The organism is Rhizobium moroccans (assembly GCF_057559155.1).
On record NZ_JBHFJG010000001.1, the window covers coordinates 180,856 to 236,450 of the forward strand.

Consider the following 55,595-nt stretch of genomic DNA (forward strand, 5'->3'; position numbering starts at 1 on the left):
CCCCGCAGGAGAGCCCGCCGCGGCTTTCGTTCGAAAAGTCGCCTTAAGCCCGGACCTCGGTTCGGGCTTTTTGCATTGCCGCGCCGGATCGTGGTTAAAGGGACATTAACCACCCGCACCTTAGTCTTGGCTGAAATAGCACAATCGGCCATCCAGCGATCGATTCGCATGGATGGCGATTGGCAGGGACAGACGGGCAAACACGATGGGCAGAAGCAGTTCGGCGGCAATGGAAACCAGGTCCACCCGCTTGGTGCTGACCGCCTTCGTCATCCGCCAGCTCATGGCGCTCACCGGCTTCGGCTTATTCATTGCCTTGGCGCTTGCCGTCGCGGCACTTGCCACCTGGAATGTCGCCGATCCGAGCTTCTCCTACGCCACCGATAATCCGCCGACCAATCTGCTCGGCTTCGCGGGCGCTGCCTTCGCCGATCTTATGATGCAATTCCTCGGGCTTGCCAGCCTGCTTGCGCTTCTGCCGGTACTTGCCTTCTCGCTCGCCCTGATCTCCGGTCGCAGATATGACCGTATCCCCGCGCGGCTAGCGGCCTGGGGAGGTGGAACCTTGCTTTCGGCCGCCACGCTCGGCTGTTTTCCGGCGCCGCCCACCTGGCCGATCCCGAACGGTATCGGCGGTGTCATCGGTGACATGATCCTGCGCTTTCCGGCTCTCTTCGTCGGCACGTATCCGACGGGTATCGTTGCCACAGTCCTCGGCGTTATTTTCGCGCTGCCTTCCGCCTGGTTGCTGCTCTTTGCCTCCGGCCTGGTCGGCGAGGCCTTCGAAGACAGCGAAGATGACGAGGCTCCCGTCGCGGCCGCCAAGACCCGTTCAAAACGGGAGGAGGCCGAGGAGGACGAGGATGATGAAGGCGGCTTTGCCGGTTTCCTGGCCTTCGGAGCGCTCGCCCATTATTGGTACATTGCTCAGGCCCGGTTGCGCCGTCTGGCGGGGATCAAGCCGCGTGCGCGGGTAAGTTTCGACCAGCCCTATGATTTCAATGAGGACGAATTCGGCACGCTGAACGAGCCGATGCGGGCTAAGGCTGCATCGGGTTCCGCCAGCCGCCGGCTTGAACCGTCGCTTGACGGTTCCTCGTCTGCGGTAGGTGCTTCCCGTCGCGTGGTCGCGGCCCCTGCGATGTCCATCGACGATGACGAGGATGACGATCCGCCCTTCGACATGGACATGTCCCGCCGTCCCGCAGGTATCCTGCCCGACGACGACGATGCGCCCTTCGTCGCCTCGCGAGCGCCGCAGCCGGTCGGAGCGGGTTCACGGATGGCGTCGCGTGTCACTCCTGCGGCGGCACCGCCGAAGCCGAGCGCGCGCGTGGTGCGCGAGGCGCAGGCGTCCTTCATCGATTCCGACGGTTTCCAGCTCCCCTCCATCCATCTGCTCGCCGAGCCGAGGGCGGTTGCCCGCGACGCTTCTCTTTCGGCCGATGCGCTGGAACAGAACGCCCGCATGCTGGAAGGCGTGCTGGAGGATTTCGGCGTCAAGGGCGAGATCATCCATGTCCGTCCCGGTCCGGTGGTCACGCTCTATGAGTTGGAGCCGGCGCCCGGCATCAAGTCTTCCCGCGTCATCGGCCTGGCCGACGATATCGCCCGCTCGATGAGCGCGATCGCCGCGCGCGTGGCGGTAGTGCCCGGGCGAAACGCGATCGGCATCGAGTTGCCGAACCGCACGCGCGAGACGGTCTATCTGCGCGAAATGATCGGCAGCAAGGATTTCGAGGCGAGCAAGGCCAAGCTCGCTATGGCACTCGGCAAGACGATCGGTGGAGAGCCGGTGGTCGCTGATCTTGCCAAGATGCCTCACCTGCTCGTCGCAGGTACGACGGGCTCCGGTAAATCGGTCGCCATCAACACCATGATCCTCTCGCTGCTTTACCGCTACACGCCGGAAAAATGCCGATTGATCATGATCGATCCGAAGATGCTCGAACTTTCCGTCTACGACGGCATCCCGCATCTTCTCTCTCCCGTCGTCACCGATCCGAAAAAGGCAGTGGTTGCGCTCAAGTGGACCGTCCGCGAGATGGAAGAGCGCTACAAGAAGATGTCGAAGATCGGCGTGCGAAACATCGACGGCTTCAACACACGGGTGGAGCAGGCGCTCGCAAAGGGCGAGGTGCTGACCCGCACGGTGCAGACCGGCTTCGACCGACAGACCGGCGAGGCAATCTACGAGACGGAGGAATTCGATCTCCAGCCGATGCCCTATATCGTCGTCATCATCGACGAGATGGCAGACCTGATGATGGTCGCCGGCAAGGATATCGAAGGCGCGGTTCAGCGTCTGGCGCAGATGGCCCGTGCGGCCGGCATCCACGTCATCATGGCCACCCAGCGCCCGTCTGTGGACGTGATCACAGGCACGATCAAGGCAAACTTCCCGACGCGCATCTCCTTCCAGGTGACCTCAAAGATCGACAGCCGGACTATCCTCGGCGAGCAGGGAGCGGAACAGCTCCTCGGCATGGGCGACATGCTCTATATGGCCGGCGGTGGCCGCATCCAACGCGTTCATGGGCCGTTCGTCTCGGACATCGAGGTCGAGGAGATCGTCGCCTACTTGAAAACTCAAGGCGCACCCCAATATCTCGAGGCGATCACGGCCGATGACGACGAGGATGGCGACGGCGGCGGACCTGCCGGTACTTCCAACCTTTCGGATTCGGACGACCCCTATGACCAGGCGGTGGCAATCGTGCTGCGCGACGGCAAGGCTTCCACCTCCTACGTCCAGCGCAGGCTGGGCATCGGCTACAACCGTGCCGCCTCGCTCATCGAGCGAATGGAGAAAGAGGGGCTGATCGGACCGGCGAACCACGCCGGCAAGCGTGAGATTCTGGTTCCGACCGAGGCGGATATTCTGGATCGGTAACAGGTTGTTGAAGAGGGTGCCGGGCCATCAAGCCGCCGCCTTTCACGCGCAGGAAGCAGCGGAAGGAGATACAAATGAAGAACCAAAAAACCATCCTTTCGGGCGCGCTCGGCCGCAGGCAGTTTTCCCTCGGTCTTGCAGGTCTGGCAGCCGCGGCACTGATGCCGGCATCCGGTTTTGCCCAGGGCGCCGGTGGCTCGGCAGCGGCGCAGCGCATTGCGGACCATTTTTCCTCGGTCAAGACGATGATGGGCGAATTCGTGCAATTCGGCCCCCGCGGCGAACAGACGGGCGGTAAATTCTTCATAGAACGTCCCGGCCGGCTGCGCTTCAATTTCGACGATCCATCGCCGATCCGGGTGATCGCCGATGGCAAGAACGTCGTCATCGGCAATATGAAGCTGAAGACGTGGGACCTTTATCCGCTCTCCAAGACGCCGCTGAGCCTGCTGCTGGCAAGTAAGATCGACCTGTCGAACCAGATGGTGCGCGGCGCGCGGGTGGAGGATGATCTGACGACGATCGTTCTCGGCAACAAGACAATATTCGGAGACTCGACCATCACGATGATGTTCGATTCCAAGACTTACGACCTGCGCCAGTGGACGATCACCGATGCTCAGAACAAGGACACGTCGGTGATGATATACAACGTCAAGACCGGTGTGGGTCTTGACGACAAGATATTCAACATTCCCTATGCGGAAGTGCATCGCCCCCGCAGCCGCAACTGACGGAGCATGCCCCGAAGGCGGCCGCAGCGGCCGCCTTTTTGCTTCTCAGCGCCCGTGGAATCTCCTAAACCTCGCTGGCCAAGCGAGGGACAGTGCATGACGTTTTCTATCACGACCTGGAACATCAACTCGGTGCGGCTGCGCATGCCGATCGTCGAGCAGTTCCTCGTCCGCCACAAGCCGGACATTCTCTGCCTGCAGGAGATCAAGTGCATGGAGCCGGAGTTTCCGCTCCAGCCGCTGAAGGACCTGGGATACGGGCACATCATCATTCATGGCCAAAAGGGCTATCACGGCGTAGCCATCGCCTCGAAAGTGCCGCTTCACGAAGACCATCGGCAGAATTATTGCGGGGTCGGCGATGCGCGTCACATTTCGGCGATCTTCGAACGTGGTTCGCGGCGCATAAGGCTTCATAATTTCTACGTCCCCGCCGGCGGCGACGAGCCGGATCGCACGATCAACCCAAAGTTCGGCCACAAGCTGGATTTCATCGAGGAGATGAAGTCGCTGAAGGCCGACGCCATGCCGGGCATCTCCTCCATCCTCGTCGGGGATCTCAACATCGCACCCCTGGAACACGATGTCTGGTCGCACAAGCAGCTCCTGAAGATCGTCAGCCACACGCCTGTCGAGACCGATGGCATGAAGGAGATCATCGCCAAGGGCGGCTGGCTGGATCTGATGCGCCAATACACGCCGGAGCCGGAGAAGATCTATACGTGGTGGAGCTACCGCGCCAAGGACTGGGAAGCGGCGAACAAAGGTCGCCGGCTCGACCATATCTGGTCGTCCGCCGATCTCGGTCCTTTCCTGGAGCGGATCGACGTGCTGAAGGAAGCGCGCGGCTGGAACCAGCCGTCCGACCATGTGCCGGTCACGGCGGTCTTCAAGATCTGAAGCGGAATGTCAGCGAAAGCGGTGCTGCATGGCGGCAGCCGCTTTGGCGAGGCCGGTGATATTTTCGCGTATGCGCATTTCGACTGCGTGGCCCACTTGGGGATATTCCTCCAGCAGACGGTGGAAAAGCGAGCGGGTGATGCGCAGCGCTTCGGAATCTTCCAGGGCGATCGCGGTGAACTTGCGCTCCACCATGGTGACGAGCGCCAGCTCCGAAAGCAGCGTGCCTGGCCCGGCGACTTTCTCGGCAACGAGATTGCCGTCGCGCCCGGCGGCCAATAGCTCGAATCGGCCGCTTGCCACGACAAAGGCGCTTTCCGCCGGCGATCTTTCGCGGAAAAGCTCCTGGCCCGCAGCCACGCCCCGCCGTTCAGCGCCGAAAGCGATCAGCCGCAATTGATCGCTATCCAACCCCCGGAAGAGCGGAACCTGGGAAATCAGGCGTATATCGTCGGCAAGCGCCATTGATGTTCTTCTTAAGGGACGATCTTGTAGCCGCCGTTTTCGGTAACCAAGATCTCGGCATTGGAAGGATCACGCTCGATCTTCTGGCGCAGACGGTAGACATGCGTTTCGAGCGTATGGGTGGTCACGCCGGAATTATAGCCCCAGACTTCTTCGAGGAGCACATCGCGGGTCACCACCTTTTGGCCGGCGCGATAGAGATAGCGGATGATGGCCGCCTCCTTTTCCGTCAGCCGGATCTTTTTTCCGTCATCGGTGGTGAGCAGTTTCTGGCTCGGCTTGAAGAGATAGGGGCCAACCGTAAAGGTTGCATCCTCACTCTGTTCGTACTGCCGGAGTTGGGCCCGGATGCGTGCGAGAAGCACGGCGAACCGGAAGGGCTTGGTGATGTAGTCGTTGGCGCCCGCCTCAAGACCGAGAATGGTGTCGGAATCGGTGTCGTGCCCGGTCAGCATGATGATCGGTGCCTTGAAGCCGTTCTTGCGCAGCAGCTTCACCGCTTCGCGGCCGTCCATGTCCGGCAGGCCGACATCCATGATGAGGAGATCGACCTGGCTGGCTTTTGCGGCGCCCATGGCCTTTGTGGCTGTGGCTTCCTGCAAGAGGTTGAATTCGTCATAGAGCGATAGCTGCTCCACGAGTGTCTCGCGCAGATCGTTGTCGTCGTCCACCAGCAGAATCGTCCGCGCTGCCATACGTCCTTGCCTCTCGTCTCGCGTGTTCGCTCAGCGCCAGCCGATAGTTTTCAGCGGCACAATTGGTTCGGGCGCTTGATCTAAGTCCCATCGTGCTATGAATTCAAACGAAATCATTTTCAAAGCAAAAACTTGTGAGAAAAATGGCGCATTTTCGAAAGAGGGCAACGGGTTCGCCCGGTGTCGTGACGGTGCGGGCCGCTCCCCGCTGCTCCACGCGCGCGATCGTCAGCTTTGGGGGAATTACGGTTCCAGCAGTGATCGGCCGTTCCGGACGCAGCATTCTCAAGCGGGAAGGGGATGGTGCAACGCCGATTGCAGCCATGCCGCTGCTTTACGGGTTCACACGCGGCGACCGGGTGCGATCGCTTGCCACGCCCTTGCCGGTAAGGCGAATCCGCAAGGACATGCTGTGGTGTGACCAGCCCGAGCACGCTTCCTACAATCGCCTGGTCAAGGCACCCTTCCAACGAAGCCATGAGGAGATGATGCGCCAGGACGGCCTCTATGACATCTGCCTCGTGCTCGATTGGAACATCACCTCGCGCCGGCGCCATCGCGGGTCGGCCATCTTTTTCCACCTGATCAAGCCTGGATACCAACCGACGGCGGGCTGCGTTGCCGTAAGCCTCGCCGATATGAGACGGTTGATCCGCTTCATGCGCAAGGGAACCGTGGTGCGGGTTCTATGAAAAAGGCCGGGAAGTACCCGGCCTTTTCGATTTCTTGGGGTGAACCGCCTATTTCCAGTCGCGGATATCGACGAAATGGCCGGCGATCGCGGCCGCGGCGGCCATGGCCGGCGAGACGAGATGGGTCCGGCCCTTGTAGCCCTGGCGGCCCTCGAAATTGCGGTTCGAGGTGGAGGCGCAGCGCTCACCCGGCTTCAGGCGGTCGTCGTTCATCGCCAGGCACATGGAGCAGCCCGGCTCGCGCCATTCGAAGCCGGCTTCCTTGAAGATCTTGTCGAGACCTTCGGCTTCCGCCTGCTCCTTCACGATGCCTGAGCCCGGCACGATCATCGCGTTGACCGTGGAAGCAACCTTCCTGCCTTCGACGACCTTGGCCGCGGCACGCAGATCCTCGATACGGCCATTGGTGCAGGAGCCGATGAAGACGCGATCGATGGCGATGTCGGTTATCTTAGTGCCGGGCTGGAGACCCATATATTCGAGGGCGCGCCACTTGGAGGTTCGCTTCGTCTCCTCCTGGATGTCGTCCGGGTTCGGCACGGTGCCTTGAACTGAAATAACGTCTTCCGGCGAAGAGCCCCAGGAGACGATTGGCGGCAGGTTGGCGGCATCGAGCACGACGACCTTGTCGAAATGCGCGCCTTCTTCCGTGTGCAGCGTCTTCCAGTAGTCGAGCGCCATGTCCCAAGCCTTGCCTTTGGGAGCGCGCGGCTTGTCCTTGATGTACTCGAAGGTGGTTTCGTCCGGTGCGATGAGGCCGGCGCGGGCGCCACCTTCGATCGTCATGTTGCAGACGGTCATGCGGCCTTCCATGGAGAGCGAACGAATCGCCTCGCCGGCGAATTCGATCACGTGGCCGGTACCACCGGCGGTGCCGATCGCGCCGATGATAGCGAGGATGATGTCCTTGGCGGTGACGCCTTCCGGCAGCTTGCCGTCGACGCGCACCAGCATGTTCTTCGCTTTTTTCTGCACCAGAGTCTGGGTCGCGAGAACGTGCTCGACCTCCGACGTGCCGATGCCGTGGGCGAGGGCGCCGAACGCGCCGTGGGTGGAGGTGTGGCTGTCACCGCAGACGATCGTCATGCCGGGCAAGGTGAAGCCTTGTTCAGGCCCGACGATATGGACGATGCCCTGACGGATGTCCTTTTCGGAATAATATTCGACGCCGAAATCCCTGGCGTTCTGAGCGAGCGCCTCGACTTGGATGCGGCTTTCCTCGTTCTTGATTCCGAGGTGCCGGTCGGGCGAGGTGGGAACGTTGTGGTCGACGACGGCGAGCGTCTTCTCAGGCGCGCGGACCTTGCGGCCAGCCATGCGCAAGCCTTCGAAAGCCTGCGGCGACGTCACTTCGTGAACGAGGTGACGGTCGATGTAGAGAAGACAGGTTCCGTTCTCGTCCTGGCTGACGACATGGTCGTCCCAGATCTTGTCATAGAGGGTGCGGGGTGCGCTCATGGCTGCTATCCGTAATGCTGACTGAAAGGGATTGAGGTTGGCAGCGGCTGGCTGCCTCATGCTGAATGAAGTCAGCTAAGTCGGTCGCAAAGCGCCCCGGATACGCGCGCGTAAAATCGTGCCGGCAGGCGCTTATGATCCTGTAGCACGATGAACTGTTTCGCGAGGCATCCGAATTTCGATCCCATGGCGTGAGCTTCTAGCAGTTTTTCCGGAGCGCGGCAATCTTGAAGCTGCTGCATCATCTCTCGAGCTTGGCGCGTGCGATGGGTGTGCCGTTGGTACGCAAGCGCCTCTCGATACCTCGTAGGGCAAGCGAAAGCCCGATCGTCAACAGAAGGTAGATATAGGTGACGATCGAATAGGTCTCGAAGAAGCGGAACGAGCCGGCTGCATAGACCTTGGCCATCTGCGTGATGTCGGCGACGCCGAGCACGGAGACGAGCGAACTATCCTTCACCATCGATACGAAATCATTGGAGAGCGGAGGAAAGATCACCCGCATGGCCTGAGGGAAAACGATCAGCCGGAAGCGCTGGAAACGGGTGAGGCCAAGCGCCTTCGCCGCTTCGATTTGTCCCTCGTCGACCGACTGGAATCCTGCGCGGAATATCTCGGCGATGAAGGCGGCATAACCGATCGTCAGCGCGATCACAGCTCGCCAAAGCAGAGAAACATCCCGAACGAGCAGGCTTTCCGCCAGGCCGCCGTCGATCAGTGGCGCTAATGCCCAATTGTAGAGCGTGACGAAGACCGGTGCACCGACGAACGCAATGTAGAAAAGCAGAACGAGGATCGGTATGCCGCGGATCATCTCGACATAGAAGCGCGCCGCCTGCCGGAGCACGATATTGTCGGAAAGACCGGCGAGCGCGATGCCGAGTCCAAGCACGGTCGCCAGCGAAAAGGCGGCAAGCGTCACGCCGATGGTGACCCCGATTCCCTTGGCTACGACACCGAAGACCTGCGTATAAAGCTCGTTGAAGGCGATCACGCCGGCGAGCACGAGACAAAGCATCCCGAAGACGGCGAGCCACCAGGGGAAATCCTGCGGTTCGGCGACTTTCCGACCGGAAGCCGTCATGAGGCTCACTGGCCCATCTTGTAGTCGAGGAACCACTTCCTGTTCAGGTTATCCAGCGTGCCGTTGGCCTTCAGCGCGGCGATTGCGGCGTTGATCGGTGCAACGAGGTCGGACCCTTTCCTGAAGATGAAACCGAAGTCCTCCGTACCTAGCGGCTCGCCGACGATCTTCAATGTGCCGCCAGAGGCCTTCACATAGCCTTCACCGGCGGTGCTGTCCGTCAGCACCAGATCGACATCGCCCGCTTTCAACGCCTGCACCGTCGCTCCGAAGGTCTCGAAGAGCTTGATGCGCGGGTTCTGCTCATTACCGTCAAGGATTTCGTAGACCGCCGTGTAGAACGGGCTTGTCCCCGGCTGAGCGCCGATGAGAGCGTCTTCTAACCCGGCAAAGCTCTTGGCGTCGGAAAAACGGGTCTCGTCGCTGCGCACCAGCATGAGCTGCTGCGAGCGCATGTAAGGTTCAGAGAAATCCACCTTCTCCTTGCGGTCGTCCTTGATCGTTATGCCGGTCATGCCGATGTCATACTGCCCATCCGCCACGGCCTGGATCATCGCATCCCAACTGGTGTTCTGGTACTCCAGTTTGAAATTGAGGCGTTTGGCGATCTCGTTCATCGCATCATATTCCCAGCCGATCGCAGCACCGCTTTTGGGATCGACGAATTGCAGCGGAGGATAGGCGTTTTCCTTCACCACGACCACGGTGCGTCCCCCGAGATCGGGCAGCTCCGCCGCCTGGCCGCTGAGCGGCGCAAAAAGGAGTGCAGCAAGACCGGCGAGGAATGGGCGTCGGGAGAGCATTGGAAATCCCTCATGAAGTGGACGGCGGAAAGGTCTCACACTTCAAAAGCGAATGGCAAGGCCGGTATTTGCGCGGTGCAGAGAGGAAACAAAAAAGGCGGCCCGAGAGCCGCCTTTTCCGAAAATGATTGTTCGACGCTTATTCGGCGGAAGCTTCCGCAGCCTTCGCTGCTTCGGCAGCTTCTGCCGCTGCCTTTGCTTCTGCTGCTTCCGCTGCAGCCTTCTCGGCGGCGAGAGCCTGGGCGGCTGCCACCTTCTCGGCCTCGATGCGTGCCTTCTCTTCGGCAAGAGCCTGGCGCTCGGCTTCGTTCAGCTTGCGGGCGCGGGTGCCGGTGTTCTCGACGATACGAGCCGACTTGCCGCGACGATCGCGCAGGTAGTAAAGCTTGGCGCGGCGGACCTTACCGCGGCGGACGACATCGACGCTTTCGACGAGCGGCGAGTAGACCGGGAAAACGCGCTCGACGCCTTCGCCGTAGGAGATCTTGCGGACGGTGAAGCTTTCGTTGACACCGCCGCCGGAGCGGGCGATGCAGACGCCTTCATAGGCCTGTACGCGGGTACGGTTACCTTCGCGAACGCGAACGTTGACGCGGACGGTATCGCCCGGAGAGAATTCCGGAAGGGTGCGCTGAGCGGCGATTTTGGCGGCCTGTTCGGCTTCCAATTCCTGGATTATGTTCATCGGTCAAACCTCTAAGTTCTTCTGAAACAGCCAGAGCGCTCGATGATGTCCCTTGGATCAAGCCTCGGGATTTGCCGTCAGGCAGAGCGGATTCGCCATTCTTTGCTTGCTGGTCGACGGGATTATTTCCCATTTCCGGGTGCGCCAATACACGAAAGAGTCCCGATTGTCATCCCTTAATGGAAAAATTCCCGAGGGCTTCGATCCTGACGGGCAAGATAGCAAAGACGAAGGCTGTGCATGGCGTGATTAACAATTTGTCAAATGCCGAGATAAGCAGCAGACTTGCTGCGGAGCCTGTGGCTCCAGGGAAGGCATGGGAGGGGATATATCATGTCGGTCAGCAATCCGTCGCCCTCGTTGTACAACGAGGATCTTGCGCCCGCCGAGGAGCGGAGGTGGGGCGCTTTCAGCATTTTCAACGTCTGGACGTCCGACGTCCATAGCCTTTGGGGCTATTATCTCGCGGCGAGCCTGTTCCTGCTCTGCGGCAGCTTTGTGAATTTCGTCATCGCGATCGGCATCGGTTCGCTGGTGATCTTCGTCCTCATGAGCCTGGTGGGTAATGCCGGCGTGCGCACCGGCGTGCCGTTCCCGGTGCTCGCGCGCGCTTCCTTCGGCACGTTCGGGGCCAACGCACCGGCACTCGTTCGCGCAGTCGTCGCCTGCTTCTGGTACGGTGCGCAAACCGCGGCCGCCTCGGGCGCCATCGTCGCGCTGCTCATCCGGAACGAAAGCCTGCTCGCATTCCACCAGAGCAGTCACATGCTCGGCCATTCGACGCTCGAAGTGATCTGCTATGTGATCGTATGGGCGCTGCAGTTGCTGATTATCCAGCGCGGCATGGAAACCGTCCGCAAATTCCAGGATTGGGCGGGCCCGGCTGTCTGGATCATGATGCTGATCCTCGCAGTCTACCTGCTCGTGAAATCCGGCACCTTCTCATTCGGCTCCGAAATTCCGCGGGATGTTCTTATCGAAAAGACCAAGGACGCGGGCGTACCCGGAGAGCCGGGGTCATTCGCTGCGCTTGCAGCCGTCGCGGCGACCTGGATTACCTATTTTGCGGCGCTCTATCTGAATTTCTGCGATTTTTCGCGTTATGCAAAGGATGAGAAGACTTTGCGGAAGGGCAACCTCTGGGGGCTGCCGATCAATCTTCTGGCCTTCTGCCTGGTTGCCGGTGTCACCACCACGGCCGCCTATGCCGTCTACGGCGAAGTCCTGCTGCATCCGGATCAGATTTCGGCGAAATTCGATAGCTGGTTCCTGGCCCTGCTCGCCGCGCTCACTTTCGCGGTGGCGACGCTCGGCATCAATGTCGTGGCGAACTTCGTTTCGCCGGCATTCGACTTCGCGAATGTCTTCCCGCGCCAGATCTCCTTCAAGCGGGGCGGATACATCGCCGCGCTGATCGCGCTCGCGCTCTATCCGTTCGCGCCATGGGAAACGGGTGCGGCGCATTTCGTCAACTTCATCGGTTCCACGATGGGGCCGATCTTCGGGATCATGATGGTCGACTACTATCTCATCCGAAAGAGCCAGCTCAACGTAGAGGCGCTTTACCACGAAGATGGCGAGTTCCGCTTCCAGAAAGGCTGGCACGGCAATGCCTTCATCGCCTTTGCAGTCGGCGCGCTTTTTTCCTCCATCCTGCCGACCTTCACCACCATATTGCCGGCCTGGTGGGGGACCTATGGATGGTTCTTCGGCGTGGCTATCGGTGGCGCCGTGTATTTCATGTTGAGGGCGGGCGCGCGCCACAAACCCGCCTTCGCCTGATTCTCGATCAGGAGGATGCCCGTCGACTCAAGCGAGCATCCTCCTTTCCCGCCCGTTCTCGTTTTTCCCGTAAAAGCTCCCAGTTTCGAATCCGCTGATGACCCTTGCCTCTATAGTATTCCTGTTCGTCGCCGGCTTCCTTTCCGGCGCAGTCAATGCCATTGCCGGCGGCGGCACATTCCTGACGTTCGGAGCCATGACGCTTGGCGGCATACCGCCGATTTCGGCCAATGCCACATCCTCCATCGTGCAGTTTCCGGGTTACGTCACGTCGACGCTCGCCTATTGGGACGAGATATCCAGCCGCTGGCGCAGCGCGCTTGCCCTGGCGGTCGTTTCGGTGATCGGAGCCATCGGCGGATCGCTGCTGCTCCTGTCGCTCGACAATCCGTCTTTCCGCGCCATCGTGCCGTGGCTCCTGGCTGCCGCCACGGCGGTGTTCGCTGCCGGTCCGTGGCTGAAACCGAAAGCATCCGCCGAGCGCCCCGCCAATTCGCTGCCGAGCGTGGCAGCGCAGCTTCCGACCGCTATCTATGGCGGCTTTTTCGGCGCCGGCATGGGCATCATGATGCTGGCGGTGCTCGGCCTCACCACGGGTGGCAGCTATCACCATCTCAACGCGCTCAAGAATCTCCTCTCGATGCTGATCGCGGCGGTGGCGATCGTCATCTTCGTCGGCGGCGGGGTGATCGCCTGGCCTGAGGCGATCGTGATGATTCCCGCTGGCGCTCTTGGAGGCTATGCGGGCGTCTGGATGGCGAGGCGGGTTCCGCAGGCTGTGTTGCGCTGGTGTGTGGTTGCCGTCGGCACGGCGCTCACCGTCTACTATTTCGTGACGGGCTGATCGGCAAGAAGGTCGGGACGGCGCTCCTCCGTCAGCCGCTGCGCCTGCTCATGCCGCCATCTTTCGATCGCCGCATGGTTTCCGGAGGTCAGCACGGCGGGTATTTCCCGGCCTTCGAAGACTTGCGGACGGGTATAGTGCGGGTGCTCGAGAAGCCCGTTCTCGAAGCTCTCATGAGTGCCGGAAAGCGCGTTGCCCATGACGCCGGGCAGAATGCGCACAACGGCGTCGAGCAGGGTCAGCGCGGCGGGCTCTCCGCCCGAAAGGACGTAGTCACCGATCGAAACTTCTTCGAGACCGCGAGCGTCGATCACCCGCTGGTCGACCCCCTCGAACCGACCGCAGACGATAACTGCGCCGCCGGCCGCCGCCAATTCTCGCACCCTTGCCTGCGTCAGCGGCTTTCCGCGTGGGCTCATCAGCAGACGCGGGCGGTTGTCGTCCTTCGAAGCATGATCGATGGCTCTAGCAAGGACATCCGGTTTCAGCACCATCCCGGCACCACCGCCGGCCGGTGTATCATCCACCGTTCGATGCTTGTCCTCGGCGAAGTCCCTGATCTGCACCGTTTCGAGGGACCACTGGCCGCGCTCCAGCGCTTTTCCGGCCAGAGAATGGCCAAGATGACCGGGAAACATTTCGGGATAAAGCGTCAGTATCGTCGCGCGGAAAACCATGGGCCTTAACTGCCCTTGCGGCGGAAGCTCTTTCCCGGACCGCCCTCATCAGGCTCTTCGGTCAAGCCGGCGGCCTGCGGATCGATCAGGATTTTTCCTCCCTCAAGGTCGATTTCCAACACCGCGGCTTCCGAAAAGGGGATGAGGGCCGGGCGACGGCCGGCGCCTTTCAGCTCCAGGAGGTCGCCGGCACCGAAGTCGAAGATGGCGCTGACGGTTCCATAACTCTTGCCGTCGCGATCGACCACTTCCAGTCCTTCGAGATCGGCGTAGTAGAACTCGTCCTCGTCCAACTCCTCGTCGGGCAGGTTGTCGCGTTCTATGAAGAGTTCCAGCCCATTCAAGGCTTCGGCCGCATTCCTGTCATTGATGCCGCGGAAGCGGATGATCACGACGTTCTTGCCTTCGCGGATCTCAAGGATTTCGAAAACCCGGCCGTCTTCGCTGTGGAGATTGCCGTAGTCGCCAAGCGCCATGGGATCGGCTGCATAGGACCGCACGCGCACTTCTCCCCTCAGGCCCTGGGGTGCTCCGATCGTCGCCATCAGAATGGGGTTCTCAAGCTTCGTCATGCGGGTCTTCATCTCGTTGTGTCGCTTCATTTAAGCTCCGCGCGATCAAAAGCAAACAGCAAAACGGGCGGCATGTTGCCATGCCACCCGTCGAAAATGCCGGAACGCTGAAATTATTCCGCTGCGGCTTCGGCTGCTGCGGCCTTGGCGTCTTCCTCGCGCTGAGCACGCTCGGCGGCGCGTTCCTGGGCCTTCTTGCCCGGCTTTGCCTTTTCCGGGTTGCTGCGGACGTCGCGCTGAGCGATGCCGGCTTCCGCGAGGAAGCGCAGAACGCGGTCGGTCGGCTGCGCGCCGTTGTCGAGCCAATGCTTGATGCGATCGGCGTCCAGTTCAACGCGCTTTGCATCTTCCTTGGCCAGCATCGGGTTCCAGGAACCGAGCTTTTCGAGGAAGCGGCCGTCGCGCGGGCTGCGGGCGTCGGCAACGACGACGTGGTAGTACGGACGCTTCTTGGAGCCGCCGCGGGCGAGACGAATTTTAAGGGCCATTTCAATTTACTCCTTGGGTTTTCTCTGGGCCGCCATCAGGCGGTCGTGTTGCCGCCATGCTCGGCGGCGATCGCTTCATGATGCCGGATCACTTCCCTGATGATGAAGTTCAGGAACTTCTCAGCAAAGTCCGGGTCCAGATGAGCTTCCTTCGCCAATTGGCGAAGGCGTTCGATCTGGTATTCCTCGCGCGCCGGGTCGGCCGGCGGCAAATCGTGCTTGGCCTTCAAGAGACCAACTTCCTTGGTGCAGCGAAAACGCTCTGCCAGCATGTGCACGAGCGCCGCATCGATGTTGTCGATCGACTGGCGATAGCTCGAAAGCCGGGCCTTCACCTCGGGGTCAACCATCCAAATCCCTCCTCACTTCTTCTTCGGCAGGCCTGGAAGACCTGGAAAGCCACCGCCGAGACCAGGCAGCGTGCCGCCGCCGAGGCCCGGAAGGCCGCCGCCCGGCAGGCCGGGCATGGAGCCGGGCTTGATGCCCGCCGCTTCCGCCTGCTTCTGCAAAGCTTCGATCTGCTTGGGGTCCAGCTTGGAAAGGTCCGGCATGCCGCCCATCCCGCCCATGCCACCAAGACCCATCTTCGAGGCAAGGCCGCCCATCATCTGCTTCATCATGCCACCCTTGCCCTTGCCGCCCATCATTTTCATCATGTCGGCCATCTGGCGGTGCATTTTCAGAAGCTTGTTGATCTCCGCCGCATCCGTGCCGGAACCGGCGGCGATGCGCTTCTTGCGGGAATGTTTCAGCATGTCCGGATTGGCGCGCTCGGCCTTTGTCATCGAGGAAATGATGGCGATCTGGCGATCGAACATCTTGTCGTTCATGCCGGAGGCAGCAAGCTTGTCCTTCATGCCGGCCATGCCCGGCATCATGCCCATGATTCCGCCCATGCCGCCCAGCGACTTCATCTGGCGCAACTGATCGGCGAGGTCGTTCAGGTCGAACTTGCCCGACTGCATCTTCTTGGCCATCGCCGCGGCCTTTTCCGCGTCGATGTTCTCGGCGGCCCTCTCGACCAACGAAACAATGTCGCCCATGCCGAGAATGCGGTCGGCGATGCGGCGGGGATGGAATTCCTCCATCTCCGTCATCTTTTCGCCGGTACCGATCAGCTTGATCGGCTTGCCGGTGACGGCGCGCATCGAAAGAGCTGCGCCGCCGCGGCCATCGCCGTCCATGCGGGTCAGCACGAGGCCGGTAATGCCGACGCGCTCGTCGAAATTGCGGGCCAGATTGACGGCGTCCTGACCGGTCAGGCTATCGGCAACGAGCAGGATTTCATGCGGATTGGACTTCCGCTTGATCTCCGCCATCTCCGCCATCAACGGCTCGTCGATATGCGTGCGGCCGGCGGTATCGAGGATCACGACGTCGTGGCCGCCGAGCTTTGCAGCCTGTACGGCGCGCGCGGCGATATCGGTCGGCGACTGGCCGGCAATGATCGGCAGCGTGTCGACGCCGGTCTGAACGCCAAGCTGGCGGAGTTGTTCCTGGGCTGCCGGGCGACGCGTATCGAGCGACGCCATCAGCACCTTCTTCTTCTCGCGCTCGGTCAGCCGTTTGGCGATCTTGCCGGTCGTGGTCGTCTTACCCGAGCCTTGCAGACCGACCATCATGATGACGACGGGGGCTGCCGCATGCAGGTCGATGCCGACGCCTTCGGAACCCAGCATCTCGATCAGTTCGTCATGGACGATCTTGACGACCATCTGGCCGGGTTTGATCGACTTCAGGACTTCAGCGCCAACGGCTTTTTCGCGCACCTTGTCGGTGAAGGAGCGGACGACTTCCAGCGCCACGTCGGCCTCGAGCAGGGCACGGCGAACCTCGCGCAGGGCTGCGGAAACATCGGCTTCCGAGAGCGCGCCACGGCCGGTCAGTCCACTGAGGATGGAACCAAGACGGTCCTGGAGGTTTTCGAACATCGTTTCTTCCTTCTTCGCTTCCGGGTTATCGGAAACGTCGGGTGCTTCCGCGACAAAAACAAGACGCAAAGCCAAAAAGCACCCGAGGGCGCGACGCGCTGTCGGGTGTTGACCTCCGGGATCTCTTTATACCTTTGCGGGTCCCGGTCGGCGGCTTCAAGTTCTCGACTTGTCAGCAGATCGCCGGGCTTAAACAGGAAAAAGCAGCCAAAGTCAAGGCTTGCCGAACCGGAGTTCAAGCGTCCCGTCCGAAATAGACCTCGACCGAGCTTATCCTGTCGTCCTCGAAACGGAAGAGCTCCAGATTGCGAAATGCGCCGCCATCGATTTTCTCGGCCCGGTAGCCGACGACCACTTCATCTCCGCTCTCGAATATCCGCTCGATGACGATTTCCCGAAATACAGGAGACTGCGGCCAGCAGCGGTCGAAATAGCTGAGTTTGTCTATACGGTCATCGCGCGGGCTCGAGAAGGTGAAGGTTTCGGTCAGCAACCGATCCGCGAGATCCTTCCGGTTGGCGATGTAATGCTCATAAAGTTTCCTGGCGGTTATTGCGTTGTTCATGTCATCCCTCCTTTATCTGATTGCATTATGCAATCGGTATTGGGCGAGGATGTGGCGACACATCTATGTGATGGATGCGCTATTGAACGGTTTCACCGCAACTCATAAACATTCGGTATGAAGCGTCGCTCATTCTTAAAATGGACAGGCATCGGTGCGCTCGTGGCGATCGCGGGTGGCTTTACCGCGAGAGGCGCCATGGCAGCCAACAAGTATTATTCCGGTCCCATCTCCGATCATTTCGACGGAAAACTCTTCTTCAATCCCAATGGGGAGGAGCCGAGCGGCTTTTTCAACCTGCTGCGCTGGAAGCTCGGCGGCGGCAACATTGCCTGGCCGGAGAGCTTTCCGAGCCCGTTTCCGCAAGCTGTCCCGGAAACGCGAGTGGAGGGCAGCCGTATCGTGGTCACCATGATTGGTCATGCTTCGATGCTGATCCAGGTGGCGGGTCTCAACATCTTGACTGATCCGGTCTGGGACGAGCGGGCAAGCCCCTTCCGCTTCGCCGGCCCGAAGCGCATCAATCCACCCGGCGTCCGCATGGGCGACCTGCCGCCGATCGACGTGGTGATCGTCACACATAATCATTACGACCATCTGGATCTGGAAACTCTCTGGGTATTGCAGGGCCGCGACAAGCCGCACTTCGTCACCCCGTTCGGAAACGACGCGATCATTCGCAGCCGAGTGGCCGATGCGAAGATTACGGTTGTGGATTGGGGTGATGCCATCGAGATGGCGCCCGGAGTGAAACTCCATTGCGAGCCCTGCCATCACTGGTCGGCGCGGGGTCTGGGCGACCGGCGCATGGCGCTCTGGGCCGCTTTCGTCGTCGAAACGCCCGCGGGCAAGATCTATCATATCGGCGATACGGGCTTTCACCAGGGCATCAACTATCGGGCGGCGCGGGAAAAGCATGGGCCTTTCCGGCTCGCCAATCTTCCCTTCGGCGCTTATGAGCCGCGCTGGTTCATGCGCGCGCAGCACCAGAACCCGGAAGAGGCTGTGGAAGGTATGCTCGCCTGCGAGGCAACTTTCGTCGCGGGCCATCACTGGGGCACGTTCAAGCTCACCGACGAGGGTATCGAGGAGCCCGTGGCCGCACTTCAAGCGGCGCTCGATGCGCGTAATATCTCTCGCGAACGGTTCCGCCCCATGCGGCCGGGCGAGGTCTTCGAAGTGCCAGCGGCATTTCCCGCAGCCCCTTCTTCAAGCTGAACGCAGCCCGGAGCCGTGGGCATTGATGATGGCGTCCGCCTCCTTGCCGTAGAGCTCCTCGAAATGGTCGAAGGCCTTTGAATAGTAGCCAATGCCTTGTGTGGCGGAACGCAACGATCGCGCCAGTTCCTCAAGTGCTCCGCCGGGAACAAGCGCCCGGAAGATATCCCATCCTTTTGCGTTTTCGTCTCGATCGAAGCCGAGTACCTGTCCTTTGAGCGATGAGACGAGGGTCACCATGCCGCCCGAGAAGATCGAAGGGATATGGATCTCGACCCGGATCACTGGCTGCATCAGCACAGCCGAGGCCTCGGACAAGGCCTGGCGCACGCCCATCTTCGCGGCAGCGCGGAAGGCGAAGTCGGAACTGTCGACGGAGTGATATTGTCCATCGGTCAAGGTCACGTCGATATCGATGACCTGAAAGCCCAGAGGCCCCTTTTCCATCGCCTCGCGGGCGCCGGCCTCCACGGCCGGTATGTAGTTTCGCGGCACCGTGCCGCCCTTGACGGTCTCCTTGAACGCGAAGCCCTGGCCGCGGTCGTTCGGCCTGACGCTTAGATGAACATCGGCGAACTGGCCCGCGCCGCCGGTCTGCTTGCGATGGCGGTAGTGCACGTTGGACGGCTTTGAAATGGTTTCCCGATAGACGGGGTTGGGCGCGCGCTCGCTCACCTCGACCCGGAAAACCTCCGAAAGCATCTTACGAAGCTCGCGCAGATGCACCGGACCCTGCGCGCAGATCAGCATCGCGCCGGTGCCTTCTTCCTGCATGACCTTGAGGCCGCGATCGGTTTCCGTGAGTTTCGCCAACGTCGCAGACAATTTAGCCTCATCACGCTCGCTGCTTGGAACCAGTATTCGTTCCAACATCGGGGTCGGCGGGGTCGCCCAATCGGGTGGTGCGATTGCTTGGCCGGGCGTCAGGAGCGAGGGAACGGGAATATGGTCGGATTTGACCGCTGCGAAGACGGAGCCGGTTTGGCCGACCAATTTGCCATTGCCGTTTTCCTGGATCGGTCCCAGCCCGGCGCCGCCGAGTGGGCCCCCCTGTTTCAGCCCCTCGACAAGCGAACGGATAAGAACCGTTTTCCCGACATTCGCCCGATGAAACGCGTGGAAGCTCACGGCGGAAAGCTTTTCACCTTCCAGTCCGGAGGCAAGGCGGGCCTGCAAGGCGGCGACCGGCGGCGCTTCGTGGCGGAGCGCTTTCATCAGGCGCATGGCGCCATTGGCATGAGAGGCCGCGCCGAACATGACTGGGATGACCCGATTTTCCTTCAATATACGGGAGGCAAGGGCAAACAGGGTATCGCTTGCGGGCTCGCGGTCCTCGACCAGTTCTTCCAGCAGCCAATCGTCGAATTCGGAGAGCTGCTCCAACATCTCCGCGCGCGCTTCATGTTCGCGCTCGACGGTGTGTTGGGGCAGTTCGATCAGCGCGGAAGGCTGACCTTCCCGGTAACGCCAGGCTCGTTCCGAGATCAGGTCGCAACTTCCGACAACCTTGTCGCCTTCGCGGATCGGCACCTGCCGGAGAACGAGCGGATGGTTCGAATAGGCCTGCAGCGCGGCGATCACGTCACGCAGGCGCCCGCGGGGTTCATCCATCCGGTTGACGAAGAGGATGCACGGAGTGCCCGAAGCTTCGATAGCGCGAAGATAGGGTGCTGCCAGCACGGCATCGTCGGGAGAAGGCGAGACGCAGAGAACGCACGCATCGCTCGCCAGCAGTGCATCCTGCGCGACCGCAAGCGCTTCGTTGGCGCCGGGCGTATCAAGCGCGCACCACGTCTCGCCGATGAATTGGAATTCGAGGAGGTTCAGATTGTAGGGAGAGCTTGATTTTTTAGGAGGGCCTTCCAGCGAGGCCAGTTTCTCAACGAGTGTCGATTTGCCCGTCTGTGACGGTCCCAGTACCGTGAAGCAGCGCATCGGCGATCCTCCCCTAGCCAAAAGCACGCGTCCGAAAGACAAGAATGCTCCTAACCGGCGTAAAGTGCCAGATAGTTGCAATCATTCTTAAATATGAGGCAGGCGATCGCGAGGTCCAGTCTTTGCGGAGGTCGCGGTCGCTTTCCTCCACTCCCACTGGTATTTCCAACGCATTTCCGCCATATAGGGCCGAAACTGCAGACGGAACTGACCCCATGAGCACAACGGTCGAATTCGCGAAGATGAACGGGCTTGGCAACAAGATCCTGGTCGTCGACATGCGCGGCCGCACCGATATGGTGACGCCGGAGGCGGCGATCGCGCTCAATGCCGTCGCGGCCACCCAGTTCGACCAGATCATGGCGATCCATGATCCGAAGGTTGCCGGCACGGATGCCTGGATCGACATCCTGAATTCCGATGGTACGAAGGCTCAGGCCTGCGGCAACGGAACGCGCTGCGTGGTTCAGGCTCTCGCCGCCGAAACTGGCCGCAAGGTCTTCACCTTTCAGACGGTCGCCGGGATCCTCAATGCGGTCGAGCACGAGGATGGAATGATCTCGGTCGACATGGGCAGGCCCGTCTTCGAGTGGAACCGTATTCCGCTCGCCGAAGAGTTCTTCGATACCAGCCGCATCGAGCTGCAGATCGGTCCGATTGACGATCCGGTCCTCCATTCGCCCTCCGCCATGTCGATGGGCAATCCGCATGCGATCTTCTGGGTAACGAGCGATCCCATGGGCTTCGATCTCGAGCGCTTCGGCCCGCTTCTCGAAAACCATCCGATGTTTCCGGAAAAGGCGAATATCACACTCGCCCAGGTCACGTCGGAAGACACGCTGCGCACCCGCACCTGGGAACGCGGTGCGGGGTTGACGCTTGCCTGCGGTTCGGCCGCATGTGCCGCCGCGGTTTCCGCCGCGCGCACGGGCCGCACCGGCCGACGGGTCACGATCGACGTCGCGTCGAGCCCGGTTCGCCAACCGCTTATCATCCAATGGCGGGACGACGATCACGTTGTCATGACCGGCCCGGCCGAGTGGGAATGGTCCGGCAAGCTCGATCCCGAGACGGGTACTTTCACGCGCGATGAAGAGCCGGAGGCTCGGGTCAATTGAGCGGCGTCGAGGTCATCACCTTCGGCTGTCGCCTCAATACCTATGAATCCGAAGTGATGCGGGCCGAGGCGGAAAAGGCCGGCCTCAACAATGCCATTCTGGTCAATACCTGCGCCGTGACCGGCGAGGCGGTGCGTCAGGCGCGCCAGGCAATCCGCCGCGCCCGCCGGGAGAACCCGCACGCGCGCATCATCGTCTCCGGCTGCGCGGCGCAGACGGAAAAGCAAAGCTTTGCCGATATGGCGGAAGTGGATGCCGTGCTCGGAAACGAGGAAAAGCTGAGGAGCGCCTCCTATCGTGGTCTTCCGGATTTCGGCGTCTCGGCGGAAGAGAAGCTTCGTGTCAACGACATCATGAGCGTCAGGGCCACTGCACCGCAGATGGTGAAGCATATCGATGGGCATGTGCGGGCCTTCATCCAGGTGCAGAACGGCTGCGACCATCGTTGCACCTTCTGCATCATTCCCTATGGACGCGGAAATTCCCGCTCGGTTCCGATGGGCGCGGTGGTGAAACAGGCGCGCAGGCTTGTTGAAGGCGGTTATCGCGAGATCGTGCTGACGGGCATCGATGCCACCAGCTATGGCGCTGATCTGCCGGGACAGCCATCATTGGGATATCTTGCCAAGACGCTGCTGAAGCAGTTACCCGATATTCTCAGATTGAGGCTGTCGTCGATCGACAGTATCGAGGCGGACAGGCATTTGTGGGATCTCATCGCCGACGAGCCGCGCTTCATGCCGCATCTTCATCTGTCGCTACAGCATGGAGACGACCTGATCCTGAAGCGAATGAAGCGCCGCCATTCCCGCGCGGAGGCGCTTGCCTTCACCGAACAGGCGCGGCGGTTGCGCCCGGATATCGTCTTCGGCGCGGACATGATCGCCGGTTTTCCAACCGAGACGGAAGAGATGTTCGAGAATGCCGCCACGCTTGCGGAAGAGGCCGGCATCTCCTTCCTGCACGTCTTCCCCTATAGCCCGCGGCCCGGAACGCCGGCGGCGCGGATGCCGCAGGTCGACCGGGTGCTGGTGAAGCAGCGCGCGGCGCGGCTCAGGGCGCGGGGCGAGGCTCTGCATCGGGCCCATCTCGACAGCATGGTCGGAACGCACCAGATGATCCTGGTGGAAAATAATGGTCTTGCGCATACCGAAAACTTCTCGCTGGTGGCAGCACCCGGCCTTCCACCACGCGACTTCAGGCGCGTGGTGATTACCGGCCATAACGGCAAGCATCTGGAAATGCAGGTCGCGCCTGCGCTCGCAGCGTAACCGGAACAGGTTTTTCATGGCATTGAGCTTCATCAAGAAGGTCTTCACGTTCGGCAGGGAAAAGCCGATCGAGGAACAGGCGCAGGAAGGCATAAAGCCGGAGAGCCCGGATACGGTCGAGGCGGAACTCGAGCCGCAGCTGCGCCAGGAAGAATTGCCGGTATCACCGGTCGACCTCGTTTCTCCGACTGAGATGGAAACCGCGGGTGGATCCGCGGACGACGTGGCTCCTGAGGATGCCGGCCTCGCCGATGATGCTGGAGACGAGCCGTCTGCGATCCTTCCGGGGATCGAGAATGCACCTGAGATCGGCATGGTGCCGCTTTCTCTGCTGGAGGCGGAAGCCGAATCTGAGGAGGACATTGGGTCCACCGAAGTACCCCCCTCTGTCCCTCCGGGACATCTCCCCCTCAAGAGGGAAGATCGCCTGGAGGATGAGGAGCCGTATTCGGAAGAGCCTCATTCTCGTGACTTAAACAGCCCAGCTTTTGATACAAAGCGGGACGACCCTGTTCAGCCAGTCTCCCCCCTTGAGGGGGCCGGCAGGACAGAGGGGGGTGTTTCTTCAGAAGGTGAGGCTAGGGAGACACCCGTCCTTCCCAAAGGCTTCTCTACGTCTCGCTCGGAGCCCGCGCAGGCTCCCGCCACACCCGCGCCGAAACTTTCTTGGTTCCAGCGGTTGCGCGCCGGACTTGCGCGTACGTCCTCGCAGCTCACAGGCCAGATCACCGCGCTCTTCACCAAGCGCAAGCTGGACGAGGACACGCTGGAAGAGCTGGAAGATCTGCTTATTCAGGCGGATCTCGGGGTCGAGACGGCAATGCGCGTTACCGGTGCGCTCTCCTCGGAGCGTTATGGCAAGGACGTGACGGGCGAGGACGTCTCGCGCATCATGGCGGCGGAAATCTCGAAGGTGCTTTCGCCGGTCGCCAAGCCGCTGCAACTTGATCTTTCGCACAAGCCTCATGTCATCCTGGTGGTCGGGGTGAACGGAACCGGCAAGACGACGACGATCGGCAAGCTCGCCGCGAAACTGTCGGGCGCCGGCCTCAAGATCACGCTCGCCGCCGGCGATACGTTCCGCGCTGCGGCAATCGAGCAGCTCAAGATCTGGGCGGAACGCACCGGCTCCGATTTCATCGGCACAAAGCTCGGGGCCGATGCCGCGGGGCTTGCCTATGATGCTTACGAGCAGGCCAAGGCGAAGAAATCGGATGTGCTGATCATCGATACCGCCGGTCGTCTCCAGAACCGCACAGAGTTGATGGCGGAACTCGAGAAGATCGTCCGCGTGCTCGGCAAACTCGATCCCGAGGCGCCGCATACGGTGCTGCAGACCCTCGATGCCACGACCGGTCAGAACGCGCTGAGCCAGGTCGAGATATTCCGCAACGTCGCCGGCGTCAGCGGTCTCATCATGACCAAGCTCGATGGCACCGCTCGCGGTGGCATCCTCGTGGCGATTGCGGCGAAGCACAAGCTGCCGGTCTATTTCATCGGGGTCGGCGAAGGCGTCGACGATCTGGAGCCGTTCGAGGCCGACGATTTTGCCAAGGCGATTGCGGGTTTGACGCATTGATGCCACAGAATGGCTGTTGGGCTTTGCTCACATGAAGCCGGAGAATTTGGGAACCATGCAGACGATGGAAAGCGACGTCACGCCGACCAGGGAAGAAAAGCAGCATCCGGGCCTGAAGATGGCCCTGGAACTCGGGCCTCTGCTCGTCTTCTTCTTCGCAAACCTGCGCGGCGAATGGTTGTTGGAGAAAGTTCCGGCACTTTCGGCGATCGGCGGACCGCTGCTCATCGCAACGGCGCTCTTCATGGTGGCGACGATCATTTCTCTCGTCATCTCGAAGGTCGTCTTCCGGCACCTGCCGGTGATGCCCTTCGTTTCCGGCGTCGTCGTGTTGGTTTTCGGTTCGCTGTCGATCTGGCTGCAGGACGAAACCTTCATCAAGATGAAGCCCACCATCGTCAATTCGCTGTTCGGCGTGGTGCTGCTTGGCGGCCTCTTCTTCGGAAAGTCGCTGCTCGGCTATGTGTTCAACGCCGCTTTTCAGCTCGATGAGGAGGGCTGGAAAAAGCTCACCTTCCGCTGGGGCCTCTTCTTCCTGTTCCTTGCAGTGCTCAACGAAGTGATCTGGCGGAATTTCTCCGATGACTTCTGGGTCAGCTTCAAGGTTTGGGGAACCATGCCGATCACCGTCGCTTTCACGCTGGCGCAGATGCCGCTCATCATGCGCCACACAGTGAGCGATCCGGCCGCGGAGGCCGAAAAGTGACGATCGACGGCTTGGCCGAGAGCGGTTCTTCATCTCGGCGTTGGCTCATCGCGGCGCTCGTTCTGCTTGTCCTTCAGGTCGTCGTTCTCTACGCGATGGGGCGTCTTCCGATCTGCGAGTGCGGCTATGTGAAGCTCTGGGAAGGCGAGGTGAATTCCAGCGGCAATTCCCAGCATCTCTCCGACTGGTATACGCCCTCGCACATCATTCATGGCTTTCTGTTCTACGGCCTCGGCTTTCTCTTGCTTCGGAGCGCGCCGCTCACGGCCCGGTTATCGCTGGCAGTATTGATCGAGGCGGCCTGGGAGATCGCTGAGAACACGCCCATGGTGATCGACCGCTACCGTACCGCCACCATGGCGCTGGGCTATGCCGGCGACAGCATCCTGAACTCCGCCATGGATACAATCTTCATGGTTCTCGGCTTTCTTGCGGCTGCGCGTCTGCCGGTGTGGGTGACGGTTCTGATCGCGGTCGGTTTCGAGCTCATGACCGGATGGATCATCCGGGACAATCTCACCCTCAACGTTCTGATGCTGATCTGGCCGGTCGATGCCATCCGGGCGTGGCAGGGCGCTCTGTAATCAGCTTCCGGCCGCGGCCTTCTGGATCGCCGGCAGCAGCTCCTGGGTGAGACTGCGTTCGTCGAAGGGACCTACTTTCTTGTAGAGAATGGTTCCGTCCGGACCGACGAGATAGCTCTCCGGAATACCGTAGACGCCCCAATCGATGGCCGCCTTGCCGTTCGGGTCGACGCCGATCGCGGCATACGGATTTCCCAGTTCGCCGAGAAAGCGCAAGGCGTTGTCGTTGCGGTCCTTGTAGTTGATGCCGACGACCGTCAACCGATCGTCCTTTGCGAGTTCCTTGAGGATCGGGTGCTCCTGCCTGCAGGGCACGCACCATGAGGCGAAGACGTTGACGAGGGTCAGTTTGCCCTTGATCGCAGCATCGGTAAGCGCCGCGGTTCCCGAGCCTTCCAGAGGAGGCAGGGCAAGCGGCGGCGCGATCTTGCCGATCAGCGCCGAAGGGATGGCAGAGACATCGCGACCGTTGACATCCTGATCGTATAGCATCTTTCCGGCGACGGCGACGAAGCCCGCAAACACCGCGAGCGGAATGATCGCCAGCGCAAAGCGGGCGTAGCTCTTGCGGGCAGGCGCGCCGGTCTCGATACTCATCTTGCCTCTCCCGCGGGATGGGTAGCGGAGCGCCTGCGGATGCCGGATGTCTCCAGTTCCGCGAGTTCCCGTCTGCGTGCGCGGCCGTCGAGCATCACCCAGCCGATCAGAGAGAGGATGACGAGCGCGGTGAGACCATAGGACATCGCGATATAAAAAGTATGGCTCATCGGGTCACTCCTCCTTTCCCGCCATGCGCGCGGCCATGCGGCGCTGCGCGGTCACACGGCGGCGCCAGATTTCATTGCGCATCGCCGCTACATGCAAGGTGAAGAAGAGCAAGGTGAATGCCACCGCCATGACCAGGAGGGGCCACAGAAACTCCGCATCGATCGTCGGGCCGTCCAATCGGACAACGCTCGCCGGCTGGTGCAGCGTGTTCCACCAGTCGACCGAGAACTTGATGATCGGAATGTTGACGAAACCGACCAAGATGAGCACGGCGCTGACACGGGCGGCGCGCGAGGGATCATCCAGCGCGCGATTGAGCGCGATCAGTCCGAGATACATCAGGAAGAGAACGAAGACGGACGTGAGGCGGGCATCCCAGACCCACCAGGTGCCCCACATCGGCTTGCCCCAGAGAGAACCCGTGACCAGCGCGATCAGCGTGAAGGCTGCCCCGAGCGGCGCTGCCGCCTTGTGGCTCACATCCGCCAGGGGATGGCGCCATACCAGCGTTCCGATCGCCGAGATCGCCATGACCGTGTAGCACATCATCGACAGCCAGGCGGCAGGCACGTGCACATACATGATCCGGACGGTGTCGCCCTGCTGATAGTCGCCTTCTGTCGTGAAGCTCAGGTAAAGACCGATTACGAAGAGCAATGCAGTGATGCCTGCCATCCAGGGCAGGATGCGCGCCGTCAGCGCGAGGAACCGCGTCGGGTTGGCGAGATCGCTGAATTTCGTGATCGCAAAGCTTTCGGTCATAGGGTCTTTCTGAAACACGATGAGCGCCGGGCGCATTGATCCTAGTCAATCACCGGCATTCTTCAACGCCAGTGCTGCGCCAACCGGCCCCAGTACCGCAAAAAACATCGTGAGCGCCACCAATATCAGGAAAGGCGGCATAAACGGGGCGGGCTCCTCCACCGCCGCATAGGACGCACTGACGCCGAAGATCAGCACGGGGATGGCGAGCGGCAGGACGAGGATCGAGACGAGCAGCCCGCCGCGCGGCAGCGCCACCGCAACGGCGGCGCCGACTGCGCCGATGAAGGTGATCGCAGGCGTACCGGCGAGCAGGGTCAGCATCACCGCGCCGATCGCCACTTCGTTCATGTTCATGAAAAGGCCGAGCAGAGGCGAGGCTATGACGAGAGGCAGGCCGGTCGCGATCCAGTGCGCCAGGCATTTGACGAGTACCGTCAGCGCCAGCGGATGCTCCTGCATGAGCATCAGGTCGAGCGAGCCATCCTCGCGGTCGGTCTGGAACAGCCGGTCCAGCCCGAGAAGGGCCGAAAGCAGTGCACCGATCCAGAGGATCGCCGGACCGATGCGGGAAAGCAGGTTGAGATCCGGGCCGACGCCGAATGGAATGACGGCCACGACGGTCAGAAAGAACAATACGCCGATCAGCGCGCCGCCGCCGGCACGTACCGAAAGTTTAAGGTCGCGGAGGAGGAGGTCGATCATCACCACACACCCTCGCCGACACCGGCAAATCCCGTCATCCGGAGTTCCCGCGCATTCGTCAGCCCGAGAGGTTGATGAGTCGCGGCGATGACGATGCCTCCGTGCGCGAGGTGATTTCCGATCAGTCCGGTGATGATCACCTCCGCGCCCGAATCAAGCGCTGCGGTGGGTTCATCGAGCAGCCAGACGGGGCGATAAGCCACCAACAGCTTTGCGAAGGCCATACGCCGTTGCTGTCCGGCGGAAAGGTATCCGAAAGGCAGATGGATGATTTCCTGAAGGCCCACCGCCTCGGCCGCGTCCGAAACCGAAATGCCGGCTCCACCTGGGAAATCGCCGAAAAAGCTCTTCCAGAAAGAGAGGTTCTCGGCGACCGTGAGCTCGACCTTCATGGCGTTGCGATGGCCGAGATAGTGGCAGGCCTCGCAGGCGCGTGCTCCTGCCTCGGCGTCTTGCGAAAACCAGGAGATGTTTCCTTTCTCCGGCCGAAGCAAACCCGCGAGAACCCGCAGCAGCGTGGATTTTCCCGTGCCGTTGCGGCCGGTCAGGACGAGTGCTTCACCGGACGCCAGGACGAAGGAGATGTCGGCGAAAAGCAGGTCTTCGCCGCGTTTTGCCGCGATATTTTCGGCTGTCAGCCGCATGCTTCTCGCCTTCGTTCGAAATTTGATTGCCGGATGTGAAAAATCTTCAAAATGGTGTCTGGAACCCTTCTTAGAAATTATCTATAAGCACTGCAACCACGCCAGCGGCCGGCGTGATTTCCATCTTGCGCCGAACCTGAAGACATCAAAAATCTTCTCGTGCGGACAGCGGAAATGGTCGCACCCGCATCCTGATGTGCATGAAGTGCATAGGCGTCCGCACGCGCGTGTTGGCTCTTAGTATCAGCGGGGTTATTTTCCGTGTCCAAATCTCTCGACAGCTTCAATTGTCGCTCCGTACTTACCGTCGGTGGTAAGGACTATGTCTATTACAGCCTCCCCAAGGCCGAGGCGAACGGGCTCAAGGGCGTTTCCAAGCTTCCCTTCTCCATGAAGGTACTGCTCGAAAACCTTCTTCGCTTCGAAGATGGTCGTTCCGTCACCAAGGACCAGATTCTTGCCGTGGCGGAATGGCTGAACAACAAGGGCAAGGTCGAAAGCGAAATCGCCTATCGCCCGGCCCGCGTGCTGATGCAGGACTTCACCGGCGTTCCGGCCGTGGTGGACCTTGCGGCGATGCGCGACGGCATCAAGGCGCTCGGCGGCGATCCGGAAAAGATCAATCCGCTGGTTCCGGTCGATCTCGTTATCGACCACTCGGTCATCGTCGACGAATTCGGTACGCCGCAGGCCTTTGCCCGCAATGTCGAGCTGGAATACCAGCGCAACGGCGAGCGCTACCGCTTCCTGAAATGGGGTCAGCAGGCCTTCAAGAACTTCCGCGTCGTTCCTCCCGGCACGGGCATCTGTCACCAGGTCAATCTCGAATATCTCGGCCAGACGGTCTGGACGAATGAGGAAGACGGCGAAACCGTCGCCTATCCCGACACCTGCGTCGGCACCGATTCGCACACCACGATGATCAACGGCCTCGGCGTGCTGGGCTGGGGTGTCGGCGGCATCGAAGCGGAAGCCTCCATGCTCGGCCAGCCCGTTTCCATGCTCCTGCCGGAAGTCGTCGGCTTCAAGCTCACCGGCAAGCTGAAGGAAGGCGTCACCGCGACCGACCTCGTGCTGACCGTCGTGCAGATGCTGCGCAAGAAGGGCGTCGTATCCAAGTTCGTCGAATTCTTCGGCCCGGGCATGGATAACATGCCGCTCGCCGACCGCGCGACGATCGGCAACATGGGTCCTGAATACGGCGCGACCTGCGGCTTCTTCCCGGTTGACGGCGAAACTATCAACTACCTCAACATGTCCGGCCGCACCAAGGAGCGCATCGCGCTTGTTGAAGCCTATTCCAAGGCACAGGGCATGTGGCGCGAAGGCGACGGTTCCGATCTCGTCTTCACCGACACGCTGGAACTCGACCTCGGAGACGTCGTGCCGTCGATGGCGGGCCCGAAGCGCCCGGAAGGACGCATCGCGCTGGAAAACATCGCGTCCGGTTTCGCCGGCTCGATGGAGAGCGATTACAAGAAGCCCGGCCAGCTCGATAACCGTTATGCCGTCGAAGGCGAAGGCTTCGATCTCGGCCATGGCGACGTTGCGATCGCCGCCATCACCTCCTGCACCAATACGTCCAACCCATCGGTTCTGATTGCCGCCGGGCTGCTTGCACGCAACGCCGTTGCCAAGGGCTTGAAGACCAAGCCGTGGGTGAAGACCTCTCTGGCGCCGGGATCTCAGGTCGTCGGCGAATATCTTGCCAAGTCGGGTCTTCAGGCCGATTTGGACAAGCTCGGCTTCAACCTCGTCGGCTTCGGCTGCACGACCTGCATCGGCAATTCCGGCCCGCTGCCGGCGCCGATCTCGAAGACGATCAACGACAAGGGCCTGATCGTTGCCGGCGTGCTCTCGGGCAACCGCAACTTCGAAGGTCGCATCTCGCCGGACGTCCAGGCCAACTATCTCGCCTCGCCGCCGCTCGTCGTCGCCTATGCGCTCGCCGGCTCGGTCCAGAAGGACCTGACCAAGGAGCCGATCGGTGAGGACCAGAACGGCAATCCGGTCTACCTCAAGGATATCTGGCCGACCTCGCACGAAGTGCAGGAATTCATCCAGAAATACGTCACCCGCGAGCTCTACGAGAGCAAGTATGCGGACGTCTTCAAGGGTGACCAGCACTGGCAGGCGGTCAATGCTCCGACAGGACAGACCTATGCCTGGGACGACACGTCGACCTACGTGCAGAATCCGCCCTACTTCGTCGGCATGGGCAAGAAGGGCTCGGGCCTGAAGGATATCAAGGGCGCACGCGTTCTCGGCCTCTTCGGCGATAAGATCACTACCGACCACATTTCTCCGGCCGGTTCGATCAAGGCGGCTTCTCCGGCCGGCGCTTATCTCACGGAAAACGGCGTCGGAGTTGCCGACTTCAACCAGTACGGTACGCGGCGCGGCAACCATGAAGTGATGATGCGCGGCACCTTCGCCAATATCCGCATCCGCAACTTCATGCTTGGCCCGAACGGCAAGGAAGGTGGCTACACCATCCACTATCCGTCGAAGGAAGAGATGTCGATTTACGATGCCGCGATGAAATACAAGGAAGAGGGCGTTCCGCTCGTCATCTTCGCCGGTGTCGAATACGGCAACGGTTCGTCGCGCGACTGGGCTGCCAAGGGCACCAATCTGCTCGGCGTCAAGGCCGTCATCGCCCAGTCCTTTGAGCGCATCCATCGTTCGAACCTGGTCGGCATGGGTGTCGTGCCTTTCGTCTTCGAAGAGGGCACGACCTGGGCTTCGCTTGATCTCAAGGGCGATGAAGTGGTCACCATCGAAGGCCTGGAAGGCGACATCAAGCCGCGTGAGTGGAAGACGGCCAAGATCACCTATGGCGACGGCAAGGTGAAGGAAATCAACATCCTTTGCCGCATCGATACGCTCGATGAAGTCATCTACATGAACAATGGCGGCATTCTGCAGACCGTTCTTCGCGATCTGGCTGCGTAAGCTTCATGATCCGCATCCGCCGGAGCGTACCTCCGGCGGATGCTTTTCCCTCCGTTTTCCGGCGTCCGCTCATAGCGGCGTCCCGCCTCGATGAGGCCTGAGCTTGTCCCTCGTCATTTTTATCGGAATGGCCGTCACGGTTTTCCTGACGTCGTTTCTGTCAGGCATTTTCGGCATGGCAGGCGGGCTCATCCTGCTCTGGGTCCTGCTCTTCCTTTATCCGGTCGGCACGTCCATCGCGATCCATGGCGTCATCCAGATGACCTCCAACGGATCGCGGGCGTGGTTTTCCCGCGCCTATATCGACTGGAAGATCCTCGGTATATTGTGCGTCGGCGTGTTCGTGTCCGGTTCGGTTCTGTTTCTGATCGATTATACGCCAGACCTGACGGTCGTTCTGATCGGGGTCGGGCTGATGCCGATCCTGGTATGGTTGCCGTTCAAGCGGCTGCAGCTCGATGCTTCCCGTCCTTCCCATGCCTTTGTCGCCGGTCTCATGTCCGGCGCCCTGACCATCAGTGTCGGCGTGGCCGGGCCAACCGTCGATATTTTCTTCATTCGTACCGAGATGGATCGCCGCAAGGTCATCGCCACCAAGGCCTCGATCCAGACACTCTCCCATATGGCGAAGATCGCGTTCTACTGGGACGCGGCATCTAGACTGCCGGCTGTCGACCTGATGTCGGTGCTGGTCGCTGCGCCGATCGCCATTATCGGGGCGCTGGCGGGTAACGGAATCCTGCAGAGGATCACCGATGCGAACTTCCGCTCCTGGACACGCTGGGTCGTGACCGGAATCGGCGCCGTTTATTTCGCCCAGGGCATCGTGAAACTGCTCTGACTATCCCTTGTGTGTATTCATCAATGCGCGTGAAAGCTGAATGTCCGTTGGTGCCAGGGAATATCTTTGCCTCACCCCATCGTGACTTCCTCTTTATGTATCGGGACGGTTACCTTGCATCATCCAGCTTGTTAGGTTCTTGGTTACGATATCACATCGTCGCCAATACAAAGTCCTTCGAAGAGGTCTGCACTTCATGACGTCCCAGTTCCGCAAAGCGATCTTCCTCGCGGCCCTGCTGTTTTCGGGTACCGCGGTCGCGGAGGATACGAAACCGCCGAAGGGAGTCGTCGAATTGTTTACCTCTCAGGGCTGTTCGTCCTGCCCGCCGGCAGATACGGCCCTGCGCGACCTGGCCTTCCAGGGCGATGTCGTGGCGCTTTCCTACCATGTCGATTATTGGAACTATCTGGGTTGGACCGATACGCTGAGTTCGCGTGAAAATACTGAGCGGCAATACGGCTATGCCAGGACGCTTGGGCGAAGCGGCGTATACACGCCCCAGGCGGTGATCAATGGTCGGGACCATGTGAAGGGAACGGACCTGGCCGCCATCAACGGCAAGATCGATCTCCTGAAAGCCAGCGGCAAAGGCCTGAGCGTACCGGTCGAGGCATCATTGCGCGGCAAGGAGATCGAGATCGAAATCGGTGAGGGCAAAGGCGAGGCGGAGGTGGTCGTCGCCTATTTCACCAGGCACGAGCAGGTGGAAGTCCTCAAGGGCGAAAACAGCGGCAAGCGCATGGATTACTGGCATAGCGTCTACGACGTCCAGTCGGTCGGCATGTGGAACGGCAAAAGCATGAAGATCACCCTGCCGGGCAAGCTGATGGGCAAATCCAAGAAGGACGGCTGCGCCGTATTGCTGCAAGCCTCAGGCCCCGGCGGAGAACCGGCGGCTATCCTCGGCGCCACCATTCTGATGGTCGGGCGCAAGAAGTATTGAGTTTTTTGTCGGCGGCCCGGTCCGGGACACTGGGGGGCTGGGGGTAAGGGTCAATGTACCGGACCGGACCAAATTGGCGCAGAATCCACGCCAATCGACGCAGTCAATCTCGCTTTTGAATCGGGCGCTGTTTTGTCCGAAATGGGGCAAGAATAAAAACACCATCTCTGAACCAAAGCGGCACATGCAAAGGTTCCGGGGAGCAGGGTTGCATTTTCAATCCTCTCGGGCACACTGTCATCTCTCTGACATCTGATGACTTGGGAGCCTTGATGACAGATCAGCCGGATTTGCCGGGGAGCCAGAGTCCCCGTGACACAGCCGTCGTCGTCGATCTCAGCGAATATCGGCAGAGCCGCGACCCCGCCCCGGTCACCTTCCACCGGCGGGAGCTGGACGCAATCCTGAAAATCTACGGACGCATGGTCGGCGAGGGCGAATGGAAAGACTACGCCATCGACCATCTGAAGGACCGCGCGGTCTTCTCGATCTTCAAGCGATCGGGTGAAGTGCCGCTCTATCGGATAGAGAAGAATCCGAAATTCGCCAACAGGCAGGGCGCTTTTAGCGTCCTCAACACCCATGGAATGGTCCTCAAGCGAGGCCATGAGCTGCCGCAAGTTCTGAAGGTCTTCGACAAGGCTCTGAAACTCATCGATTGAACAACAAAAAAGGCGGCTCGAAAGCCGCCTTCTTCGTATTCATGTCCTATGCCGTTATTCTTCGCGATTGCCGAGGAACTGCAGCAGGAACGTGAACAGGTTGATGAAGTCGAGGTAGAGCGTCAGCGCGCCCATGATGGCCTTGCGGCCCATTACCGCGACGTCGTCGGCGTCGTAGTACATTTCCTTGATCTTCTGCGTGTCATAGGCTGTGAGACCGGCAAAGATCAGCACGCCGATTGCGGAGATGGCAAAGCCCATCGCCGAGGACTGCAGGAAGATATTCACCAGCGAAGCGATGATCAGGCCGAACAGGCCCATGATCAGGAACGAGCCCATGCCGGACAAGTCCTTCTTCGTCGTGTAACCGTAGAGCGACAGGGCGCCGAACGAGGCGGCCGTGACGAAGAAGGTCTGCACGATGCTTTGGCCGGTGAAGACCAGGAAGATCGACGACAGCGAGAGGCCCATCAGCGCGGCATAGACCCAGAAGGTCGTTTGCGCGGCCGCGACGCTCATCGAGTTGATGCGGAAGCTGAGGAAGAAGACCATCGCCAGCGGAGCCAGCATGACAACCCATTTCAGCGGGCTGGTATAGAGGAGCTGGCCGAAAGCCGTAAGCTGGCCATCGGCAACCGCCATCTGCCATGTCAGGAAGGCCGCCACGCCGGTGATCGCCAGCCCCGCTGCCATCAGGTTATAAACCTTCAGCATATAGGCGCGGAGGCCCTCGTCGATCATCGCACCCGTCTGGACGCCGGTTCGCGCCATTCGGTTTTGATAGTTATTGAAGTCAGCCATTGTTTCCTCTTCAAGCTCCGGAATTGTTCACGGTGTCGGGCCCCCTTCGTTGACCCAGGCGCCGCTGCGGAGCTCCAGCAAGCCTGTCGTCAAATATGATGCGAGACCGCGTTTCATACAAGGGGTGAAGGCCGCGAAACCGCAGGCCATAGCGTGAATTAAGCAACCTATGAGGCATTCTGACAGGATTTTGATCCGAGAGTTAATGCAATTTGCAACTCTTGGGAGAGCTAAAGCTCCCGCAGGACCGGAGCGGCCTTCTGCCCGAGGATTCGCCAGGTTCCGATGAGGCCGATGCCGACGGTCAGCACCAGCGAAACGGCGAGCGTCAGCACCGCCACATCCGGCAGGAAGGCCGATGGCAGGTTCATGATGCGGTTCACCACGAACCAGGCCGAAACGCTGCCGGCGAACAGTCCGAAGACCGCCGTCGCAGTCCCAAGTAGCATGTATTCGTAGCTGAAGGCGCGCATCAGCATGCTCCGGGTTCCGCCGAGCGTCTTCAGCACCACTGCATCGTGGGTGCGGGCGCGGTTGCCGGCGGCGAGCGCGCCCGCAAGAACCAGCACCGAAGCGATGAGCGCCACCGCCGCCGCGGCGCGAATGGCGGTAGCGAGCTGGCTGACAAGCTGATCGACGATATCGATGGCATCCTTGACGCGGACGCTGGTGATGGTCGGATAGGCATTGGTAACGGCGCGCAAGATCGCAGCTTCCTGCTGGGCGGTAGCCGACGGGTCGCTCAATGTCGCGAGCCAGGCATGCGGCGCGCCGCGGAACGTGTTGGGAGAGAAGACCATCACGAAATTGATCGACAGCGATTCCCACTCGACTTGCCGGAAGTTGGCGATCCGCGCGGTGATGTTGCGGCCGAGCACGTTGACGGTGACCGTATCGCCGAGCTTGAGGCCGAGTTCGGCGGCTTCCTCCGCCGAGAAGGAAACGAGCGGCTCGCCGGAATAGTCCGCCGGCCACCATTCACCCTGCGTAAGGCTCGAGTTGGCGGGCAGCTTTTCCTCATATGTGATGCCGCGGTCGCCGCGCAGCACCCAGCGACCGGCCGCCGGCACATTCATGGTCGTCACGTCGTCACCGTTGAAGGCGAGGATGCGTCCGCGCAGCATCGGCACCTGGGTCACTTCGCCCTCGGGAGATTGCTGTTCCAGGATGTTCAGGAAACCCTCTCGCTCCGCGTTCTGGATGTCGACGAAGAAGAAATTCGGCGCGCGTTCCGTCATATTGCCGGTGAGTTCGCGGCGCAGATTGCCGTCGATCAGCGCCAGCGTCACCAGGAGAGCAAGGCCGAGGCCAAGCGACAGCACCACCGAAGGCGTCAGGGCGCCGGGACGGTGAATATTGCCGATCGCGAGCCTGAGTGCCGGTGAGTTGACCCTTGGACTGCGGCGGGCGAGCGCTGCTACCCCCGCCGCTACCAGGCGCAGCAGAACGAAGGCTCCGGCGACCGCGGCGAGGAAGACCGCGGCGACGAAGCGTTCCTCCGCCGCGGCTATCGCAAGCCCAGCGAGCAGCGCCAGCGCCGCACCGGCCGCCAGCACGTAGGGCCATGAGGGCCATCGGGCGGCATCGAAGCTCTGCTCCCTGAAAAGCGCCGTCGCCGGCACTTCGCGCGCGTGGCCGAGCGGCAGGATAGTGAAGGCGAACGTGATGAGCAGACCGAAGAGAGCCGCAAGCCCGAGCGCGGAGGGATAGAATACCACCTCCCGCGGCACCGGCAGCACGCCTTCCAGGAAGCGCAGTGCAATGAAGGGGGAGGCCGCGCCGATCGCCAGCCCGATGACGATCCCTATCAATGCCAGCAGCAGGATCTGGGTGAGATAGATCAGCGTCACGACGAAGGCTGGAGCACCAAGACATTTGAAGGTGGCGATCGTGGTGCGTTTGGCATCGAGGAAGGCGCGTACGGCATTCGCCACGCCGACCCCGCCGACGATCAGCGCGGTGAGGCCAACCAGCGTCAGGAATTGCGAAAACCGGTCGACGTTCTCCGCAAGCGACGGCGCGGCGCGATCACTGAGCCGGATCGACCAGCCGGCGCTCGGAAATTCCCGGTTGGCGCGGTCCTGGATGGTGCCGCGGATCGCGGGATCGTCGAGCCGCACCTTGTAGGCGTGTTCGACAAGACTTCCGGTCTGGATGAGGCCAGAGGCGACCAGAGCGGCGCGGCTGACGAGCAGGCGTGGCGCGAATCCGAAGCCGTCGGAAAGCGCGTCCGGCTCGGCCACGATTGTCCCGGCTATCCGCAGGCGGGCGTTGCCGAGCAGCAATTCGTCGCCCACCGAAAGCCCTAGCCGCTCGAGGAGCAGCGGTGCGGCAAGCGCGCTGAAGTCTCCGCCATTCTCAGCCAGCAAGGTTGATAGCGGGGCTCCCGGGCTTGCGGTGAAGGTGCCGTAGAGCGGATAGGCGTCGTCCACCGCCTTCACTTCGACCAGTGCCTGTTCCGAACCGTCCGGCTTGCGGGCCATGGAACGGAGGTTAGTGGAGAGCGAAACGGTGCCGAGGCCGTCGAGGAAAGCGCGTTCTTCCGTTGTCGCCTCGCGATTGTTGAGTTCGAAGCGGATGTCGCCGGCTAGGATTTCCTGCCCCTGGGAGGCGATCGCGCCGGTGATGGCGCGCGAAACGGAATTCACCGCGGCGATCGCGCCGGTGCCGAGCGCGATGCAGGCGAGGAAGATATAGAAGCCGGCGAGGCCGCCACGCATCTCGCGCCATGCAAGCCGGAAGGCGATCGCGAGACGGGGAAAGGCCGATCTCATGCCGAAACTGCCTGTACGGGCGCGACCTCGGCCGTATCTCCGACGATCTGGCCGGAACGGACGCGGATCTGCCGCGAGCAGCGGGCGGCAAGCGAATTGTCGTGGGTGACGAGCAGCATGGTCATGCCGCGTTCGGCCTGCTTGGCAAACAGTAGATCGGCGATCTGCCGGCCCGTTTCCGTATCGAGATTACCGGTCGGTTCATCGGCGATCAGGACGGCGGGCGAGGGTGCGAGCGCACGGGCGATTGCGACACGCTGTTGCTCGCCGCCGGAAAGCTGGCCGGGATAATGGCCGAGCCTTTCTCCGAGGCCCACCGCGGTCAACTCGCGGCGAGCTATATCGAAGGGGTCTTTCACATTGGCGAGTTCGAGCGGTACGGCGACATTCTCGAGCGCCGTCATGTTGGCGATCAGGTGGAAGGATTGGAAGACGATGCCGATGTTGCGGCCGCGGAAATCGGCGAGCGCGTCCTCCGACAGGCTGTGGAGCGCCGTGTCCTTGATGAAGATCTCTCCGCTATCGAGCCGTTCCAATCCGGCAAGCACCATCAATAGGGTGGATTTTCCAGAGCCGGACGGCCCGACGATACCGACGGCCTCTCCGGAGCGGATGGAAAGATCGATCCCCTTCAGGACATGCACGGATGCAGCCGCGCTGCCGAGCGTCAGATCGGCTTTCTTCAGCTCGATGATGGTTTTTGTCAAAGTCGGCTTCCTATATTGAGCTCAAACCAGGATCGTGAAATCGAATGCCGCAGCGCGGTAGCGCCCAATTTAAGGAACGGACCATGAGTTTTAAAGCAAGTCTCCTTCACTTCATCGTCATGTCCGTTCTTGTGCTTACCCCGCTGTCGGCCGCGGCGCAGGACCGTCCGACCCAGCTCGTCGGCCTGGGGGATAGCCTGATGGCGGGCTATCAGCTCGCCCCCGGCGAATCCTATACAGCGCAGCTCGAAGCGGCGCTGAAGGCGAAAGGCCATGACCTGGTAGTCACTAATGCAGGTGTTTCCGGCGATACGACTGCGGGTGGGCTCTCCCGCGTCGATTGGTCGGTGCCGGATGGAACGGACGGGGTCATCCTCGAACTCGGCGCCAATGATGCCCTGCGCGGCATCTCGCCGGAGGAGACAGAAAAGAACTTGGATGCGATCCTGACGAGGCTCAAGGAGCGCGGCATTGCGGTGCTGCTTGCCGGCATGCTGGCGCCGCCGAACATGGGCGGCGATTATGCTGAAAGGTTCAATCCCATCTACCAGCGGCTCGCGGAAAAACATGGCGTTCCGCTCTATCCGTTCTTCCTTGATGGCGTGACCACGGTCGAGGGCATGCAGCTAGAGGACGGCATGCATCCGAACGCAAAGGGTGTGACGGCAATGGTGGAGAAGTCGCTGCCCGCCGTGGAAAGCTTCCTGGGGGACATCAGCGGTGGGGGAAATTAGCGCTTGCGTGGAACCCCGTTGCGTGATTCGCTGTTGATATCTGCAAGAGATTCGAGGAGGTCCCCATGCCGAGACTTTTCACCGCCCTCGAAATTCCGCGCAATCTGGCCCTCAGCCTCTCCCTATTGCGCGGTGGTCTACCTGGAGCCCGGTGGATCGACGTGGAGAACTATCACATAACACTTCGCTTCATCGGAGACGTCGACGGGCGCACCGCCGACGAGATCGTCGACCGGCTGGACCGGATCGATCGACCCGAATTCCCGTTGACGCTTACCGGTATAGGTTCGTTCGGCTCCAAGAAGCCGCATTCCGTCTGGGCGGGTGTCGCTCCATCGGTGGAAATCCATGCCTTACAAGCGGAAATCGAACGAATGTGCCAAAGGATCGGCCTACCGCCCGATCCGCGCAAGTTCACCCCGCATGTGACGCTGGCGCGCTTGAAAAACTGCCGCCTCGACGATGTGGTTCACTATCTTTCAGGGCGCGGCAATTTCCAGACCGCGCCCTTTACCGTTCCGCGTTTCGTACTGATGTCCTCGAAGGAGTCGGTGGGAGGCGGACCATACCTCACGGAAGAGGTATTCCCGCTGCGGGAAGTCGGCTTCGGTTCCTCCAGCTCGATCGCGGAGCTGGTTCCCGCCAAGGGGTTTTATTAAGTAGACGTCGATCTGGAGGCCATGCGAATGGCACGTGAAAAGCTCGATATCGAAGCAATCGCAGGCGAACTCGAAACCCTCGATGGATGGGAATTGCGTTCCGAGGGCGATGCGATCTCCAGGAGCTTCAAGTTCCGCAATTTTTCCGAGGCATTCGGCTTCATGGCCGAATGCGCGCTTGCGGCAGAAAAGCTCAATCACCATCCGGAATGGTTCAATGTCTATTCCCGGGTGGATGTCACGCTCAGCACTCATGATGCCAAGGGGCTGACGGAACTGGATTTCAAGCTTGCCCGGCTCATGGACAAGCTCGCTGCCCGTCGCGATTGAACTCGCTCTCCTGTCACCCATATAGGGGCTGGCGCGGCTTGCTGCCGTGTTTTCCGGAGATCGACATGGATGACGTGAAGATTGGCGAAATCCTCCTGCCCGGCGACGAGGATACGCGGGGACGCCGTGAGAAGCAGGTGAAGGCCAAGTTCTGGCCCACGCTGAAGCGCGCCGTCCGTTATGTTCCATTCAGTCGCGATCTCGTGGCGGCCTATTATTGTGCGATCGACCCCAGGACGCCGGCTCGTGTGCGCGGCGTGCTGCTCGCCGCTCTTGCCTATTTCGTCCTGCCTTTGGATTTCATTCCCGACTTCTTCGTGCTTGCGGGCTTCACCGATGACGTTGCGGTGCTCGCAGCCGCCTTCAGGATGATCCAGGGCCACATCGCCGACCGGCACTACGATGCCGCGGATCAGGCGCTTGCAGACGACCCGGAGCTTCAGGCCGATTCCTCGAAATAGTTGCTTCCGCCGCTGGCCGATACGGCCTATTCCAATCAATAGTTGAACAATCTAATGTCATCTGAAGGGCGGGGATAAAGACAAATTCTTGCCCCAATCCTTATGTCAGTGGTTCGCCGATGGGATGGAACTTCTGGGCGGGCCTGCTTTTTCGATGCCTCATGACTGGTAACGATCGCGTGCAGACTGGCTGGGAATAAGACAAAAATCCAATTTTCAAGGCAGCGTTGACGGTTTGGTAACCAGAATTAAGTCAAATTAAACCGTATTACGACCATGCCTGACAAGCTTGCCCGGTCGGGCCCTTGGAAACGATAAGAAAACCGGCAGGAGATCATGTCTGTAAGAATTATTGCAACCGTATTGGCCCTCACGCTGGCGAGCGCCGGCATTGCATCGGCTCAATCGCCGACACGCATCCAGCAGTTCAAGGCTTGGGGCGCATATTCCTACAAATCCGGCAACAACACGGTCTGCTATGTTCTTTCGGTTCCGACCGCCAAGGAGCCAGCCGCCGTGGACCACGGTGATATCTTCTTCATCGTTTCGCAGCGTCCGGGACAGAATATCTCCTACGAGCCGCAGGCGATGATGGGCTATACGCTGCAAGCCAATTCCAAGGTCAACGTGACGGTCGACGGCAAGAGCTTCGTGATGTTCACCAAGGATAAGGCAGCCTGGGTGGAGAATGCAGCCGAAGAGCCTGCGCTGGTCGCCGCGATGCGGTCCGGCAGTTCGATGACGGTGAACGCCACGTCGGCCCGCGGTACCAAGACCTCCTATTCCTATTCGTTGTCGGGTATCTCTGCTGCCCTGAAGCAGATCGAGAGCTGCAGATAAATTCCGTTCGCTAGTGGCGGATTGCAAAGGGCCGGTCCTTCGACTGGCCCTTACGCGTTTTGGAAGGCCGTTACGTCCGATGAGACGCAAGTAGTGACGCGCGGGCGAATTGATGGTAAAGCGCCTCGCAACGACAGTCCGGCGCCCATGCGCGATCGACTGAAGCAGGTTTCACGCACAGACATGCCCTTGTTCCCCCGTTCGCTGGTGCGGGAAAGGTCATGTGCATTCGAACAGGAACAGAGACAGATGTCCGCAACCGAGGCTGCTATCGCCAGTCCCCTCAAGAAGCCGCTCGTACCGCGGCCTGATCTGATGTCCGGCAAACCGTCGCTGATAGGCCTGACGCGCGAGGACATGGCGCAAGTATTGAAGGAAAAGGGCGTACCGGAAAAGCAGGTGCGCATGCGCGTCAGCCAGCTCTGGCATTGGCTCTATATCCGCGGTGTGTCCGACTTCGACGCGATGACCAATGTCGCCAAGGACATGCGTGAAATGCTGAAGGCGCATTTCACCATTGCGCGTCCCGAGATCGTCGAGGAACAGGTTTCCAATGACGGCACCCGCAAATGGCTCTTGCGTTTTCCGCCGCGCGGCGCCGGTCGTCCGGTCGAGGTTGAGACCGTCTATATTCCAGAAGAAGGACGCGGCACGCTCTGTATCTCAAGTCAGGTCGGCTGTTCGCTCACCTGTTCGTTCTGTCACACGGGAACGCAGCGGCTGGTGCGCAATCTGACCGCCGAGGAAATCCTTGCCCAGCTCTTGCTCGCTCGCGATCGGCTCGGTGATTTCCCCGGCACCGACACGCCGCCGGGCGCCTTCGTGCCGACCGGTGAGCGCAAGATCACTAATATCGTCATGATGGGCATGGGCGAGCCGCTCTACAATTTCGAAAGCGTCAAGACGGCGTTGCTGATTGCGACGGACGGCGACGGGCTTTCGCTCTCGAAGCGCCGCGTTACCTTGTCGACGTCCGGCGTGGTGCCGGAAATCTACCGCACCGGCGAGGAGATCGGCGTCATGCTGGCGATATCGCTGCATGCGGTGCGTGACGAGCTTCGCGACATGCTGGTGCCGATCAACAAAAAATATCCGCTGAAGGAGCTGATCGAGGCCTGCCGCAACTATCCGGGGCTTTCGAATGCGCGGCGCATCACCTTCGAATACGTGATGCTGAAGGATATCAACGACAGTCTTGAAGACGCCAAGGCGCTGGTGCAGCTCCTCAAGGGGATTCCTGCCAAGATCAACCTCATTCCGTTCAATCCCTGGCCTGGCACGAACTATCAGTGTTCGGAATGGGCGCAGATCGCGAAGTTTGCGGACTTCATCAACCAGGCCGGCTATGCCTCGCCAATCCGCACTCCGCGCGGCCGCGATATTCTCGCCGCCTGCGGCCAGCTCAAGTCGGAATCGGAACGCATGCGCAAGACCGAGCGACTGGCTTTCGAAGCCATGATGATCGCCGGTCATGGCGAGGATGAAGAATAGGGCAAGAATAAGCAGGATTAATCTTTGTCCCCGGTTTCCACCAATTGATTTTGGCTTGTCCTTTCCCTACAAACGCCGAGATCATAAACGGAGGAAAACATGCGCTCGGTTCTGCTCGCCTTTGCCGCCACTCTGGCGCTCTCTCTGCCCGCTGCGGCGGAAAATGTTACGGTCGCCGTGACGGCGATCGTGGAGCATCCTGCTCTCGATGCGGCGCGCGACGGCGTTCGCGATGCGCTTGCTGCGGCCGGTTACAAGGACGGAGAGAACCTCAAGTTCATCTATGAATCGGCGCAAGGGAACCCGGCGACTGCTGCTCAGATCGCCCGCCAGTTCGTCGGCGAAGGCCCGAACGTGATCGTCCCGATCTCCACGCCTTCCGCGCAGGCGGTCGTTTCCTCCACGCGCGATATTCCGGTGGTCTTCACCGCCGTTTCCGATCCCCTGGCCGCGCAGCTCGTCAAGGACATGGAAAAGCCCGGTGGCAATGTCACCGGTCTCTCGGACATGTCCCCCGTCGGCGAGCATCTGGCGCTGATCAAGGAGATCCTGCCGGAGGTGAAAACCGTGGGCTATCTCTACAATTCGGGTGAGGCCAATTCGGTCGCGCTTCTTGCCGTGCTGAAGACGGAAGCCGAGAAGGCAGGTCTGACGGTCATCGAATCCGCCGCCACCAAGTCGGCTGAGGTGCAGGGCGCCGCTCGCGCCCTCGTCGGCCGTGCAGATGCGATCTACGTTCCTACCGACAACACGATCATCTCCGCTCTGGAAGGCGCCGTTGCGGTTGCCGAGGAAGGCAAGCTTCCGCTCTTCACCGCCGATACGGATTCAGTATCGCGCGGTTCGTTGGCGGCGCTCGGTTTCAACTACTACGATGTCGGCAAGCAGACCGGCGAAGTGGTCGTGCGCATTCTCAAGGGCGAAAATCCCGGCGATATCGCGGTGAAGATCGCTGCTGGCAGCGATTTGGTCGTCAACAAGGCCGCCGCCGCGAAAATGGGCGTCACGCTGTCAGAAGGCGTTCTCAGCCGCGCAAGCCGCGTGATCGAGTAAAGAACGTCCGAAATAGTCAGGCACGGCCGCTCCCATCTTGGATGGGAGCGGTTTCGTGTTATTTGAAACCATTCGCCGTCGCCAAAGAAGTGGCGGGGGCGCAAAGAAAAGAGACAAGGGGCTGACAAGGTGAGTCAGATCGCTTTCTGGGGAGCTGTCGAGCTGGGGCTGGTTTATGCCTTTGTCGCCATCGGCGTTTTCCTCGCTTTCCGGGTATTGGATTTTCCCGACCTTACCGTCGACGGGTCTTTTCCCCTCGGCGCGGCTGTAACCGCGGTTCTCATCATCGCAGGCGTCAATCCCTGGCTGGCCGCTGCGGTAGCCATGGTCGCGGGTGCTCTCGCGGGAATGGTGACGGCGCTTCTCAACGTCCGCTTCCGCATCCTCAACCTGCTCGCGTCGATCCTCACGATGATCGCCCTGTTCTCGGTGAACCTGCGCGTGATGGGGAAACCGAATGTCGCGCTGATCAACGCCGACACGATGTTGAGCTCCTTCTTCGGCCTGGGCCTGAGGGAGTTCTACGTCCGGCCGCTTTTCGTCGGCATACTTGTCATCGTGGCCATCGTGTTCGTCTGGCGCTTCCTTGTAAGCGACGTGGGGCTTTCGATGCGCGCGACGGGCGCGAACCCCCGGATGGCCCGCGCTCAGGGCATCGACACGAGCCGGCAGATCTATCTCGGCATGGCGATCTCGAATGCGCTCGTCGCCTTGGGAGGCGCGCTTTTCGCCCAGACCAATGGCTTTGCGGACGTGACTTCCGGCGTGGGCACGATCGTCGTCGGTCTCGCGGCCGTCATCATCGGAGAAACGCTGCTTGGCACCAGGGGCATACTGATCGCGCTCATCGGCTGCGTACTGGGCTCTATCCTCTATCGCATTGCCATCCAGCTCGCGCTCTCGACCGACGTGCTCGGCCTCCAGGCTTCCGATCTCAATTTCGTGACGGCCCTGCTCGTCACCGTGGCGCTCGTTCTGCCTCGCCTTCGTCGCGGAGGGGCCTCATCGTGATTTCGCTCAAGGACATCAAGGTTATCTTCGGGCGCGGTACGCCGCTGCAGAAACAGGCGCTGAACGGCGTCAGCCTGACGATCGAGGAAGGCTCCTTCGTCACCGTGATCGGCTCCAATGGGGCCGGGAAGTCGACGCTGCTCGGCGTGCTCGCCGGCGATGTCATCGCGACAGAGGGGCAGGTGACGATCGGCAACAGCGATGTCACGCGCAAGGGAACCGCGGCGCGTGCGGGTCTCGTTGCGCGCGTCTTCCAGGACCCGCTGGCGGGAAGCTGCGGGTCGCTTTCGATCGAGGAAAATCTCGCCCTTGCCGCACGGCGTGGCGAAAAGCGCGGTCTTGTCGCGGCACTTGGTCCGAAGCGCCGCGAACTTTTCCGCGAACGGGTCGCGGACCTCAATCTCGGCCTCGAGAACCGCATGAGCGACCGGATGGATCTGCTTTCCGGTGGCCAGCGCCAGGCGGTCTCGCTCGTGATGGCGACGCTTGCGGGTTCCGAAGTGCTGCTTCTAGACGAGCATACCGCCGCGCTCGATCCAGGGATGGCGGAATTCATCATGAACCTCACCCGGAAGATCGTCTCCGAGCGCAAGCTGACGACGCTGATGGTCACCCATTCCATGCGCCAGGCGCTGGACTACGGCCATCGCACGGTCATGCTTCACGGCGGTGAGATCGTGCTCGACGTCGCCGGAGACAATCGCAAGAACCTTCAGGTCGAAGATCTGATCGAGATGTTCCGCAAGATGCGTGGCCAGACCCTCGACGACGACGAGCTGCTGATCGGCTGAGTAGTTGTGTTTTACGCAATTCCAGACGCAAAACCGCTGCACACTTTTGCTGGAATTGCTTATCTTGCCTGAGTGAGGAAGATCTTCGCGGCGAAGACGGAAAAGACGCCGGCAAAGGTGTAGTCGATGCCACGCAGCACCTTCGGATTTGCCTGCAGCCAGTTCGACAGCCGGTCGGCGGCGAGCGCTGCGAGCACGTTCACGGGCATGCCGAGCACGATGAAAAAGATGCCGAAGAAGATGAGCTTCTGTGTGACGGCCGGATCGTGTGCCGTCACGAATTGCGGCAGGAAGGTCATGAAGAAGATAATGACCTTCGGGTTCAGGATGTTGACCCAGAAGCCGGTGGAGATATTGGCGAGCGCGCTGCTTTTGGATTGTTCCACCTTCTTGACCGAAAAGCTGGAACCGAAGCGGATCGCCTGGATAGCGAGCCAGAGCAGGTAAGCGGCCCCGCCCGTCTTGAGAATGAAGAAGGCCGTCGGCGAGGCGGTGATCAGCGCGGAAATGCCAAAGGCCACCAGAAGCGTGTGGCAGACCACGCCAAGGCTGGTGCCGAGCACCACGAAAAGTGCTGCCCGCCGCCCTTGCCCCAGCGCCCGGCTGATCGAAAGCGTCATGTCGGGGCCGGGCGTCAGCGCCAGCAACAGGCTTGCCGCGGTAAAGGCGAGGAGGGTAGAAAAACTGGGCAGGAAATCCATGGCACTCTCACGAAAGCCGATAAACCTGCATCTTCAATATCCGGCTTTTCATCGAATGCCAATCATCCGCGTCTTGCGATGAACGCTCTCGCCGCTTCGGCAAAATCGGGATGCCAGCGGGACAAGGGCGGCCTGTTCTCCGTTATGTCGCCGACGGCCCATAGAATGCGGCGTTCGTCGGTTGCGCGGTCGACCTCGTTATCCGGGCAAAGAATATAGAAATCGCCCCGTTCCAGGCTTGCCGTCATGAATTCGACGGTTTGCTCGGGCGTCCAGGCGCCGTCCGGCTTTTCGGTGCGGCCATGTGCCGTCAAACCGGTGTAGACGAAGCCGGGGATGAGGAGATGCGCCGTCACCTTGCAATCGGGCGTGTTGCGCAATTCGTGCTGAAGCGCTTCCGTGAAAGCCTTCACGCCGGCCTTGGCGACATTATAGGCCGGGTCGCCCGGCGGTGTGGTAATGCCCTGCTTCGAGCCGGTATTGATGATGAGCGATGGCTCGCCATGGGCGATCATGCCCGGCCCGAAGATGCGCGCACCCTGTATGACGCCGAGCAGGTTGACCGCGAATACATTGTCCCAGTTGGCCTGCGGTCCGAAAAGGCTGCTGCCCGGCTGGATGCCGGCATTATTCATCAGTATGTGCACGCGTCCGAAACGCTGCAGCACCGCCCTTTCCAGTGCTTCGATCTCGCCCAGCTTCGAAACGTCCGTGCCGATGGCGGCCACATCCGTCTCGCCGTCCTCGGCAAGCGCGGCGACCTCACGGCAGGCTTCGGCAAGACGATCACCCTCCAGATCGGCAAGCACCACCGAGAGACCGAGGCGAGCGAATTCCTTGGCGGCGGCAAGCCCGATACCGGATGCAGCACCGGTAACGACCGCGACATTGTCTTTCTTCAGAGCAGGATGAGTGACTGCCATCTGCGATCTCCCGTTTGATATTGCGGTGCGGTAACCAGCGATATGGTTTCCCGAATAGAGCCCGTCAACATGGCAGGGGTGTTACAGGAGCCGCTTTCCCTTGCACCTACCGATAAACTCGCTAAAAGTGCCGCGATCCCCTGGAAACCGCGGCTTGACCGGGCCGCCTCACCGTAGACGGACTTGAAATCAAATGGCACTCCCGAAAGACGTTAAGAAGGTCGTTCTCGCCTATTCCGGCGGCCTCGACACCTCGATCATCCTGAAATGGCTGCAAACCGAACTCGGCGCCGAAGTGGTGACTTTCACGGCCGATCTCGGCCAGGGCGAGGAACTGGAACCCGCCCGCAAGAAAGCCGAGATGCTGGGCATCAAGGAAATTTTCATCGAGGACGTGCGCGAGGAGTTCGTGCGCGATTTCGTCTTCCCGATGTTCCGCGCCAACGCCGTCTATGAAGGCGTCTACCTGCTGGGTACGTCGATCGCCCGGCCACTCATCTCCAAGCACCTGATCGAGATCGCCAAAAAGACCGGCGCCGACGCGATCGCCCACGGCGCGACCGGCAAGGGCAACGATCAGGTTCGCTTCGAGCTTTCGGCTTACGCGCTGAACCCGGACATCAAGATCATCGCCCCCTGGCGCGACTGGTCCTTCAAGAGCCGCACGGATCTCCTGAACTTTGCCGAACAGCACCAAATTCCGGTCGCCAAGGACAAGAAGGGCGAAGCGCCGTTCTCGGTCGACGCGAACCTGCTGCACTCCTCGTCCGAGGGCAAGGTTCTGGAAGACCCGGCTCAGGAAGCTCCGGAATATGTGCATATGCGCACGATTTCCCCGGAAGCCGCTCCCGACAAGGCGACCGTCATCAAGATCGGTTTCCAGAAAGGCGACGCGGTTTCCATCAATGGCGTAGCCATGTCTCCGGCAACGCTGCTGGCGACGCTCAACAACTATGGCCGCGACAACGGCATCGGCCGCCTCGACCTTGTCGAGAACCGCTTCGTCGGCATGAAGTCCCGCGGCGTCTATGAAACGCCCGGCGGCACCATCCTGCTCGCCGCACATCGCGCGATCGAATCCATCACGCTTGATCGGGGTGCCGCGCACCTGAAGGACGAGCTGATGCCGCGCTATGCAGAGCTCATCTATTACGGCTTCTGGTTCTCGCCGGAACGCGAAATGCTGCAGGCCCTGATCGACAAGAGCCAGGAGCATGTGGAAGGCGAAGTGACGCTGAAGCTCTACAAGGGCAATGTCATGGTCACCGGCCGGGAAAGCGAGAAATCGCTCTACTCCGACAAGCTGGTCACTTTCGAGGACGACCAGGGCGCCTATGACCAGAAGGATGCGGCGGGCTTCATCAAGCTCAACGCACTCAGACTGCGAACGCTCGCCAAGCGCAATCTCGGCCAGTAAGCGAACCGAAAAAACGATCCTGCGCCCGTCTCCTTGAGTGAGGAGGCGGGCTTTTTATTGGCGGCCGGTCAGCCGGTAGAAAACGTAGCTGCCGACGGCGAGATATTGCATGCAGGGGATGATGATGCCGAGCGAGGTCAGCGGTTCGCCGAGCGCGGAGGCGGCCACTCCGCCGGCGAAGCCCCCACCCATCTGGATGAATCCCATCAAAGCGGCTGCAGACCCCGCCATGTGCGGGAAAGGCGCAAGGCCGATGGTGATGATATGAGGTGTCAGGAACGCCATGCCGAAGGTAGCGACGGCGACCGGCCCCATGATCGAGAGAAACGAGAGCGGCAGGAAAAAGACCGAGAGAAGCATCAGCGTGCCGCCCGCGCCGCTGAAGCAAAGCCCGATCACCACCGCCTGTGGGCCGGCGAGATGTTTGGAGACCAGCCGTAAGATGACGGAGCCGCTCAGATAGGCGCCGGTCTGCATCAGCATGCCGAGGCCGAACTGCGCGGGGCTGAGGCCGACAGCATCGATCAGCACGAAGGGCAGCATGGTTCCCTGTGCATAGAGCGCGCCGATCGTCCCTCCCAACACGAGGGAGGGCAGGAGGAAGCGCAGGTCGACGATCAACCCGGCATAGGCGGAGAAGAGTTTCAGCGGCTTCAACCGATCTCTGTCCGGCACCACGGTTTCGCGCAGGAACAGCATGCAGCTCGTCAGGGCGATGAGCCCGAACAGGATCATCAGCAGGAAGACCGATTGCCAGCCGAAGCTCGAGGCCGCCAATCCGCCGATCGTCGGACCGATAGCGGGGCCGATCGCCAGGATGATGCCGATCATGTTCATGATGCGGGCTGCCTGTGGGCCGACGAAAAGGTCGCGTACAACCGCCCTGGAGACGGTGAGGCCTACCGAAGCGCCAATGCCCTGCACCAGACGGGCGGCCAGTATCCACTCCACCGTCGGCGCGAAGGCGGCCATGATCGACCCGACCAGATAGATCGAGAGGAAGGCGATCGTCGCCACCCGGCGGCCATAGGCATCGGAGACGGGACCGGCCAGGAGCTGGGCAAGGGCAAACCCGCCGAAATAAAGCGAGAGGCTGAGCTTTATGGCCGCTTCCGTCGTGCCGAAGGCCCGGACGAGTTCCGGCATGGCCGGCGTATAGATAGCCATGGAGATAGGCCCTACCGCCGTCAGCAGCGCGCCGAGCAGGGTGGTGCGGCGCTCGCTCATGACGGCGGGCATGGGCGCGCAACTATCGGCTTTCATCTGCCGCGGCGGGGGAGGGAGAGCTATTGGCCATCTGAAGGTTGGCGTTGAAGATTTTCAGGGTATCGTCGAGCAGAAACCGGTCTTCCTCGCTCATGCCCTCTGTCGCCTCGACCATCACGGCACGCAATTCGTTGCGCACGCGCTCGATCAGATCGCCGGAGCTTTCGGTGAGGGTGATCCTTTTTGCCCGCCGGTCTGCGGAGCATTGCTGACGCTCTATCAATCCCAAGGCCTGAAACTTGTCGAGATAGGTGCAGAGCGTCATCGGCTCGACACCCATGCGCGCTGCGATATCGAGCTGACGGCTGCCACCGGCCGCAGCAATGGTGAGAAGAGCTCTGGCTTCTCCCGGCGTGATGCCGAGCCCTGCCTGGCTGATGCGCCGCTCGAAGGCGACCCGCATCAAGCGGGCACTGTCGCTGACCAGAAAGCCAAGCGTATAGAGATCGGGACGGGCGCCCATCGTTCCTCACAAAATTCGTAAGGCACGCTTACTATCTTTCCGGGCAAGCGCCAATGAAAAGCGGCCGTAGATCGCGTTGACAACGCAAATGTGTTCGCGAAAGCTGTCCGGGAGGGACAAAACCCCATCGACATGTGCTTTCTTGCCGAAGGTACATGTCCACCGGTAATAACATTCCCTCCGCCTTCGCCTATATGAGGGCGACCTGTCATTTCAAAGGATGTTTCGATGGCAAATTTCCCCAACCCCGCGCTCGTGAACTGGAACGGCTATCACGGCCTGCCGCAATTCGACCAGGTAAGGGATGAGGATTTCGCGCCCGCTTTCGATGCGGCGCTTGCGGCCCACGAAACTGAAATCGACCAGATCGCCAACAATCCAGACGAGCCGAGCTTTGCCAATACGGTCGTGGCGCTGGAAATCGCGGGTGACGAGCTTTCACGGGTTTCGGCGCTGTTCTGGAACAAGGCCGGTGCCCATACCAATGACAGGGTCCAGACGCTGGAGCGCGAAATCGCGCCGAGGATGTCGCGGCACTATTCCAAGATCGGCATGAATGCAGCTCTTTTCGCCCGCATCGATTCCCTTTGGGAAAAGCGGGAGGAACTCGGCCTTACCGTCGAGGAAAAGCGAGTGCTGGAACGCCACTGGAAGGGCTTCGTGCGCGCCGGTGCCAAGCTTGCCAAAGCCGAACAGGAGCGGCTGGCCGACATCAACGAGAAGCTGGCCGGGTTCGGCGCACGTTTTGGCCAGAATGTACTGGGCGACGAGAAGGAATGGTCGCTTAAGCTGTCGGACGAGGCCGATCTTGAAGGCCTCCCTTCTTTCCTACGCGATGCCATGGCGGCGGCGGCTCGCGAGCGCGGCGAAGACGGCTATGCCGTGACATTGTCGCGCTCGATCATCGAGCCGTTCCTGACATTCTCCAGCCGCCGGGATCTGCGCGAGCAGGCCTTCAAGGCCTGGGTTGCACGGGGCGAAAACGGCGGCGAGAGGGACAATATCGGCATCGTGCGGGAAATGCTGGCGCTGCGCGCCGAAAAGGCGGGGCTTCTCGGCTACAAGAACTTCGCGGATTACAAGCTCGACGACACCATGGCGAAAACCCCGGAGGCGGTGGACAAGCTGCTGCGCGAGGTCTGGAGGATGGCGCGAGCCAAGGCGCTGGAGGAAGAGGCAAGCCTTGCTGGATTGATTGCGGAGGAGGGCGGAAACCACGAGGTCATGCCCTGGGATTGGCGGCACTACGCCGAAAAGCTGCGCGAGCGGACCTTCGATTTTTCCGAATCCGAATTGAAGCCTTACCTGCAGCTCGAAAAGATTATCGAGGCCTGCTTCGATGTCGCCGAACGCCTGTTCGGCATTGAGGCCGCGGAGGTCAAGGGCGTTGCGGCCTATCATCCCGATGTCCGTGTTTTCGAGATTCGGGAAAAAGGAGGAGCGTTGAAGGCGCTTTTTCTCGGCGACTATTTCGCGCGGTCCTCCAAGCGTTCCGGAGCCTGGATGAGTTCATTCCAGTCGCAGCACAAGCTGCCGCTGAAGAACGGCACGACGGGCGAATTGCCGATCGTCTACAATGTCTGCAATTTCGCCAAGCCGGCCGAAGGCAAGCCGGCATTGCTTTCCCTCGACGATGCACGCACGCTTTTCCATGAATTCGGACATGCGCTGCATGGCATGCTTTCCGATGTCACCTATCCTTCCGTCTCGGGTACGGCGGTCGCTCGCGATTTCGTCGAGCTGCCCTCCCAACTTTACGAGCACTGGCTGACCGTGCCGGAAATCCTCGAAAAATACGCCGTCCATCATCAGACCGGCGAACCCATGCCGAAGGCACTTCTCGATAAGGTATTGGCTGCCCGCACCTTCGATGCCGGTTTTGCGACAGTGGAATTCACTTCGTCCGCACTGGTGGACATGGCTTTCCACACACGAGATATAGTCGAAGACCCTATGGCAGTGCAGAGGCAAGTGCTTGTCGAGATCGGCATGCCGACCTCAATCGTCATGCGGCATGCCACGCCCCATTTCCAGCACGTCTTCTCGGGCGACGGCTATTCGGCGGGTTATTATTCCTACATGTGGTCGGAAGTGCTCGATGCGGATGCTTTCGCCGCCTTCGAGGAAACCGGCAATGTCTTCGATCCGGTGATGGCGCGCAAACTGAAGAACAATATCTATTCCGTCGGCGCTTCGATCGATCCGGAGGAAACCTACAGGGCCTTCCGCGGCAAGCTTCCCGATCCCCAGGCCATGCTCAGGAAAAAGGGACTTGCCATGGTCGAGGAACTCGCCGGCAGCGATGCCTGATCGGCACTGCAGGGCAGTCCTGCCGAGAGTGGTTGGCTAGCCCCCTTTCGCAAATGCAAAAAAACGGGTATGAGCGCGCCAACGAAATATGGCGCGTCCTCCCGTTAGTGCGCCTCAGCTTCAGAGATATCCAATATGGCACTTCGCAACATCGCGATCATCGCGCACGTTGACCATGGGAAAACGACCCTCGTCGACGAACTCCTGAAACAGTCTGGCTCCTTCCGCGAGAACCAGCGCGTGGCCGAGCGCGTGATGGATTCCAACGACCTGGAAAAGGAACGCGGGATCACCATCCTCGCCAAGGCCACCTCGGTCGAGTGGAAGGGCCACCGCATCAATATCGTCGACACCCCCGGTCACGCCGACTTCGGCGGTGAAGTCGAGCGTATCCTGTCGATGGTGGATGGCGCGATCGTTCTCGTCGACTCGTCGGAAGGCCCGATGCCGCAGACCAAGTTCGTGGTCGGCAAGGCGCTGAAAGTCGGTCTTCGCCCGATCGTCGCGATCAACAAGATCGACCGTCCGGACGGCCGCCACGAAGAAGTCATCAACGAAGTCTTCGACCTGTTCGCCAATCTCGACGCTACCGACGAGCAGCTCGACTTCCCGATCCTCTACGGTTCCGGTCGCGATGGCTGGATGAACGTCAATCCGGAAGGTCCGAAGGACGAAGGTCTGGCGCCGCTTCTCGATCTCGTGCTCAAGCACGTTCCGGAGCCGGTGGTCGAAGAAGGCCCGTTCCGGATGATCGGCACGCTTCTCGAAGCCAACCCGTTTCTCGGCCGTATCATCACCGGCCGTATCGCTTCGGGTTCGATCAAGCCGAACCAGGCCGTCAAGGTCTTGAGCCAGGACGGCAAGACGGTCGAAACCGGCCGTATTTCTAAGATTCTCGCTTTCCGCGGCATCGAGCGTCAGCCCATCGAGGATGCGCAGGCCGGCGATATCGTAGCGATTGCCGGTCTCTCCAAGGGAACCGTCGCCGATACGTTCTGCGATCCCTCTGTTACGGAAGCGATGACGGCTCAGCCGATCGACCCGCCGACCGTTACCATGTCCTTCATCGTCAACGATAGCCCGCTTGCCGGCACCGAAGGCGACAAGGTCACGAGCCGTGTCATCCGCGACCGCCTGTTCAAAGAAGCAGAAGGCAATGTGGCCCTGAAGATCGAAGAAGCCGAAGGCAAGGACTCGTTCTACGTTTCCGGCCGCGGCGAACTTCAGCTCGCCGTCCTGATCGAGACCATGCGCCGCGAAGGTTTCGAACTGGCCGTTTCGCGTCCGCGTGTCGTCATGCACAAGGACGAGAATGGCACTATGATGGAGCCCATCGAAGAAGTCGTCATCGACGTCGATGAAGAACATTCCGGTGTCGTTGTTCAGAAGATGTCCGAGCGCAAGGCCGAGATGACCGAGCTGCGTCCGTCGGGCGGCAACCGCGTTCGTCTGAAGTTCCTTGCGCCGACCCGCGGCCTCATCGGCTACCAGTCGGAACTGCTGACCGACACCCGCGGCACGGCGATCATGAACCGCCTGTTCCACGACTACCAGCCGTTCAAGGGTGAGATTGCCGGCCGTACCAACGGCGTTCTTCTGGCCAATCAGGCCGGCGAAGCCGTCGCTTATGCGATGTTCAACCTTGAAGACCGCGGTCCGATGATCATCGAGCCGGGCGAAAAGGTCTACATGGGCATGATCATCGGCATTCACAGCCGTGACAACGACCTCGAAGTCAACGTCCTCAAGGGCAAGCAGCTCACCAACATCCGTTCAGCCGGTAAGGACGAAGCCGTCAGGCTGACCCCGCCGATCCGCATGACGCTCGATCGCGCTCTCTCCTGGATCCAGGACGATGAATTGATGGAAGTGACGCCGAAGTCGATCCGTCTGCGCAAGATTTACCTCGATGCCAACGACCGCAAGCGATTCGAAAAATCCCGCGTCGCGCTAGGCTGAAAACGCCCTATGTGCCCTTCGAAACCCCGGCTTGAACGCCGGGGTTTTTTATTTGTGCCTTCATTCGGCGCAGACTTGCTGCCAGGGTTAAAAAGGCGTTAACCTTTCCGCATCGTTCACATGAGAAGTCTGTGGGCAATCCGTCGGCTTCCCCAGGCGGGAATGGCGGATCACCTGCAGCGGGACCACAATAGCGTTATGAAAACGTTGTCGATCGATGTCCGGCGGGCCGACCCGCAAGATGCCCGAGCCATTTCGGAAGTGCATCGCGCTGCCTGGACGCAAGCCTATGCGGGCCTCATCCCGCACAAGCCGCTCACCCAGATGCTTGAGCGGCGCGGCGAGAGCTGGTGGCGAAAAGCGACGCGAGGGCCTGCGACCCTCCTGGTGCTGGACGTCGCCGGCACGGTGGCGGGATATGCGACGATCGGGCTCAACCGGGCTCGCGCCCTTCCGCATGACGGTGAGGTTTACGAGATCTATCTTCGGCCCGAATTTCAGGGCGTCGGGCTCGGGCGCCGACTGTTCGGCGAAAGCCGCAGGCTGCTTAAATCGCTCGGCTGCGAAGGGCTCGTCGTCTGGTGCCTGGAAGACAGCGATCACGCGGCCCGTTTCTTCCGCCGGTATGGCGGGATCGACATCGCCGAAGGCATGGAAGATTTCGGCGGCACGCAGCTCAGGAAGATCGGTTTCGTCTGGCCGTAGCGGTTCCGGCGGAGGCTTCGTTCCGGAAGGCGGATGACCTGCCGGACCATTCTTTGGCGAAAGCCTTGTTGCCTTGCAGCATGATTCCCAGTATCGAAGCCCCCGGACAGTTAACCTCATCGGGGAAAAGAATGCGTATTGATGCGATTTCTGTTGGCAAGAACCCGCCGGAAGATGTCAACGTCATTGTCGAGGTGCCGGTAGGCGGCCATCCGATCAAGTACGAGATGGACAAGG

Annotated in this window: 55 protein-coding genes (1 of these 55 running past the window's edge); 30 read left to right on the plus strand and 25 right to left on the minus strand. The window is 60.8% G+C overall.

Going from position 1 to position 55,595, the window contains the following annotated elements:
- The first annotated feature begins 205 nt into the window (after nucleotides 1-205).
- The 3 genes from ACE04I_RS00795 (at nucleotide 206) to ACE04I_RS00805 (ending at nucleotide 4,527) form a co-directional block, all read left to right on the plus strand.
- Nucleotides 206-2,893, plus strand: a complete 2,688-nt coding sequence (locus tag ACE04I_RS00795) for an FtsK/SpoIIIE family DNA translocase (protein ID WP_487206358.1) — start codon at nucleotides 206-208, stop codon at nucleotides 2,891-2,893.
- 74 nt (nucleotides 2,894-2,967) lie between these two features.
- Nucleotides 2,968-3,627 carry an outer membrane lipoprotein carrier protein LolA gene (locus tag ACE04I_RS00800; protein ID WP_082118441.1) on the plus strand — a complete coding sequence of 220 codons (660 nt, stop codon included), beginning with the start codon at nucleotides 2,968-2,970 and terminating at the stop codon, nucleotides 3,625-3,627.
- A 96-nt stretch (nucleotides 3,628-3,723) separates the two neighbouring features.
- Nucleotides 3,724-4,527, plus strand: a complete 804-nt coding sequence (locus ACE04I_RS00805) for an exodeoxyribonuclease III (RefSeq protein WP_487206359.1) — start codon at nucleotides 3,724-3,726, stop codon at nucleotides 4,525-4,527.
- Between the two features lie 9 nt (nucleotides 4,528-4,536).
- On the opposite strand, the gene ACE04I_RS00810 is transcribed toward ACE04I_RS00805, so the two are convergent.
- Entirely contained in the window at nucleotides 4,537-4,992 is a 456-nt protein-coding gene (locus ACE04I_RS00810) for a cyclic nucleotide-binding domain-containing protein (protein ID WP_046796224.1), read from the minus strand.
- Nucleotides 4,993-5,003: 11 nt separating this feature from the next.
- Nucleotides 5,004-5,687, minus strand: coding sequence for a response regulator transcription factor (locus tag ACE04I_RS00815; protein ID WP_046796225.1), 684 nt, complete (start codon nucleotides 5,685-5,687; stop codon nucleotides 5,004-5,006).
- Nucleotides 5,688-5,830: 143 nt separating this feature from the next.
- Here ACE04I_RS00815 and ACE04I_RS00820 point away from each other — a divergent pair, with 143 nt between their 5' ends.
- Nucleotides 5,831-6,379 (plus strand): L,D-transpeptidase family protein, encoded by a 549-nt coding sequence (locus tag ACE04I_RS00820; RefSeq protein WP_487206360.1) that lies wholly within the window; start codon nucleotides 5,831-5,833, stop codon nucleotides 6,377-6,379.
- A 48-nt stretch (nucleotides 6,380-6,427) separates the two neighbouring features.
- On the opposite strand, the gene leuC is transcribed toward ACE04I_RS00820, so the two are convergent.
- The 4 genes from leuC to rplS form a co-directional block, all read right to left on the minus strand.
- Nucleotides 6,428-7,837, minus strand: coding sequence for a 3-isopropylmalate dehydratase large subunit (gene leuC / locus ACE04I_RS00825; RefSeq protein WP_487206361.1), 1,410 nt, complete (start codon nucleotides 7,835-7,837; stop codon nucleotides 6,428-6,430).
- A 241-nt stretch (nucleotides 7,838-8,078) separates the two neighbouring features.
- Nucleotides 8,079-8,921: an amino acid ABC transporter permease gene (locus tag ACE04I_RS00830; RefSeq protein WP_487206432.1), complete on the minus strand. Its 843-nt coding sequence runs from the start codon at nucleotides 8,919-8,921 to the stop codon at nucleotides 8,079-8,081.
- A 5-nt stretch (nucleotides 8,922-8,926) separates the two neighbouring features.
- Entirely contained in the window at nucleotides 8,927-9,724 is a 798-nt protein-coding gene (locus tag ACE04I_RS00835) for a basic amino acid ABC transporter substrate-binding protein (RefSeq protein WP_487206362.1), read from the minus strand.
- 139 nt (nucleotides 9,725-9,863) lie between these two features.
- Complete coding sequence (gene rplS / locus ACE04I_RS00840; RefSeq protein WP_046796230.1) at nucleotides 9,864-10,409, minus strand: 50S ribosomal protein L19; 546 nt, start codon at nucleotides 10,407-10,409, stop codon at nucleotides 9,864-9,866.
- Nucleotides 10,410-10,742: 333 nt separating this feature from the next.
- On the opposite strand from rplS, the gene ACE04I_RS00845 reads away from it, so the two are divergent.
- Together ACE04I_RS00845 and ACE04I_RS00850 are read left to right on the plus strand one after the other, a co-directional pair.
- Nucleotides 10,743-12,191, plus strand: a complete 1,449-nt coding sequence (locus tag ACE04I_RS00845; protein WP_487206363.1) for an NCS1 family nucleobase:cation symporter-1 — start codon at nucleotides 10,743-10,745, stop codon at nucleotides 12,189-12,191.
- A 97-nt stretch (nucleotides 12,192-12,288) separates the two neighbouring features.
- Nucleotides 12,289-13,035, plus strand: a complete 747-nt coding sequence (locus ACE04I_RS00850; RefSeq protein WP_487206364.1) for a sulfite exporter TauE/SafE family protein — start codon at nucleotides 12,289-12,291, stop codon at nucleotides 13,033-13,035.
- Here ACE04I_RS00850 and trmD read toward each other — a convergent pair.
- The 6 genes from trmD to ACE04I_RS00880 all read right to left on the minus strand — a co-directional run bounded on the left by trmD (nucleotide 13,017) and on the right by ACE04I_RS00880 (nucleotide 17,268).
- A complete protein-coding gene (gene trmD / locus ACE04I_RS00855; protein ID WP_487206365.1) occupies nucleotides 13,017-13,712 on the minus strand; it encodes a tRNA (guanosine(37)-N1)-methyltransferase TrmD in 696 nt (231 codons plus the stop codon). The genes ACE04I_RS00850 and trmD overlap by 19 nt on opposite strands.
- 5 nt (nucleotides 13,713-13,717) lie before the next feature.
- Complete coding sequence (gene rimM, locus ACE04I_RS00860) at nucleotides 13,718-14,284, minus strand: ribosome maturation factor RimM (RefSeq protein ID WP_046796234.1); 567 nt, start codon at nucleotides 14,282-14,284, stop codon at nucleotides 13,718-13,720.
- Nucleotides 14,285-14,397: 113 nt separating this feature from the next.
- Complete coding sequence (gene rpsP / locus ACE04I_RS00865; protein ID WP_046796235.1) at nucleotides 14,398-14,772, minus strand: 30S ribosomal protein S16; 375 nt, start codon at nucleotides 14,770-14,772, stop codon at nucleotides 14,398-14,400.
- Between the two features lie 35 nt (nucleotides 14,773-14,807).
- Nucleotides 14,808-15,122: a chorismate mutase gene (locus tag ACE04I_RS00870; protein ID WP_487206366.1), complete on the minus strand. Its 315-nt coding sequence runs from the start codon at nucleotides 15,120-15,122 to the stop codon at nucleotides 14,808-14,810.
- 12 nt (nucleotides 15,123-15,134) lie between these two features.
- On the minus strand, nucleotides 15,135-16,703 hold the full coding sequence (gene ffh, locus ACE04I_RS00875) for a signal recognition particle protein (RefSeq protein WP_487206367.1): 1,569 nt from the start codon (nucleotides 16,701-16,703) through the stop codon (nucleotides 15,135-15,137).
- Nucleotides 16,704-16,938: 235 nt separating this feature from the next.
- The gene (locus ACE04I_RS00880) at nucleotides 16,939-17,268 is read right to left on the minus strand and encodes a nuclear transport factor 2 family protein (protein ID WP_487206368.1); all 330 of its coding nucleotides are present in this window, start codon (nucleotides 17,266-17,268) and stop codon (nucleotides 16,939-16,941) included.
- Nucleotides 17,269-17,385: 117 nt separating this feature from the next.
- Here ACE04I_RS00880 and ACE04I_RS00885 point away from each other — a divergent pair, with 117 nt between their 5' ends.
- Complete coding sequence (locus tag ACE04I_RS00885) at nucleotides 17,386-18,486, plus strand: MBL fold metallo-hydrolase (RefSeq protein ID WP_487206369.1); 1,101 nt, start codon at nucleotides 17,386-17,388, stop codon at nucleotides 18,484-18,486.
- Here the strand turns inward: ACE04I_RS00885 and ACE04I_RS00890 are convergent.
- On the minus strand, nucleotides 18,478-20,421 hold the full coding sequence (locus ACE04I_RS00890; RefSeq protein WP_487206433.1) for an elongation factor G: 1,944 nt from the start codon (nucleotides 20,419-20,421) through the stop codon (nucleotides 18,478-18,480). The two genes, ACE04I_RS00885 and ACE04I_RS00890, sit on opposite strands and share 9 nt — an antisense overlap.
- A gap of 215 nt (nucleotides 20,422-20,636) precedes the next feature.
- Between ACE04I_RS00890 and dapF the strand changes: the two genes are divergently transcribed.
- The 5 genes from dapF to ACE04I_RS00915 are packed head-to-tail and all read left to right on the plus strand — an operon-like array spanning nucleotide 20,637 to nucleotide 25,679.
- Nucleotides 20,637-21,539, plus strand: coding sequence for a diaminopimelate epimerase (gene dapF / locus ACE04I_RS00895; RefSeq protein WP_487206370.1), 903 nt, complete (start codon nucleotides 20,637-20,639; stop codon nucleotides 21,537-21,539).
- A complete protein-coding gene (mtaB, locus tag ACE04I_RS00900) occupies nucleotides 21,536-22,810 on the plus strand; it encodes a tRNA (N(6)-L-threonylcarbamoyladenosine(37)-C(2))-methylthiotransferase MtaB (protein WP_487206371.1) in 1,275 nt (424 codons plus the stop codon). Before dapF ends, mtaB begins: the two co-directional genes overlap by 4 nt.
- Nucleotides 22,811-22,826: 16 nt before the next feature.
- Complete coding sequence (ftsY, locus tag ACE04I_RS00905) at nucleotides 22,827-24,389, plus strand: signal recognition particle-docking protein FtsY (protein WP_487206372.1); 1,563 nt, start codon at nucleotides 22,827-22,829, stop codon at nucleotides 24,387-24,389.
- A 55-nt stretch (nucleotides 24,390-24,444) separates the two neighbouring features.
- A complete protein-coding gene (locus tag ACE04I_RS00910; RefSeq protein WP_487206373.1) occupies nucleotides 24,445-25,095 on the plus strand; it encodes a septation protein A in 651 nt (216 codons plus the stop codon).
- Between the two features lie 11 nt (nucleotides 25,096-25,106).
- Nucleotides 25,107-25,679: a DUF2585 domain-containing protein gene (locus ACE04I_RS00915; RefSeq protein ID WP_487206434.1), complete on the plus strand. Its 573-nt coding sequence runs from the start codon at nucleotides 25,107-25,109 to the stop codon at nucleotides 25,677-25,679.
- Here ACE04I_RS00915 and ACE04I_RS00920 read toward each other — a convergent pair whose 3' ends face one another.
- Genes ACE04I_RS00920 through ccmA form a run of 5 tightly spaced genes read right to left on the minus strand, consistent with a single transcriptional unit; the run spans nucleotide 25,680 to nucleotide 28,558 of the window.
- On the minus strand, nucleotides 25,680-26,276 hold the full coding sequence (locus tag ACE04I_RS00920) for a DsbE family thiol:disulfide interchange protein (RefSeq protein ID WP_487206374.1): 597 nt from the start codon (nucleotides 26,274-26,276) through the stop codon (nucleotides 25,680-25,682).
- The gene (ccmD, locus tag ACE04I_RS00925; RefSeq protein WP_487206375.1) at nucleotides 26,273-26,446 is read right to left on the minus strand and encodes a heme exporter protein CcmD; all 174 of its coding nucleotides are present in this window, start codon (nucleotides 26,444-26,446) and stop codon (nucleotides 26,273-26,275) included. Before ccmD ends, ACE04I_RS00920 begins: the two co-directional genes overlap by 4 nt.
- Before the next feature lie 4 nt (nucleotides 26,447-26,450).
- Nucleotides 26,451-27,209 (minus strand): heme ABC transporter permease, encoded by a 759-nt coding sequence (locus ACE04I_RS00930; protein ID WP_046796419.1) that lies wholly within the window; start codon nucleotides 27,207-27,209, stop codon nucleotides 26,451-26,453.
- A 45-nt stretch (nucleotides 27,210-27,254) separates the two neighbouring features.
- Nucleotides 27,255-27,914 carry a heme exporter protein CcmB gene (gene ccmB, locus ACE04I_RS00935; RefSeq protein ID WP_487206376.1) on the minus strand — a complete coding sequence of 220 codons (660 nt, stop codon included), beginning with the start codon at nucleotides 27,912-27,914 and terminating at the stop codon, nucleotides 27,255-27,257.
- Complete coding sequence (ccmA, locus tag ACE04I_RS00940; protein ID WP_487206377.1) at nucleotides 27,914-28,558, minus strand: heme ABC exporter ATP-binding protein CcmA; 645 nt, start codon at nucleotides 28,556-28,558, stop codon at nucleotides 27,914-27,916. Before ccmA ends, ccmB begins: the two co-directional genes overlap by 1 nt.
- Before the next feature lie 261 nt (nucleotides 28,559-28,819).
- Here ccmA and acnA point away from each other — a divergent pair, with 261 nt between their 5' ends.
- From acnA to ACE04I_RS00960, 4 genes are all read left to right on the plus strand, one after another.
- Nucleotides 28,820-31,513, plus strand: a complete 2,694-nt coding sequence (gene acnA, locus ACE04I_RS00945; RefSeq protein WP_487206378.1) for an aconitate hydratase AcnA — start codon at nucleotides 28,820-28,822, stop codon at nucleotides 31,511-31,513.
- A 103-nt stretch (nucleotides 31,514-31,616) separates the two neighbouring features.
- Nucleotides 31,617-32,354: a TSUP family transporter gene (locus ACE04I_RS00950; protein WP_487206379.1), complete on the plus strand. Its 738-nt coding sequence runs from the start codon at nucleotides 31,617-31,619 to the stop codon at nucleotides 32,352-32,354.
- Between the two features lie 196 nt (nucleotides 32,355-32,550).
- Nucleotides 32,551-33,300, plus strand: coding sequence for a DUF1223 domain-containing protein (locus tag ACE04I_RS00955; protein ID WP_487206380.1), 750 nt, complete (start codon nucleotides 32,551-32,553; stop codon nucleotides 33,298-33,300).
- A 272-nt stretch (nucleotides 33,301-33,572) separates the two neighbouring features.
- Nucleotides 33,573-33,962: a DUF2794 domain-containing protein gene (locus ACE04I_RS00960; protein ID WP_487206381.1), complete on the plus strand. Its 390-nt coding sequence runs from the start codon at nucleotides 33,573-33,575 to the stop codon at nucleotides 33,960-33,962.
- Nucleotides 33,963-34,016: 54 nt separating this feature from the next.
- On the opposite strand, the gene ACE04I_RS00965 is transcribed toward ACE04I_RS00960, so the two are convergent.
- The 3 genes from ACE04I_RS00965 to ACE04I_RS00975 all read right to left on the minus strand — a co-directional run bounded on the left by ACE04I_RS00965 (nucleotide 34,017) and on the right by ACE04I_RS00975 (nucleotide 38,244).
- Complete coding sequence (locus ACE04I_RS00965; protein ID WP_487206382.1) at nucleotides 34,017-34,763, minus strand: Bax inhibitor-1/YccA family protein; 747 nt, start codon at nucleotides 34,761-34,763, stop codon at nucleotides 34,017-34,019.
- Between the two features lie 230 nt (nucleotides 34,764-34,993).
- Entirely contained in the window at nucleotides 34,994-37,537 is a 2,544-nt protein-coding gene (locus ACE04I_RS00970; protein ID WP_487206383.1) for an ABC transporter permease, read from the minus strand.
- Nucleotides 37,534-38,244, minus strand: coding sequence for an ABC transporter ATP-binding protein (locus ACE04I_RS00975; protein WP_487206384.1), 711 nt, complete (start codon nucleotides 38,242-38,244; stop codon nucleotides 37,534-37,536). The genes ACE04I_RS00970 and ACE04I_RS00975 overlap by 4 nt, the downstream gene beginning before the upstream one ends.
- Nucleotides 38,245-38,327: 83 nt before the next feature.
- On the opposite strand from ACE04I_RS00975, the gene ACE04I_RS00980 reads away from it, so the two are divergent.
- The 9 genes from ACE04I_RS00980 (at nucleotide 38,328) to ACE04I_RS01020 (ending at nucleotide 45,614) form a co-directional block, all read left to right on the plus strand.
- A complete protein-coding gene (locus tag ACE04I_RS00980) occupies nucleotides 38,328-38,978 on the plus strand; it encodes an arylesterase (RefSeq protein ID WP_487206385.1) in 651 nt (216 codons plus the stop codon).
- 65 nt (nucleotides 38,979-39,043) lie between these two features.
- Nucleotides 39,044-39,637, plus strand: a complete 594-nt coding sequence (gene thpR, locus ACE04I_RS00985) for an RNA 2',3'-cyclic phosphodiesterase (RefSeq protein WP_046796257.1) — start codon at nucleotides 39,044-39,046, stop codon at nucleotides 39,635-39,637.
- Nucleotides 39,638-39,664: 27 nt separating this feature from the next.
- Nucleotides 39,665-39,967, plus strand: a complete 303-nt coding sequence (locus tag ACE04I_RS00990; protein ID WP_046796258.1) for a 4a-hydroxytetrahydrobiopterin dehydratase — start codon at nucleotides 39,665-39,667, stop codon at nucleotides 39,965-39,967.
- Nucleotides 39,968-40,032: 65 nt separating this feature from the next.
- Nucleotides 40,033-40,428: a YkvA family protein gene (locus tag ACE04I_RS00995; protein WP_487206386.1), complete on the plus strand. Its 396-nt coding sequence runs from the start codon at nucleotides 40,033-40,035 to the stop codon at nucleotides 40,426-40,428.
- A 336-nt stretch (nucleotides 40,429-40,764) separates the two neighbouring features.
- Nucleotides 40,765-41,268 (plus strand): invasion associated locus B family protein, encoded by a 504-nt coding sequence (locus tag ACE04I_RS01000; protein ID WP_046796260.1) that lies wholly within the window; start codon nucleotides 40,765-40,767, stop codon nucleotides 41,266-41,268.
- A 249-nt stretch (nucleotides 41,269-41,517) separates the two neighbouring features.
- Entirely contained in the window at nucleotides 41,518-42,759 is a 1,242-nt protein-coding gene (gene rlmN, locus ACE04I_RS01005; protein ID WP_487206387.1) for a dual-specificity RNA methyltransferase RlmN, read from the plus strand.
- Between the two features lie 99 nt (nucleotides 42,760-42,858).
- Nucleotides 42,859-43,812 carry an ABC transporter substrate-binding protein gene (locus ACE04I_RS01010; protein WP_487206388.1) on the plus strand — a complete coding sequence of 318 codons (954 nt, stop codon included), beginning with the start codon at nucleotides 42,859-42,861 and terminating at the stop codon, nucleotides 43,810-43,812.
- A 129-nt stretch (nucleotides 43,813-43,941) separates the two neighbouring features.
- Entirely contained in the window at nucleotides 43,942-44,823 is an 882-nt protein-coding gene (locus tag ACE04I_RS01015) for an ABC transporter permease (RefSeq protein ID WP_487206389.1), read from the plus strand.
- Nucleotides 44,820-45,614 carry an ABC transporter ATP-binding protein gene (locus ACE04I_RS01020; protein ID WP_487206390.1) on the plus strand — a complete coding sequence of 265 codons (795 nt, stop codon included), beginning with the start codon at nucleotides 44,820-44,822 and terminating at the stop codon, nucleotides 45,612-45,614. The genes ACE04I_RS01015 and ACE04I_RS01020 overlap by 4 nt, the downstream gene beginning before the upstream one ends.
- A gap of 59 nt (nucleotides 45,615-45,673) precedes the next feature.
- Here the strand turns inward: ACE04I_RS01020 and ACE04I_RS01025 are convergent, their stop codons facing one another.
- Together ACE04I_RS01025 and ACE04I_RS01030 are read right to left on the minus strand one after the other, a co-directional pair.
- Entirely contained in the window at nucleotides 45,674-46,315 is a 642-nt protein-coding gene (locus tag ACE04I_RS01025) for a LysE family translocator (RefSeq protein ID WP_487206391.1), read from the minus strand.
- A 62-nt stretch (nucleotides 46,316-46,377) separates the two neighbouring features.
- Nucleotides 46,378-47,238: an SDR family NAD(P)-dependent oxidoreductase gene (locus ACE04I_RS01030; protein ID WP_487206392.1), complete on the minus strand. Its 861-nt coding sequence runs from the start codon at nucleotides 47,236-47,238 to the stop codon at nucleotides 46,378-46,380.
- A 193-nt stretch (nucleotides 47,239-47,431) separates the two neighbouring features.
- Here ACE04I_RS01030 and ACE04I_RS01035 point away from each other — a divergent pair, with 193 nt between their 5' ends.
- Nucleotides 47,432-48,655, plus strand: coding sequence for an argininosuccinate synthase (locus tag ACE04I_RS01035; RefSeq protein WP_487206393.1), 1,224 nt, complete (start codon nucleotides 47,432-47,434; stop codon nucleotides 48,653-48,655).
- Between the two features lie 54 nt (nucleotides 48,656-48,709).
- Here ACE04I_RS01035 and ACE04I_RS01040 read toward each other — a convergent pair whose 3' ends face one another.
- Together ACE04I_RS01040 and ACE04I_RS01045 are read right to left on the minus strand one after the other, a co-directional pair.
- Nucleotides 48,710-49,882, minus strand: coding sequence for a multidrug effflux MFS transporter (locus ACE04I_RS01040; protein WP_487206435.1), 1,173 nt, complete (start codon nucleotides 49,880-49,882; stop codon nucleotides 48,710-48,712).
- A gap of 22 nt (nucleotides 49,883-49,904) precedes the next feature.
- Nucleotides 49,905-50,384 carry a MarR family winged helix-turn-helix transcriptional regulator gene (locus tag ACE04I_RS01045; RefSeq protein WP_046796268.1) on the minus strand — a complete coding sequence of 160 codons (480 nt, stop codon included), beginning with the start codon at nucleotides 50,382-50,384 and terminating at the stop codon, nucleotides 49,905-49,907.
- A 228-nt stretch (nucleotides 50,385-50,612) separates the two neighbouring features.
- On the opposite strand from ACE04I_RS01045, the gene ACE04I_RS01050 reads away from it, so the two are divergent.
- The 4 genes from ACE04I_RS01050 to ppa form a co-directional block, all read left to right on the plus strand.
- On the plus strand, nucleotides 50,613-52,694 hold the full coding sequence (locus ACE04I_RS01050; protein WP_487206394.1) for a M3 family metallopeptidase: 2,082 nt from the start codon (nucleotides 50,613-50,615) through the stop codon (nucleotides 52,692-52,694).
- Nucleotides 52,695-52,829: 135 nt separating this feature from the next.
- Entirely contained in the window at nucleotides 52,830-54,653 is a 1,824-nt protein-coding gene (gene typA / locus ACE04I_RS01055) for a translational GTPase TypA (RefSeq protein ID WP_487206395.1), read from the plus strand.
- A 198-nt stretch (nucleotides 54,654-54,851) separates the two neighbouring features.
- Entirely contained in the window at nucleotides 54,852-55,358 is a 507-nt protein-coding gene (locus tag ACE04I_RS01060; RefSeq protein WP_046796271.1) for a GNAT family N-acetyltransferase, read from the plus strand.
- A gap of 131 nt (nucleotides 55,359-55,489) precedes the next feature.
- Nucleotides 55,490-55,595, plus strand: the start of a protein-coding gene (gene ppa / locus ACE04I_RS01065; RefSeq protein WP_046796272.1) for an inorganic diphosphatase. 431 nt of this gene lie beyond the right edge of the window; 106 of the gene's 537 nt are visible here — the first part of the coding sequence; its start codon is at nucleotides 55,490-55,492; its stop codon lies beyond the right edge, outside the window.

Bases quoted from the DNA above. Each gene is read 5' to 3' on its own strand.
- ACE04I_RS00795 (WP_487206358.1), top strand. From the start codon at position 206: ATGGGCAGAAGCAGTTCGGCGGCAATGGAAACCAGGTCCACCCGCTTG.
- ACE04I_RS00800 (WP_082118441.1), top strand. From the start codon at position 2,968: ATGAAGAACCAAAAAACCATCCTTTCGGGCGCGCTCGGCCGCAGGCAG.
- ACE04I_RS00805 (WP_487206359.1), top strand. From the start codon at position 3,724: ATGACGTTTTCTATCACGACCTGGAACATCAACTCGGTGCGGCTGCGC.
- ACE04I_RS00810 (WP_046796224.1), bottom strand. From the start codon at position 4,992: ATGGCGCTTGCCGACGATATACGCCTGATTTCCCAGGTTCCGCTCTTC.
- ACE04I_RS00815 (WP_046796225.1), bottom strand. From the start codon at position 5,687: ATGGCAGCGCGGACGATTCTGCTGGTGGACGACGACAACGATCTGCGC.
- ACE04I_RS00820 (WP_487206360.1), top strand. From the start codon at position 5,831: ATGGCGCATTTTCGAAAGAGGGCAACGGGTTCGCCCGGTGTCGTGACG.
- leuC (WP_487206361.1), bottom strand. From the start codon at position 7,837: ATGAGCGCACCCCGCACCCTCTATGACAAGATCTGGGACGACCATGTC.
- ACE04I_RS00830 (WP_487206432.1), bottom strand. From the start codon at position 8,921: ATGACGGCTTCCGGTCGGAAAGTCGCCGAACCGCAGGATTTCCCCTGG.
- ACE04I_RS00835 (WP_487206362.1), bottom strand. From the start codon at position 9,724: ATGCTCTCCCGACGCCCATTCCTCGCCGGTCTTGCTGCACTCCTTTTT.
- rplS (WP_046796230.1), bottom strand. From the start codon at position 10,409: ATGAACATAATCCAGGAATTGGAAGCCGAACAGGCCGCCAAAATCGCC.
- ACE04I_RS00845 (WP_487206363.1), top strand. From the start codon at position 10,743: ATGTCGGTCAGCAATCCGTCGCCCTCGTTGTACAACGAGGATCTTGCG.
- ACE04I_RS00850 (WP_487206364.1), top strand. From the start codon at position 12,289: ATGACCCTTGCCTCTATAGTATTCCTGTTCGTCGCCGGCTTCCTTTCC.
- trmD (WP_487206365.1), bottom strand. From the start codon at position 13,712: ATGGTTTTCCGCGCGACGATACTGACGCTTTATCCCGAAATGTTTCCC.
- rimM (WP_046796234.1), bottom strand. From the start codon at position 14,284: ATGACGAAGCTTGAGAACCCCATTCTGATGGCGACGATCGGAGCACCC.
- rpsP (WP_046796235.1), bottom strand. From the start codon at position 14,772: ATGGCCCTTAAAATTCGTCTCGCCCGCGGCGGCTCCAAGAAGCGTCCG.
- ACE04I_RS00870 (WP_487206366.1), bottom strand. From the start codon at position 15,122: ATGGTTGACCCCGAGGTGAAGGCCCGGCTTTCGAGCTATCGCCAGTCG.
- ffh (WP_487206367.1), bottom strand. From the start codon at position 16,703: ATGTTCGAAAACCTCCAGGACCGTCTTGGTTCCATCCTCAGTGGACTG.
- ACE04I_RS00880 (WP_487206368.1), bottom strand. From the start codon at position 17,268: ATGAACAACGCAATAACCGCCAGGAAACTTTATGAGCATTACATCGCC.
- ACE04I_RS00885 (WP_487206369.1), top strand. From the start codon at position 17,386: ATGAAGCGTCGCTCATTCTTAAAATGGACAGGCATCGGTGCGCTCGTG.
- ACE04I_RS00890 (WP_487206433.1), bottom strand. From the start codon at position 20,421: ATGCGCTGCTTCACGGTACTGGGACCGTCACAGACGGGCAAATCGACA.
- dapF (WP_487206370.1), top strand. From the start codon at position 20,637: ATGAGCACAACGGTCGAATTCGCGAAGATGAACGGGCTTGGCAACAAG.
- ftsY (WP_487206372.1), top strand. From the start codon at position 22,827: ATGGCATTGAGCTTCATCAAGAAGGTCTTCACGTTCGGCAGGGAAAAG.
- ACE04I_RS00910 (WP_487206373.1), top strand. From the start codon at position 24,445: ATGCAGACGATGGAAAGCGACGTCACGCCGACCAGGGAAGAAAAGCAG.
- ACE04I_RS00920 (WP_487206374.1), bottom strand. From the start codon at position 26,276: ATGAGTATCGAGACCGGCGCGCCTGCCCGCAAGAGCTACGCCCGCTTT.
- ccmD (WP_487206375.1), bottom strand. From the start codon at position 26,446: ATGAGCCATACTTTTTATATCGCGATGTCCTATGGTCTCACCGCGCTC.
- ACE04I_RS00930 (WP_046796419.1), bottom strand. From the start codon at position 27,209: ATGACCGAAAGCTTTGCGATCACGAAATTCAGCGATCTCGCCAACCCG.
- ccmB (WP_487206376.1), bottom strand. From the start codon at position 27,914: ATGATCGACCTCCTCCTCCGCGACCTTAAACTTTCGGTACGTGCCGGC.
- ccmA (WP_487206377.1), bottom strand. From the start codon at position 28,558: ATGCGGCTGACAGCCGAAAATATCGCGGCAAAACGCGGCGAAGACCTG.
- ACE04I_RS00955 (WP_487206380.1), top strand. From the start codon at position 32,551: ATGACGTCCCAGTTCCGCAAAGCGATCTTCCTCGCGGCCCTGCTGTTT.
- ACE04I_RS00960 (WP_487206381.1), top strand. From the start codon at position 33,573: ATGACAGATCAGCCGGATTTGCCGGGGAGCCAGAGTCCCCGTGACACA.
- ACE04I_RS00965 (WP_487206382.1), bottom strand. From the start codon at position 34,763: ATGGCTGACTTCAATAACTATCAAAACCGAATGGCGCGAACCGGCGTC.
- ACE04I_RS00970 (WP_487206383.1), bottom strand. From the start codon at position 37,537: ATGAGATCGGCCTTTCCCCGTCTCGCGATCGCCTTCCGGCTTGCATGG.
- ACE04I_RS00980 (WP_487206385.1), top strand. From the start codon at position 38,328: ATGAGTTTTAAAGCAAGTCTCCTTCACTTCATCGTCATGTCCGTTCTT.
- thpR (WP_046796257.1), top strand. From the start codon at position 39,044: ATGCCGAGACTTTTCACCGCCCTCGAAATTCCGCGCAATCTGGCCCTC.
- ACE04I_RS00990 (WP_046796258.1), top strand. From the start codon at position 39,665: ATGGCACGTGAAAAGCTCGATATCGAAGCAATCGCAGGCGAACTCGAA.
- ACE04I_RS00995 (WP_487206386.1), top strand. From the start codon at position 40,033: ATGGATGACGTGAAGATTGGCGAAATCCTCCTGCCCGGCGACGAGGAT.
- ACE04I_RS01000 (WP_046796260.1), top strand. From the start codon at position 40,765: ATGTCTGTAAGAATTATTGCAACCGTATTGGCCCTCACGCTGGCGAGC.
- rlmN (WP_487206387.1), top strand. From the start codon at position 41,518: ATGTCCGCAACCGAGGCTGCTATCGCCAGTCCCCTCAAGAAGCCGCTC.
- ACE04I_RS01010 (WP_487206388.1), top strand. From the start codon at position 42,859: ATGCGCTCGGTTCTGCTCGCCTTTGCCGCCACTCTGGCGCTCTCTCTG.
- ACE04I_RS01025 (WP_487206391.1), bottom strand. From the start codon at position 46,315: ATGGATTTCCTGCCCAGTTTTTCTACCCTCCTCGCCTTTACCGCGGCA.
- ACE04I_RS01030 (WP_487206392.1), bottom strand. From the start codon at position 47,238: ATGGCAGTCACTCATCCTGCTCTGAAGAAAGACAATGTCGCGGTCGTT.
- ACE04I_RS01035 (WP_487206393.1), top strand. From the start codon at position 47,432: ATGGCACTCCCGAAAGACGTTAAGAAGGTCGTTCTCGCCTATTCCGGC.
- ACE04I_RS01040 (WP_487206435.1), bottom strand. From the start codon at position 49,882: ATGAGCGAGCGCCGCACCACCCTGCTCGGCGCGCTGCTGACGGCGGTA.
- ACE04I_RS01045 (WP_046796268.1), bottom strand. From the start codon at position 50,384: ATGGGCGCCCGTCCCGATCTCTATACGCTTGGCTTTCTGGTCAGCGAC.
- ACE04I_RS01050 (WP_487206394.1), top strand. From the start codon at position 50,613: ATGGCAAATTTCCCCAACCCCGCGCTCGTGAACTGGAACGGCTATCAC.
- typA (WP_487206395.1), top strand. From the start codon at position 52,830: ATGGCACTTCGCAACATCGCGATCATCGCGCACGTTGACCATGGGAAA.
- ACE04I_RS01060 (WP_046796271.1), top strand. From the start codon at position 54,852: ATGAAAACGTTGTCGATCGATGTCCGGCGGGCCGACCCGCAAGATGCC.